The following is a 48131-nucleotide window of genomic DNA, read 5'->3' as shown; positions in this document are numbered from 1 at the left end:
CACAAATCGCCGACCACAAGATCAATCGCATCAACGAACTCATGCCTTGGTGTTACGCTGCAAAAGCAGCGTAACAGAGCGCCTGGCCGCCATGAAGACCGGCTTCACCGGGCGGACACTCTGGAGAGGGCTAAAAATTGCCCTTTCGGACGGCTTGGATCGCTCGGACGGCAGGTTTTCTATTTAGTCTTAGAGTGAATTTATAGGATGATAATGGGTATGCGAAACGCTGAATCCTGCTTCCCCGGTGCTTCCCCGAATATCAAGCTCTTGGCGAAATGTCTTCTAAGTTATTGAAATTGCTGGAGCGGGTGAAGGGAATCGAACCCTCGTCTTAAGCTTGGGAAGCTTCTGCTCTACCATTGAGCTACACCCGCCACTGTGACTGCTTTCTGGGCCGACTTGGCGTTGGTGTCAAGCGGGTGAGGAGCGTTTCTCCGGGGATGAGCGCAAAATTTCCAATCAGCGGTGATCTTGCGTCTGGCGGCAGAAATCGCCATGTTCGCGCCGGTGCGGCAGCGCACACTGGGATTTTAAAACGTCGGGTCAGGATATGCGGCAAAAGGTCAGGGCGCTGGTCACATCGCGCAATTGGGAAATCTGCATCATTGCGATCATCGTTGTGAATGCCATTACGCTGGGCCTGGAAACCAGCCAGCCGGTCATGAGCCGCATCGGCGGTCTGCTGGTGACGGTCGATCACATCATTCTCGGCATCTTCGTGGCCGAGCTGATCCTGCGGCTTTACGCCCATGGCCTGAAATTCTTCAAGGATCCCTGGAGCCTCTTTGACTTTGTCATTGTCGCCATTGCCCTGGTGCCGTCCGGCGGTCCGCTGTCCGTGCTCCGGTCCTTGAGGATCCTGCGTGTCCTGCGCCTGATTTCCGTTGTGCCGTCGCTGCGCCGGGTGATTGGCGGCCTGATTGCCGCCCTGCCGGGCATGGGGTCCATTGTGGTGCTGATGGCGCTGGTCTTTTATGTCTTCGCCGTCATGGCCACCAAGCTGTTCGGGGACACCTTTCCCGAATGGTTTGGCGATCTTGGTGCTTCGCTCTATACGCTTTTCCAGATCATGACGCTGGAAAGCTGGTCGATGGGCATCGTGCGCCCGGTCATGGATGTCTTTCCCTATTCCTGGCTGTTTTTCGTGCCCTTCATCCTGTGCACTGCCTTCACCGTGCTCAATCTCTTTATCGGGATCATCGTCTCGGCCATGCAGGAGGAGCATGAGAGTGAAGCCGACGCCAACCGGCAGGCGATCCATGATGATACCGGCCTGATCCTGCAGGAAGTGAAAGCGCTGCGGGCAGAGCTGACGGAACTGCGCGCAGCCGTAAAGGCGCAGAAAAGCTAGGGTCTCTGAGGAGGGGCGGGTTTGTGAACCGTGAGCTGCGGGAAGGGGATCGTCCAGCCGTTTTCCGTGCAGCACTCAATGGCAAACCGCGCCAGAGCATGTTCGACCGTTTCATAGACGTGCCCCATGCCAGGGCCGATATCCGCCTCGATTTCGTAGTCGAGTGAGGAGGATCCGGCCCGGAACAGGGTCACATAGGTCGCCAGAACGTTATGTGTCCCGATTGTCTCGCGCAGTTTCTGGTCGATATAGGCCTTAAGCGCCAGCTGGATGGTGGAGGCCGCCTCTGCCTGGTGGCCATAATCGATCCCGAATTCGATGGTGGCCCGGTATCTGTGGGACAGGTTTTTCGGGGTCTGGTTCAGAAAGGCAGGGGTTGTGAAATGGGTCACGGCGCCGCCTTCTTCGCGCAGGTGCACCGCTTCGGGACTTTGCAGGACCACTTCCGCCCACAGGCCGTTGTCCAGCAGCACCCAATCGCCTTCTTCACAAGGAAACCACTTTTCGTTGCCGTCCATCGGCCGGGAATGCTGTCCGCGCAATTCGCGCACTGGCACGGTGTAGTGGCCCCCGCGCAGGCTCGGATTTTCCAGTTCGGAATAAAGATCCAGCCGGCTCACACGCCAGGGCACGTTGTTGATGACCACCCGTTCGCCTTCCTGAACAGCCCCCAGATTGAGCAGCAAGGTCACTTGTTCAATCAGGCTGGGCAGGGATTTCAAGATGAACCAGCCGATCGTGAGGAAAGCCAGCAGCATGGCGCCGGTCAGGAACCAGTCATTGTAGAAATTGAAGATCGCAATGGTGGTGCCAAAAGCCAGGCACAGCGTCAGCGCATCATAGATCAAGGTGCCGAGACGGACCGGAAAGCTCCGGTTCCGGTTGCTGCCGATCAGCGCCAGCAAAAGGCGCCGGGTGAGGCGGGACACCAGGATCACTGCCACAAAGGCAAAGAGGCCGATAAAGAAGTTGCGGCCCCTGTCACTGAAAAACGAGGTGAAAGCCCGGCTGGCCACGTCACCGGGATCGACCTTCTGGTCCTGCCGGGCGCGCAATTGCTGGCCGAGCGTTGTGGACTGATCCTCCGCCAGGATCAGCCGCGTCTGCCAGTCCTTGAGGATCAGCTCCAGCCGTTTGCGAAGGGCGCTGTCTTCAGGGGTGCGGGCAATCATCGGCTTGAGACGCGCAATCGCGGTCTTGGCCTGATCCGTCGCTTCGCCGGCTGTCAGCAAGGCACGCTTCAACTGCTCGATCTCACGGGCATTTTCCGTTGCCGACTTGAGGGTCCAGACGAAGGGGCGGACCAGTTCTTCCAGTTCGTCCTGCAGCTCGAATGGTTTATCCGCCGGGTCCAGATCGCTGGTGGACATGCCGGTAGCCAGGCCGATCAGCTGGTTTTCCAGCTTTGCGATCTCCAGATTGATGACCTTGAGCCGTTCTCCCAGATCGGTCCGGTCGATATCGGTGCCGGCCTCCTCGATGGCTTTGCGCAACTCTGCGGCGGCCTCCTGCTTGATCTTCTGGGCTTCCAGAATGCTCTCGATGGCCTTCAGGGACGTTGCGATCTCGTCGCTGGCCTGTGCGGACGGGGCCGGGCGCGAAGATGGCTGGGTCTGCGCAAGCGCGGCGGGAGACAGGGTCAAGAGAAGCGTCAAATGAAGCATTGCAGCAAGACTGCGCAGCAGGGGCGGAGGCAGAAGGGACGGGAAGGTCCACCGGTCCTGTTCGGTGTTCGAAGGCCCGGCGCTGGGGAGCGTGCGCTCAAAATATCTGAAACATGTTCGTGATGTCTGCAAAGCCCTGATCTCTGATTCCGCTGCATGGAGAGCGTGAGCATAGTCACAGTTGGAGATCCGTAAAAGACACAGTCGAGGGGAAACCCAGGCCGGGTTCAGCCCACCAGCTGGCTGATGCGGTCCTCCGGTCCTTCCACGCTCAAGGTCACTCCGGTTTCGGTATAGTGCCGGGCGGTCACCGTCAGGCCGAGGGTGCCGATCTGGCGTTCCAGATCGGACGCCGAGGCGAAGCTGGCGCTGAGCGTCCGTGTCAGAATCTTTTGGAACAGCACCAGCTCTGCGCTGTTGATCGCGTCCTGGGCTGCCCCCGAATAGGCCCGGGCCAGGCCGCCGCCGCCCAGTTTCGTGCCGCCGAAATAGCGCACGATCAGCACGCCGCAATTGATCAGTCCAGCCCCTTGCAGAACCCGCAAGGTCGGCATGCCGGAGGTCCCGGCGGGTTCGCCGTCATCCTTGCCGCTTTCCTCGATCCGGCCGTCTTCCAGAAGGCGCCGGTGGGCGCTGACCACATGATTGGCCTTGCGGTGGTCCTTGCGCAGCTCCTCAAGACGCGGCTCAAACAGCTCCATCGGCACCAGATGCGCCAGAAAACGGGATTTCCGGTCCTCCAGAAAGCCTTCGAATTCGCGTGTAACGGTCTTGAAAGCCATGCAGGATCAGGTAGAGGCCTTGAAGTGTTTCGACAGTTTCAAAGCCTGGCCCTGATAGTTGGAGCCGATCCCCTCGCCATAGAGGCTGGCAGGCCGTTCAGCCATGTGCTCATAGACGAGGCGGCCGATGGTCTGGCCGTGTTCCACAAGGAAAGGCACATCATGGGAGCGGACCTCCAGCACCGCCCGTGAGCCGATGCCGCCGGCGCCCGCATGGCCGAAACCAGGGTCAAAGAACCCGGCATAGTGCACGCGGAACTCGCCCACCAGAGGATCGAACGGCACCATCTCGGCGGCAAAATCCGGCGGCACATGGACCGCCTCCTGGCTGACCAGAATATAAAACGCATCCGGGTCCAGGATAAGCTCCGCCTTCTGGCGCCGGTAGACCGGCTCCCAGAAGTCGAGCGGGTGCTGCGCGCCGACCACATCCACATCAATCAGGCCGGAATGGTGTTTGGCGCGGTAGCCGATCAGGCTGTCCGGGCCGCCGCCCTCCAGATCGATGGAGAGCTGAACCCCGCCGCCAATGCGTTCATTGCCGCCGCTCATAAGCGTGTGCGTCTTGTGCACCTCTTCCAGTTTTTCATCGGCAATCAGCGTGAGCCCGCGCCGGAAGCGGATCTGGCTGAGGCGCGAGCCGCTGCGGGCCAGGATCGGAAAGGTAAGGGGGGAAATTTCCGCATAAAGCGGTCCGTGATAGCCCGCAGGCACCGTGTCGAAGGCATGGCCATGGTCGGTGATGACCCGGGTGAAGACATCCAGCCGCCCGGTGGAGCTTTTCGGATTGGCTGTTGCCGAAATATCCGCCGCCAGCGCCAGGCTTTCCTGCAGCGGCACGATATAGACGCAGCCGGTTTCCAGAACCGCGCCCTCTTTCAGGTCAACCGTATGTAGTTTCAGGGCGTCCAGGCGGCCTGCAACCGTGCTGTCCGGGCCGGGCAGGAAACTGGCGCGCACCCGGTAGGCGACCTGGCCGAGGCGAAGATCGAGGCTGGCGGGTTGAACCTGCCCGTCGACCGGCGGTTCGGCGGCCGTGATTTCTCCGGCGGCAAACATCTCGTGAATGATGCGTTCCGGCAGAATACCGTCCGCCTCCAGAGTTGCGCTGCCCGCCAGAGCCTGCCCCGCTGTCGCGTTCATTGAAAGGTCCTATTTGATCATCAATCTGGAATCCTTAAAGGATGGCGCCGCCAACGCCAACCGTGTTTGTCGCCTGCCCGGGCGATTTCGCGCAGGATGATTGACCCGGCAGCGCTTTTCCCTTAGGACACAGAGATTGTGTGGTGATTTGGGCCGGCCGGCTTGCAGCCACGTTAAACAACTTGCTAAAAAGGCCGGAGGTGCAAACCCCGGTCCTGCGGCTGGGGTTTTTTGCGTTTGGAGCGATGGAACAAGATGACTGAGACCACCAAAACCGGAAACAAGACGTGGCGTCCGGCAACCTCGCTGGTGCATGGCGGCACCGTGCGCTCCCCCTTTGGTGAGACCTCAGAAGCCATGTATTTGACCCAGGGCTTTGTCTATGACACGGCCGAGGCAGCTGAAGCCCGCTTCAATGGCGAGGATCCGGGCTTTGTCTATTCGCGCTATGCCAACCCGACCGTTTCCATGTTTGAAGACCGGATCAAGGCGCTGGAAGGGGCGGAAGCGGCCCGGGGCACGGCCAGTGGCATGGCGGCCGTCAATCTGGCCCTGATGGCTTCCGTGAAGGCGGGAGATCATGTGGTGGCCGCCAAGGCCCTGTTCGGCTCCTGCCGCTATATCTGCGAAACCCTGCTGCCGCGCTTCGGCGTGGAGAGCACGCTCGTGGACGGCACGGATCTGGACCAGTGGAAGGCGGCAGTGAAACCCAACACAAAGGCGCTGTTCCTGGAAAGCCCGACCAATCCGACCCTGGAGGTGATCGACATTGCCGCTGTTGCCGGGATCGCAAAAACGGCCGGTGCACGGCTGATTGTCGACAATGTGTTTGCAACGCCGCTTTTTCAGTCCCCGCTGCAGCTGGGCGCCGACGTTGTGGTCTATTCCGCGACCAAACATATTGATGGTCAGGGCCGCTGTCTCGGCGGTGTGATCCTGTCCGGCGAGGAATGGATCGCCGACGAGGTGATGCCCTTTGTCAAACATACCGGCCCACATATGAGCCCGTTCAATGCCTGGGTGCTGATGAAAGGGCTGGAGACGCTCCCCCTTCGTGTCGCCCGGCAGACGGAAACCGCTGGCCAGATCGCGGACTTTTTGGCCGGCCAAGCCAAGGTGAAGCAGCTCATCTATCCGGGCCGGGACGACCATCCTCAAGCTGACATTGTCAAACGGCAGATGCGCGGCGGGTCCACCATGTTGGCTGTGGAAATCGAGGGCGGCAAGGAGGCTGCTTTCCGCTTCACCAATGCGCTGGAGGTCATCCGGCTATCCAACAATCTGGGCGATGCCAAGAGCCTGATCACCCATCCGGCGACGACAACCCATCAGTCCATCGGGGACGAGGCCCGTGCAGAACTGGGCATCAGCGACGGCATGCTACGCCTGTCTGTCGGCTTGGAAGATCCACTGGATCTTCTGGAAGATGTCGAAAAGGCTCTGGGCGCGATTTGATCCCGGATCCGCACAGGGGCTCCGGATTTCTGCGAATTAGACCAGCAGGTTGAAGTGAATTCGAGCTGCTTAATCTTGTTTTTTAAGATGAAGATCGAAACATAACCGATTAAAATTATTTCAAAAACAAGGTTAAGAGCCAGCATCCTCTTTAGGCAAGTGAACGAAAATCATGTCCAGTACGCATGGAGCTGCCTATCAGGCCTTTGTCATCTGCACCTCGCCGCGCAGCGGCAGCACGCTGTTGTGCAAGCTGCTGGCGGCGACAGGAAAGGCAGGCAATCCAAAATCCTATTTTCACGACAACAGTCTTGACGAGTGGCAGGACTATCTCGGACTTGGCGGGCAGAGCTATGCCAGCGGCCGGGACCGGCTGACAGCGCTCTTGGAGGCGGCACGCGATCAGGGCAGGGCGGGCACCAGCCTCTTCGGGCTCCGGTTGCAGGGCAAGAGCTTTGTCTATTTTACCGGGCAGCTCAAAATCCTTTTTCCCGACCGGGCGACCCACGCGGCTCGCATTGAAGCTGCTTTTGGCAAGACACTGTTCATTCATCTGACCCGGAAAGACAAGGTCGCCCAGGCAGTGTCCTTTGTGAAGGCGAGCCAGAGCGGGCTCTGGCACAAGGCGCCGGACGGGTCCGAACTGGAAAGACTGTCGCCGCCCCGCGAACTGGCCTATGACCCGGACCTGATCCGGCAGCACCTGGACGAGATGACCCGGTATGATGAGGCCTGGAACCGCTGGTTCCAGGAGGAGGGCCTTCAGCCGCTGCGGATCTCCTATGATGCGCTGTCGTCTGACCCGGAACAGGTCCTCACCACGATCTTTGACCGTCTTGGCCTTGATCCGGACGGCGCACGGGGCATCGAGCTGCCGGTCGCCAAACTGTCGGATGAGGTCAACCGGGACTGGATCGATCGGTTCCGGGCAGATCAGTGTGACCGCTGAAACTCAAGTCAGGAGACTTTCGCAACCAGGCCCATGGCTCCGGCTGCTGCGGCGAGCGTTGCACTGCCGATACGGCTCATGAGCCGCGGATGGTTCTGCAGGAAACCAAGAGCGCGTTTTGCGCCAAGCGCATAGAGCATTACGAACATAAGATCGAGCACGGCAATCGTCGGGCACATGGTCAAAAGCTGGCCGGCCAAGGGGATCTGTGTGTCGAGAAACTGTGGAAAGAAGGCCGTGAAAAACACGAGTGCTTTTGGGTTCGCTGCGGCAACCAAAAAGCCGGAGACGTAGAGCTTGAAAGCACTGGCCGCATGCGGAACGGCAGGGATTTCCCTCTTGGCTGATGAGGTCCTGTACATTCGAAAGCTCATGAACAGCAACACTGCAACACCGCTCCACTTGATTGTTTGAAAGGCCAGCTCGGATCTGGTGATAACAAAACCCAGACCTGCAGCCACAATCAGCATCTGGATCGCGTTTGCAGAAATGTCTCCAAGGGCTGTGAAGACCGTCTTGCGCGGACCGTAATTTAGGGAATGCACCATCGCCAGAAGAATGCTCGGGCCAGGGGTTATGGTAAGGACGAGAGAGGTGGCGACAAAGGCCAGCCAGGCTTGAAGCGTCATTTTCTGAGAGTCCCGGAAAAGGTTGGTATCGGTGAAGGCCCGGAGGCCAAGGGCAGGAGTCTCAGAATTGAATTGGATAAAAAAATAACTTGAAGTTATAGTTTTGTTATGTCCGTTCCCGATATTCCAATGACAGTCGCCCGTGCACTCGGTCTCGTCCAGCGATATGGCAGCGTTTCAGAGGCTGCGCGGGTTTTGGGGGTCAGTCAGCCCGCGATAAGCAAGGGTATAGCTCAGCTTGAGCTCTCTCTCGGAATGCCGCTGCTGGTACGTGGAACGCGTCCACTGAGCCTTACCGATGAAGGCATGGCTCTGTCTGACTACGCTGTTCGAGCAGATCAACTGCAGCAGCAGGTTCTCAAGCAACTGGAAGACCTCAAAAGTTTTAGAAGCGGCACCGTGCGCCTTGGGTCTTTCGGATCTTCGGCGTCATTCCAGATCCTTCCGGGTATCTTATCGGCTTTCGCAAGGGTGTTTCCGGGGATCAATGTCGAAATTATGGAATTCCCCGATGAACAGCTTGCCCAATGCCTGGAAGACGGACTGGTTGATCTGGCAATCATGTCGCTTCCAGAGGATGAAGAACTCGAAATTGCCTCCGTAACAACCGACAGGCTCGTGGCGCTTGTTGCGGAACATCATAGTCTGGCAATGCACGACACTGTAACGCCTTCGGATTTGGCAAGGTTCCCGTTTATTTTGACCAAAGGTGGCAGTGGTCCGCTGGTAGAGCGATGGTTCGCAGCCTTGGGAGTGGTGCCGCGGGTGGCGCATACAATCCTTCAGATCAATTCAATCATTGCCCTTGTTGAAGCGGATTTGGGAGTTTCAGTTATTGCAGAACAAGCTCTGCCAAAACATTTGGGGCGATGCAGGATTCTCGGCCTGCAGCCAGAGGTTCCGCGCAGTTTCGGTTTTGTGCGAAAGGCAATAGCCGCACGGTCTTTCGCAGCGGAGCAATTCTGGAAATTTTGTTCTCAGAATCCGATTTGACCTAAGCGCAAGAAACTCAAGTCAGTTTTCCTGAAAACAATTTTACACCAGTCAGCACCCGCGCAAATGCGGAAACAAAACAGATCGCGGCAAAGCCCCAGGCGAGCACGGGGAACCAGACGGGAAACAGCGCCATCAAGAGGAAAAGCGCAATGGTTTCCGTGCCCTCGGCAAGGCCGCTCAGATAGTAAAGCGATTTTGCACCCTGCTTTTCTGTCTCAAGGCCCTGCCTTTCTGCCATGATGGCAAAGGCCAGAAAGGCGGAGCCGTTGGCATAGAAGCTGCAAAGAAGGGCTGCGGCAGGCAGGGCGTTCTGTTCCGGAGCATTGATGGCAAAGGCAAGTGGAATGGCGCCGTAGAAAAAGAAATCCAGCGTGATGTCCAGATAGCCGCCAAGGTCGGTCTTCCGGGTCGCCCGGGCAACGGCTCCGTCCAGGCCATCGGCCAGACGGTTGAGAGCGATCAGAACACAGCCGAGCAAGGGGAAGCCTGCGGCAATGGCAAGGGCGGCGCCGAGGCCAAACGCAAAACCGGTCACAGTGACGCTGTTCGGACCGATCCCGGCCCGGGCCAACTGGCGGCCCAGAGCGTTCAAAGGGGGATCGATCAAGGGGCGGATACGCGCATCAAACACGGGCAGGATCCATCAGTTGGGCAGTGCCGGCACTCTTTCGGGGGACCCGGCTTTGCGGAAAGCGTGTTGTAAATGCAAAAACATTCACAAAATCACAAGCGGGTCTCTTTCACGCTTATGTCATTCGCCCTATAAGCCCTCGGGAAGTTGCGGATCACCGCGCCAGTCTTGAAGGAACAACCGTGTCAGGCAGCTATAGCGCCATTACGCAAGGGATCGAAGTCTCTGTCGAGCCGTTTTATCTGGACGATGAGTCGAAACCGGAACAGTGCGAATTTATCTGGGCCTATATGATCGAGATCCACAATGGCGGCGAAGAACCGGTTCAGCTCAAGACCCGCTACTGGCAGATCACCGATGGGCTGGGGCGGCTGGCTGAAGTCCGCGGCGAGGGGGTCGTCGGGGAACAGCCGGTGATCGAGCCTGGAGAGACGTTTGAATATTCCTCCCAATGCCCGCTGGCAACCGACAATGGCATCATGGCCGGCTCCTATGCCATGGAACGGCCGGACGGAACCCTGTTTGATGTTACAATACCGGCCTTCTCGCTCGATCTGCCCGATGCGATCCGCAGCCTGAACTGATACCCCCCTAGTGTGGTGAAGTTGAAATACGCTTCACTTTAGCAGAAACCGCCGAAGCGTATTTCAAATTCGAAAACCACACTAGAAACATGACCTTGCTAGTCACCTTCTTGACTCTGAAGTTCGTTCGGAGCGTGCCGGGAAATGTGACGAACTTCAGAGTCAGGTGACTAGTCCGATAGGCCGCTATCAGGTGAGAAGGGTCGGAGCTTTGGGTCCGCCAGCGCCAAGACAAAACCGGGGCCGCCCGCGTTCATCGAACGGGACGGCCTCTTTGGAGACAAAATGCTTCGCTCTGTCCGAGGTCAGACCGTACGGTGGCGGGCAATCGCACCGCGCTCAATGGCGGCGACGGTCAGCTTGTCCAGCTCAAACCGGTCCCGCAGCATCTGGAGGAGGCGCAGCTCCTCCTTTTCCACGTGCAGATCGGCGGCCGCCACCTCGACGGCGAGTGCATAGGCGGTGTCATAGAGCTTGGGTGGCAGCACATCGCCCACCAGCTCCAGAACCAGGCCAAGGCCGTTTTCTTCCTGAAGAATATCGCCGCAGCGCTGGGCGGCCGGAATGATCTTGTTGCTGTCATACTGGTCGAATACCGGCAACATCTTGATCATGTCTCCGATCGTGGCCAGTTCGTTGTCCGTCATCGCATTGTCTGAGGCAGACACGATCACCATCACGTAGATGAGGGCTTCCTGAACGCTGATCGGTTCATTGTTAGACACTATGCACTCTCCGCACGCCTTCATGGATTCTAGTCGAAAGACCGGTGTAAAGGGTTGGCACCAAAGCTTCAAGTCACGGGCTTGCGACATTTGATTGACTGTTGCGCCCGGCTTTTCTAGTGTCGCGCCGCATCATCCAGGCCGGGTGTTCCGGGCCAGACAGGATGGTTTGCCTTCATCCCAAGCTTAAAGAATGAAACTCGAACATGACCGACCAATCCCTGCCTTCGCTTGACCTTTCGCAAGAGTTTGTCGAGGCGGCCGCCAAATCGAAAGCGTGGCCGTTTGAAGAAGCGCGAAAACTGGTCAAACGCATCGGCAAGCGGGATCCGGAAAAACCGGTTCTGTTCGAGACCGGCTACGGCCCGTCCGGACTGCCCCATATCGGCACCTTTGGCGAAGTGTTGCGCACGACCATGGTGCGAACGGCCTTCCGCCTGTTGACGGAAGACAAGATCCCGACCCGGCTTTTGTGCTTTTCCGACGACATGGATGGCATGCGCAAGATCCCGGAAAATGTTCCGGACAGAGCGGCGCTGGAACCGTATCTGCAGATGCCCCTCAGTGCCGTGCCGAACCCGTTTGGCGGTGATTATGACAGCTTTGGCGCCCACAACAATGCCATGCTGCGCCGGTTCCTCGACACGTTTGGCTTCGACTACGAGTTTGCCAGCGCGACGGACTATTACAAATCCGGCAAGTTTGATGACGTGCTGATCAAGGCGACGGAAAAGTACCAGAAGATCATGGACGTCATGCTGCCGACCCTTGGGGAAGAGAGGCAGGCGACCTATTCGCCGTTCCTGCCGATTTCGCCGTCTTCCGGCAGGGTGCTCTATGTGCCGATGAAATCCGTCAACCCGGCGGAAGGCACCATCACCTTTGACGACGAAACCGGAGAGGAGATCACGCTGCCGGTGACCGGCGGCAATGTGAAGCTGCAATGGAAGCCGGATTTCGGCATGCGCTGGGCCGCGCTTGATGTTGATTTTGAAATGTTCGGCAAGGACCACCAGACCAATGCGCCTATCTATGACAAGATCTGCACGATTCTGGGCGGCAAGGCGCCGGAGCATTTTGTCTATGAGCTGTTCCTGGACGAAAAGGGCGAGAAGATCTCCAAGTCCAAGGGCAATGGCCTGACCATTGACGAATGGTTGACCTATGCCTCGCCGGAAAGCCTGGCGCTCTACAATTACCAGAAGCCGAAAACAGCGAAGAAGCTCTATTTCGACGTCATCCCAAAGGCGGTGGACGAGTATTTCACCTTTGCCCAGAAATACGAGCAGATGCCGGTGGAGCAGAAGCTGCAGAACCCGGCCTGGCACATTCATTCCGGCAATATTCCGAAGATCGACCTGCCAGTGCCCTTTGCCATGCTGCTGAACCTGGTGTCCGCGTCCAATGCAGACAGCAAGGACGTGCTCTGGGCGTTCATTTCGCGCTACGCACCGGGGGTCACCGCAGAAAGCCATCCGGAACTGGATGCGCTGGTCGGCTATGCGATCCGCTATTTTGAGGACTTCGTCAAACCGGCGAAGTCCTTCAAGGTGCCGGATGAGATTGAGCGTACGGCGCTGGAACAGCTGGATGCCAAATTGGCCGAATTGCCAGCAGGTGCCGATGGCGCGGCTATTCAGGACGGGGTTCTGGATGTGGCCCGGGCGATCGAGCGCTATCAGGACCCGAACAAGAAGGGCCCCGATGGTGGTCCGGGCGTGTCTGTCGCCTGGTTCTCGGCCCTTTATCAGCTGCTTCTGGGCCAGGAAAAGGGCCCGCGCTTTGGCTCCTTCGTCGCGCTTTACGGGATTGACGAAACCCGTGAGATGATCCGCAAGGCGCTTGCGGGCGACCTGGCGGCGTAACGGAAAAGCAGCCGGAAGGCCGGGTCAGGGCGCCTTGAATTGGGCTGCGCTGTTCGAAAATCGGCGGAGGAAGCCTCTCCGCCGTTTTGTCTGTTAGTCAGCCTGCCGCTCGGCCAAACGGCTCAGCCAAGACAGACGCATTCATTGTCAGTTTTCTGCAAAGCTGGCCAGTTTGAGCAGGGAGACAAACTCCGCCCTGTAGCCGAGCGTGTCGGAACCCTTGTTGGCATCTGCCAGATCCACCGCATCGCGGGTGGACCAGTTGCCCAGATAGCTTGACCCGTTCAGGATCTGGCCAAATCCGGCGACCGAGGCCGCAAAGAGGCTTTCGCCAGCCGGGATGTCCGATGAGGCCAGGGTCACCGGTGTGCTGATCAGACGGCTCTTGCTTTCCTCGGGCAGCTTGTAGCGCAGTTTGACAAAGGCAAGCTCGTCCTCAAAGCCGGACCCGGCAGCGGAGGCAGGCTCTTTCCCGCCCGTCTGGTAGCGCAGTTTGTCGAGCCGGACAGCAGGTGATCCGGCGGGGGTAATCTCATATAGGGCGGTGACGGTATGGCCGGCGCCAATATCGCCTGCATCCACCTTGTCATTGTTGAAATCCTCCCGTTTCAGGGCGCGGGTTTCATAGCCGATCAACCGGTATTCGGCGACTGTTGCAGGGTTGAATTCCACCTGGATTTTCACATCCTTGGCAATGGTCATCACCGAGCCGGTGATCCCCTCGACCAGGACCTTGCGGGCTTCGGCAAGGGAGTCGATATAGGCCGCGACCCCATTGCCGTTCTGCGCCAGTGTCTGCATGAGCGCGTCATTGTAATTGCCCCGGCCAAAGCCCAGGATGGACAGGGCAATGCCCGATTTGGCCTGGTTCGTAATGTAGTGCTTCAAGGCGCCGATGTCCGACAGACCCACATTGAAGTCCCCGTCGGTGGCCAGCAGGATCCGCGCGTGGCCACCCTCTTCCCGCATCGTGTCTGCAAGGGTATAGGCTTCCCTTAGGCCCGCATGGCCGGCGGTCCGGCCGCCCGGCCGCAGGGCGTTTACCGCCTGAATAATGGCCTTGCTGCTGGCAATGGAGGTCGGCTCCAGCGCCACCCCGGCCGTTCCGGCATAGGTCACGATGGCAACCGTGTCCTGATCCCGCAGTGTGGAGACCAGCAGCCGGAACGCCTGTTGAAGCAACGGTAATTTGTTGGGCTTGCCCATTGATCCTGACGTGTCGATGAGAAAGACGAGATGCTGCGGCGGCAGGTTCTCAAGCGGCACGCGATAGCCCTGCAGGCCAATCTGCAGCAATTTCGTGTCCGCATTCCATGGGGTGTCGATGACCGAGATATTGGTGGAGAAGGGCTCTTCCCTGGTCTCCGGCTGCGGATAGGCATAGTCGAAATAGTTGATCATTTCTTCCGGCCGCACGGTCGCAGGGACCGGAAGCAAACCGTTGACCAGTTTGTTGCGCACAAACGCATAGGAGGCTGTGTCCACATCCACCGAGAAGGTGGACACCGGGGCATCGGCAGTGCTCTTGACCGGATTGCTTTCGGCTTGCGGAAACCGCTCCCGGTCCGGGGTCTGCCCCAGTGGGCTCTGTGTGAGCGTGCCCGTGCCTACCGGTGCAGCTTGCGGTTTGAAGCGCTCAATCTCTTTTGCGGAAAAACGGGTGCCGCCGGAGAGCCGGTAAACCTCCTGTTTCCTGGGTTCGGCCGACGGGGCTGTCGCTGAAAGCCGGTCTGTCACCGGCCTTTGCTGGATCGCTGTCAGGGCCTGATCCCGCGCCAGCTCCCGGTCCTGAGGCCGGGACAGATCCGGCCCGGCAGACGCTGCCGTTCCTTCCGCTGGAAGGGGCTCCGGGGAGGCGGGAACCTTTTCGGTTCTGGACGCCTTGCCCTCTGCCAGAACCGGGGCGCTCTCCAGGAAGGTTCCCGGTTTCGGCGCGCTCCGGGGCGGGAACTGGGCCGCAAACTCCTGCTGGCCAACAAGATAGTGGGTCTCACCATCCAGAAACTTGGACAAGGGGCCTGAGGCCACAAAGGCGGTCACAAGGACCACCGCACACAGGCAAAAGATGCTGAGGAGAAGTGCACGGCCGCGGTTTAAAATCATGATGTACCCCTTTGATCACCGTCGGACAGGCCGCCTCACACGGTCTGCGGACGCGAGCGTCTTGTCAGGGAGATCATCAGGTCTTCTTTCGCATGCTGTCCGCGTGAGCCTCGAACGCGAAGGGCGAAGAGAAGGGCAAACAGGACACTCCCCGGACGCTCTCACAACAGGACAAGGGAAAAAGCTGCTGGTTTTATGAGCAAAACGCGAGGGAAACCTGACTTTATTCCGGCGCAATTATGGCGGGTGGTGTGAGGCTCTGCGCTTTATTCTTGCGGATAGGGGGCCGCATTATCCCTGCCGAGGTCGAGAGGGGATTGGTCTGCTTGCGCGGTTTCCGGCTCTGGGGCCGTTTCGCTCCACTCCACGATTTCCGGCTCCAGGCTCTCAAGCCCGGGCAGAGCGGCGTCCGGATTGGCGTCCCAATCGAGGCGTGGGGCTGCAATTTGCCACTGGTCTTTCCATTGGCCCAGCTTGCGCTGTTCCGCCAGCTGGGTGAACTCCTGAAAGCCTTCCGGTGCCTCCTGCGACGGACGGGCCCAGCCATAGCGCACCAGGCGGGTGCTGAGATCAATCTTGCCCCGTTGGCAGCTGGCCAGGATCTTGTTCGGACCTGTGTCGGCCAGCTTTTCGCACGTGATCTTAAACTGCCGGGTCAGCCCTTGCAGAAACGTGCGGGCCCGGGCGCCGCAAGGCCAGGTGCCGCCATGTGAGTCGCCGCAGACCTGATCGATCTTCAAGGCTTCGATATGGGCCAGCTGGATGATCAGCTGGTTTGACTTCAGCCGCCCGCCATCCAGCACTTCGACCCGTCTGAATTCCAGCGGCCCGTCCGGCACTGGCTCCACAGGCGGGTTCATCAGTTCCTGGAACCGTTCGGAAGGCGCAATGCGTTTCAAATGTCCTTTGACCCTCGGGGTCGACATCCCATCCGGGGAGACATTTCGGATATCCTCAGGAAGGGGGGCTGCTGAAGGGGGCATGTCTTCCGGCTGGGCGGCGGCCGTCCGGGTCTCTTGCGCCGTCTGCTCTTCAAGGGCGGGCCGCAGCGCAGAAGCAGGCTGTTGCGGCTGCGGGGCCGGCAGGGCGGGCGGTTCGGCAAACACAAGCCAGGCCACCAGTCCGCCGAAAGCCGTCAACAGGAAAACCGGAAAGAGGAATGGCGTCAGTTTCATGCCTGAACAGTCACGTTTACGGCCCTGGATGCAGCCAATATCAATCCAGATTGGTACAAAGCTACATGATAAACGCTTGAGGCTTGGTTAGGAAAGCTCCAAGAATTCACTTTACGGAAATCTCAGGTCAGGGGCAAAGTTCCAAGGGACAAGGTCATGAGCAGGCCTCACGACCTTGTCCCCTTTCTTGGGTTTTGGCGATTTGGGGCCATGCTTGGTCCCTGGGGTCTTTCGCGTCACGGCGCCGTCACTGGCGGGACGCTTTCGAAGACCACCTCTGCGCGGTTCTGGACCGTCCTGAAGAACGGCATGTCAATGGCACTGACCCAGGACCGGATCATCCGGCGGCTTTCGGGCCGGTGTTTTTCCGGGATCTTGGCCCAGGTGTCCTCGTTAATGTCCCGTTCGCCGGTGACGCGCCTGAAAAAGACCCCGTGGCGGTCCGCATCCGGGTAGTCCGTGTCAAAGTCGATCCCGGTTCCCGCAAGCATCTCCAGCATGTCGGCCTGACCTTTTCCATGCAGCTGATTTGCGGAAAAACGGCTTCTGGCAACCGAATAGATGCTGTTTTTCCTGCAGTCCAGCGCGCGCCACAACAACACATTTGCCGCACCTCTTCCCTTGTGCCGCGCACGCGACAGCTGTACCCAGAGCAGCAGAGCAAAGCACAAGCAAGATGTGAACCGCGCATGACATTGATTTTCAAGATTGTCCCAAACTCTCTGTGGCAGGAAGCTGTCGGGGCCGGTGTCTTCAAGGGCGCTCCGGTCGACCTTGCGGACGGCTATATCCACTTTTCCACGGCGGAGCAGGCCAGGGAGACGGCCGCCAAGCATTTCGCCGGCCAGAGCGGTCTGCTTCTGGCTGCCTTTGAGACGGAGGCGTTTGGCGATGCGCTGGTCTGGGAGCCCTCCCGGGGCGGGGCCTTGTTCCCGCATCTTTATGGAACCTTCCGGCCGGACGAGGCGCTCTGGGTCAAGGATCTGCCCTTGTCGGAGACTGGGGGCCATGTCTTTCCGGAGATGACGGGATGAGCCTGCCTGCCTTGGACAAGATTGCCCTCAAGGGCCTGCATCTTCTGGACGCGGAACAGGCGCATCAGCTCACCATCCGCGCCCTGAAATCCGGCCTGATGAAACGGCGTCCCCAGCCCGCCGACCCGCGTCTGAAGGTGCGTCTCTGGGACCTTGCGTTTGACAATCCGCTGGGAATGGCGGCCGGGTTCGACAAGAATGCGGAGGTGCCGGATGCGGTGCTGGCACTGGGGTTCGGCGCGGCAGAGGTCGGGTCGGTGACGCCCAGGCCGCAGCCGGGCAATCCGCGCCCGCGCGTCTTCCGGCTGCCGGAGGATCAGGGAGTGATCAACCGCTACGGGTTCAACAATGACGGCCATGCGGCCATGCGCCAGCGTCTGAGCGCACGGGGCCAGCGCCCCGGCATTGTCGGCATCAATGTCGGGGCCAACAAGGAGGCGACGGACCGGGTGGCGGATTACGTGGCCGGGATCCGGGAATTTGCGGCGCTGGCCTCCTATTTCACGGTGAATATCTCTTCTCCAAACACGCCGGGTCTCCGGGACCTTCAGGCCCGGTCCGCGCTGGCCGAACTGCTTCAGGCGGTTGTGGAGGAGCGGGATGGTTGCACGCAGGAGACCGGCCGCCGGGTGCCGGTGCTGTTGAAGATTGCGCCCGATGTCGCGGAAGAGGACCTGAAGGACATTGTCGAGGAAGTGCTGGAAAAGGGCGTTGACGGCCTGATCGTTTCCAATACGACCATCACACGGGACGGATTGAGCGGCCAGGGCCCGCACGGGGAGGCGGGGGGGCTGTCAGGCCGCCCGCTGTTCCGCAAATCGACCATTGCTCTGGCGAAGGTCCGCAAGCTGGCGGGGCCTGACCTGCCGCTGATCGGCGTTGGCGGTATCGACAGCGCGGAAACCGCCTGGACCAAGATCACGGCCGGTGCGGACCTGCTGCAGCTTTATTCGGCCCTTGTGTTCAAGGGGCCGGGGCTGGTCGGAGACATTCTGCGCGGGCTCTCCACCCGCCTGGACCGGCATGGCCTTGAGAGCCTGAGGGCCGCACGGGATGCCAATGTGGACGCCTGGGCGTCGGAGACCCTTTAGGACCGCTGCCAAGGTCTGGTCCTGCCGGGTCAGGCCGGTGCAAAAGTCCTGTCGGCTTGACGCCGGCAGGCGGCCAGCAAGGTGATCCCGCGCAGGCCCAGAAAGAGATTGAGCGCCAGCCACAAGCCATGCGTGCCCAGGAAGGGTGACAGCATATAATAGGCGCCCACATAGGCGGCGAGGGACAAGAGCATCATGTTGCGCATGGTGGCGGACCAGGTGGCGCCAATGTAGATCCCGTCCATCTGAAAGGCGAGCACACCAAGGACCGGGGCGATCACCGCCCAGGGCAGGTAGGTCCTGCCGATCTCCCGCACCTCTGGCGAGGTGGTCATGAAGTCGATAATGGCCGTGCCGAACGCGAAATAGAACAAGGTGAGGCCGCCCGCCAGCGCAAAGCTCCACAAGGCGGTCAGCTTCACGGTCCGCTCAAAGGCGGGACGGTATCTGGCCCCGACCGCCCGCCCGGCCAGTTGTTCGGCCGCTGTGGCCAGACCGTCCAGAAAATAGCCTGACACCATGATGAATTTTTCAAGCACTGCATTGGCCGCGAGCACGGCATCGCCCTGATCTGCCGATCGGGCGATGAAAAACGCGTAGGCATATAAGAGCGCGAAAGAGCGGATCATGATGTCCCGGTTCAGCGCCAGCATGCGCCCGAGCAGCCGGCGGTCGAAAATGACCGAGGCCGGAGGCCAGCCCCCCCGCTTGACGCTTGTCAGGACCAGGCCAAGACCGAAAAGGGTGGTGGCCAGCTCGCTGGCCACAGTGGCCAGAGCCACCCCTTCCACGCTCCAGCCAAGCCCCAGCACGAACCAGAGGCTGAGAAGAATGTTCAGCCCGTTGAGTAAGATCTGCAGCATCAGGCCCGTACCGGCCCGGCCTAGCCCGATGAACCAGCCCAACATGGCGTAATTGGCCAGAAGCAGGGGGGAGCTCAGAACCCGAATGTCGAAATAGCGGGCGGTAGCCGCCTGCACCTCGGTGCTGCCACCCAGAAACCACTGGCCCATTTCCCGAAGCGGCACGTGGCAGGCAATCACCAGCAGCCCGCCGGTTACGGCGATCACCAGGGCGCGGAGCAAGGTGGCCTTGATTTCTGCATCATTGCGTCCGCCCACGGCCTGTGCGGTCAGACCGGTGGTGCCGGAGCGCAGAAAGCTGAACGTGGTGAAAACCAGATCGAAGATGATCCCGCCAAGGGCAATCCCGCCCAGCAGGGCCGCATCCCCAAGGCGGCCGATCACGGCCATGTCGACGATCCCCAGGATCGGCGTCGACAGATAGCCGGCCGTCATCGGGATGGCGATGGCCAGGACAGAACGGTGCGTAACCGAAAAGCGCAGATGGTCCGGTGTCCCGGCAGGGGGGGAGTGGGTCATGGAATGCTCATGTCTGAAGACTCCCTTCATGTCTGGCCCATGGCTGTTCGTCAATCGAATTCCGTGCCGCGTCTTTGAACCGCAAGGGCGTGGGAGGCCGTACCGGCTGGCAAGACACTCTGGAAGGCCCGCACCGCCGCGCTATAGTCGGACCTATGACCGTGCCGATCGTTCACCATCCGGCCTATTGCGCCGACCTGCCAGCCAATCACCGGTTTCCGATGGACAAGTTCCGTGCCGTGGCGGAGCAGATCCGCCAGGAGGGACTGCTAGACGGCGGCGCGTTTTACCGGCCGCGGGCGGCTCCGTTCGAGTGGGTCGCGCTGGCCCATGATCCTGTCTATGTCGATCAGGTGTTCAATGGCCGGGTGCCGGACAAGATTGCGCGGGAAATCGGCTTCCCGATGCGGCCTGACATTGCCCTGCGCGCACGCTGCGCGACGGGGGGCACGGTGCTGGCCGGCTATCTCGCCCTGGAGCATGGCCTTGCCTGCAACACCGCCGGGGGAAGCCACCATGCCCGGCGCAGCCATGGCGCCGGGTTCTGCGTCTTCAATGATGTTGCCGTGGCCCTGAAGGTGCTGCAGGCTGATGGCGCCATTCGCAAAGCCCTGGTCATTGACCTGGATGTGCACCAGGGCGACGGCACGGCGGACATCTTTCAAGGGGATGCCAGCATCTTCACTTTCTCCATGCATGCCCAGAAGAACTATCCGGTGCGCAAGGTGCCCTCCCATCTGGATGTGGGGTTGCCGGACGGAACTGGAGACGAGGCCTATCTGGCCCGGCTTGAAACCCTGCTGCCAGAGCTTTTGGTGCGGAAGGCCTGGGACATCGTGTTTTTCAATGCGGGTGTTGACCCTTACGAGCATGACCGGCTTGGCCGCCTGTCGCTGAGCCGGGCCGGTCTGCGGAAACGGGATCTTTATGTGATCACGGCCGTACGGCAGGCTGGTCTCCCGCTCGCCTGTGTTCTGGGCGGGGGCTATTCGACGGATATTGATGAACTGGCCGACCGCCACACGACCCTTCACCGCAGCGCTCGCGAGGTTGCGTCTGGCCGTGTGGCGCCCGGACCTCAAGACGGGGAAGCAGGGCGCGGCGCCCGACGCTCCGCAGCTAGGCGGTCACTGTGACGGCTGGCTGAAGACGGGCGGGAGAGACGGCCGAAGCCATACCGCTGAAGGCACCGGTGCTGGCCGGGGTGGCGGACACCGTTTGAGAGGTGATACCAATCGCAATTGAAGATGCCCTATTTGACCGCGCTTGGAGGGGCCTCGGACGTTGTCGCACGTCTGGCCCGATACCCCGTTTCGACCTGCGACGCACTCCTGGCCGAAGACCCTCCAAGCGCGGTCAAATAGGGCATCTTCAAAAGCTCTGTGAATAGTAGCTTAAAAAGGCGGGGTTTCAGCGGCCACGGCCCATGGCCATCAACCGGGTAACCAGCCAGATGGGGATCACCACAATAGCCCCTATTACCAGATAATTGCCAAGCCGCCCGAGGGCCTGAAAGCCCATGTTCCAGAGCCGTTCAACAAAATCGACGGCCATATGCACCAGATCAATGGGGTCCAGATTGAGCGCGGACAGGACAATTCCGACAACAAAGGACAGAAACACGAGCCGCAGGATCACCTGGGCGGGTGATCCGCCGAGAAAGCGGCTCAGGCTGTTGTCGGACATGGGGATCTCCTTGAAACAGGGCGTCATCGAATCGTTTGAGCAATAGGTAGGCGCAAATGATGGCAAATACAACGAGGTCCCAAACGCTCGGTGATTGTCATTTGAAATCAAAGCCTTGTTATTTCTATCTATACGCGCGCAGAGGTGTCGTGAAAAGCCAATTACTTGGGCTCTCATGCCAAAGACAGGTCGGTTGCATTGGCGTATCAGAAGTTTCAGGCATGCGAAACTTATCGTCAGGCAGGACGCCCACTCCAGCTTCCGGTAAGCCGGCCTTTGCTGCAGTGAAAGACAGGAATTGGACCGGCACCACCCGGGACCTTTCAGGAAAAGATCACACTGCGGGTTTGGTCCCGGGCGAACAGCAGCCTTCTCTCGTTTTGGGGGGGCAGTCCGGAAACGTTTGAAGCCCCGATTGACTCCGTTGGCTTCAAGCGGACCAGAGATAAAATCTCAGGCGCGGAGGGAGTGCAGCCCGTAACTGCCTCCGTGCCGGAATTCCAGGCAATGGATCTCTTAAACTCACATGGCAATGCGCTATTTTGGTCCGGCAGAGACCTTGCGGCCCTGAGGTTTTTCCAGGCCTCCGGTTGAGGCTGTGTGTTTTGCCAGCCGCGCAGCAGGAGTTTTTTTCTTACGCTGCGGCGGCGAGGCTGGGCCGGCAGGCGGTGGGCCTTCGCGTACCTTGCGCGGCGACATGCCGAACCAGGACTTCACCGCTCTGGAGAACGTGCTCAATTCGGAAAAGCCGACCAGATAGGCAATCTCCTTCATCGGCAGATCCGTGCTGCGCAAATAGCGTTCTGCTGCAGCCCGGCGGATTTCCTCGCTGAGCTTGCGGAAGCTGGTGCCCTCCTTTTCAAGCAGCCTTTGAACAGCGCGCTGGGACATGCCGAGCTTGGCGGCGATCTGCGGCAGTGTGGAGGCTCCTTGGGAGAGATTGGACGCCAACTCGTTCGCGATCCGGGTGAGAGGCGCTTCAAACTGGCCGAACCGGTCCAGTTCGTCCGTCGCCGATTTCAGAATGATCTCGTAGAGATGGGAATCACTTTGGGACAGGGGCCGGGACAAGAGCGAGCGCGGAATGAAGATGCGGTTATGGGGCGCATTAAAGGTAAGGCGGCCCTGATACTTCTTCTGGAACCCGGATGTATTCACGGGCGGCGGCGCGGCCAGATCGATCAGAAGCGGGGGAGCGGACATGTTGAGGGCCCGTTCCAGCTGCTGCGTGGCCCAGCCAACCCGGGCAAATATACATTGCCGCCATTCTCCCCGTCCTTCCAGAATAGGCCAGCCGACATAACCGCCGGTCTCGTCTTCTTCAAACACCATGCGATAGGCGTTGGTCCGGATGGGACTGAACTTGGCCCAGGCCATGCAGGCATCGCGGATGGTCGGAGCACAGGAAAACAGGTAGTCGAAAATCGAAAAGCAGCCGATATCCAGATTGTTGAACAGGTCGAACATGATGGCATCGTCGCCAAGAGCGCTGGCCACATGTTCAAACACCCCGTGCCAGGCGGTAATCGGAACGACCCCTTGAGGGTCTTCGATGCTGGCAAGGTCAAAATTATAGTCTTTGGCCATTTGCGGCCAGTTCAGATCTTTGTCTGAATTTATGTCCCGTAAGACCCGGAACACATCTGCGCGTGCCCATTCGCCTTTCAGCGGCATATTTTTCTCCGGCCACCCGTGCACAATCGTTTTTCAAACTGTGCATGACATATCTTCCGGGATCAAGCCGTCCGCGCAGTCATTTTCTTTAAAATAACGTAGCGTAAATATCACCCCCCCCATGATGGGAGGTGATGCTGTTTCTGCGTCAGGCAGCGGTTTTTTCGCCCATTTCAGCTTTGGGCGGAAATTTCCCGTAAAAAGTCTCGTTTTTCTTGGCCATTTCGCGCAAAAGCCGGTTCGGCTTGAAACGCGGCCCCCATTTACGAGTGAATTTCCGGCAGATCTCAACAAAGGCGGCCGTGCCCATCGTGTCGATATAGCTGAGCGTGCCGCCCGAATAGGGGGCAAAGCCAAAGCCGAGAATGGACCCCACATCGGCCTCGCGCACATCTGTCAGGCATTTCTCCTCAAAGATCCGCGCGGTTTCCAAAGCCTGCATCACCAGAAGACGCTGCTTGAGCTCTTCGATGTTGAAGCTTTCGGCCGGTTTCGGCTGGCCGGTGACCTCGGCAATGCCCGGCCACAGGCTCTTGTCCTTGCCTTTGTAGTCGTAAAAGCCCTTGCCGTTCTTTCGGCCGAACCGTTCCCGCTTGACCACCATGTCTTCCAGAATGTTGTCGAGCGGGCCTTCCACATATTTGACACCGAGATCCTTACGGGTGGCCGAGACGATCTTCCACGCCAGGTCCAGCGCCACTTCGTCCCCGAGCGAGAGCGGGCCCACGGGCATACCGGCCATCTTGCCCGCATTTTCAATCATGGCCGCCGGAACGCCATCCGCCAGCATCATCAGGCCCTCGCGGATATAGGTCATAACCACGCGGGAGGTGTAGAAGCCGCGGCTGTCATTGACCACAATCGGCGTTTTCTTGATGGCCTTGATATAGTCGAGCGCCAGGGCCAAAGCCCGGTCCGAGGTGCGTTTGCCCAGGATCACTTCCACCAGCATCATCTTGTCGACCGGCGAGAAGAAATGGATGCCGATGAAGTTTTTCGGCCGCTTGGAGGCCTGGGCGAGGGAGGTGATCGGCAAGGTGGATGTGTTGGAGGCGAAAATGGCGCGGGACTTCATCACCGCTTCGGCTTTCTCCGTCACGGTCTTCTTGATGTCCCGGTCCTCAAAGACCGCCTCAATCACCAGATCGCACTCGGCCAGCGCTTCATAGTCGACCGTGGCAGTGATGCGCGAAAGCAGCTTGTCCTTCTGGTCTTCGGTGGCCCGGCCGCGTTTGACCGCCTTGCTGATCAGCTCCCCGGAATGGGCCTTGCCCTTGTCGGCGGCGTCCTGGTCCCGGTCGATCAGCACCACATCAATGCCCGCATTGGCCGTGACATAGGCGATGCCGGCGCCCATGAAGCCAGCGCCAAGAATACCGACTTTCTTGATCTTGTTTGGCCGCTGGTCCACCGGGCGGCGGGCCAGCTTGTTCAGTTCCTGCATGGACACGAACAGCGAGCGGATCATGCTGGCCGCTTCCGGTGTCTGCAGCACCTTGGCGAAATAGCGGCTCTCTACCTGCAGGGCCAGATCCATAGGCAGTTGCAGGCCTTCGACCACCGCATGCAGCAGATAGCGTGCACCGGGATAATTGTCGTGGGTTTCCCGCCGGTAGATCGCGTTGGCGGCGGGCCAGAACTGGAAGCCTGCCGGGGAATAGATCTTGCCGTTGGGCAGCTTGTAGCCCTTCTTGTCCCAGTCCTTGACCGGATCGATTCCGGCGGCGAGCAGCTTTTTTGCCGCTGCAACAAGCTTGCGGGGACCGGTGACCTCATCCACCAGCTTCATCTGTTTGGCCTGGGCCGCCCGCAGGGTGCGGCCCTGAAGCAGAAACTGCATGCCCTGCTGGCCATCGCTCATGCGCATGACCCGCTGAGTGCCGCCTGCACCGGGAAACAGACCGACCTTGACCTCCGGCAGGCCCATTTTCAGGCTGTCATCCACCACCCGCGCATGGCAGGCCAGGGCGAGCTCAGTGCCACCGCCCATACAGGTGCCGGAGAGGGCGGCCACAAAGGGTTTGCCGCAGGTTTCCAGCTTGCGGTAGATCAGCGTCAGCCTGCGCGAGCCTTCATAAAGCGCTTTGGCCGCGCCTTCAGGGTTGCTGGCCCGCTGGGCGTGAAAGCTTTTCAGGAGGCCTTCCATCATGGTCAGATCCGCCCCGCCGGAAAAGGCGGTCTTGCCGGAGGTGATGACAGCACCCCGGATCGCGCTCTCGCCAGCGACCTGATCAATGATCGCATCCAGCTCGTCCATGACGCTCATGTCGATCACGTTCATGGATTTTTCCGGCATGTCCCAGGTGATCAGGGCAAAGCCGTTGGCGTCGGTTTCGACGGTGAAATTTGTGTAGCTCATGGGACCGTTTCCTCCGTTCAGACCCGCTCGATGACGGTTGCCGTGCCCATGCCTGCGCCAATGCACAAGGTGACCAGAGCCGTGTTCAGGTCCCGCCGTTCCAACTCGTCCAGAACCGTGCCGAGGATCATCGCCCCGGTTGCGCCCAGGGGATGGCCCATGGCAATCGCACCGCCATTCACGTTGACCTTGTCGGGATCGAGATCAAAGGCCTGCCGGTAGCGCAGAACAACGGAGGCAAAGGCCTCATTGATCTCGATGAGATCCAGATCCTTCATCTCCATCCTGGCGTTTTTCAGCAGCTTTTCCGTCACATCCACCGGTCCGGTCAGCATCAGGGCCGGTTCGGAGCCGATATTGGCAAAGGCCTTGATGCGGGCACGGGCCTTGAGGCCGCAAGAGCGCCCGGCGGTGCTGGAGCCGATCAGCACAGCCGCCGCTCCGTCTACAATGCCGGAGGAATTGCCCGCATGGTGCACGTGCTTGACGGTTTCCAGCTCCGGATGGGCCTGGATGCCAACCGCATCAAAGCCGCCCATTGCTCCCATCATCTCAAAGGACGGATTGAGCGCGGCCAGGGACTGCATGTCCGTGTCAGGGCGCATGTGCTCGTCGCGGTCCAGGATCGTGATGCCATTGATGTCCTTGACCGGAACCACCGACCCGGAAAACCGGCCTTCTTGCCAGGATTTCGCGGCGCGTTTCTGGCTTTCTACCGCATAACCATCGCAGTCGTCGCGGCTGAAACCATATTTGGTGGCAATCAGATCTGCCGAAACGCCCTGTGGCATGAAATAGGACGGGATGGCCACCTGCGGCTCGATCGGCCAGGCCCCGCCGGACGCGCCGATTCCGACCCGGCTCATGCTTTCCACCCCTCCGGCCACCACCAGCTTGTGCTGGCCGGACATCACCTGGGCAGATGCCGTGTTGACCGCATCAAGGCCGGAAGCGCAGAACCGGTTGATCTGCATGCCTGGAACGGACGTGTCGTAGCCGGCGGCAAAGACAGCCGCTCGGGCAATGTCACCGCCCGCTTCCCCGACCGGATCCACACAGCCGAGCACCACATCATCAACCCTGGCGGTCTCGAGACCGTTGCGGTCACGGATCGCTTCCAGCGCCGTTGCCGCCAGCCGGACCGACGGCACCTCGTGCAAGGCGCCGTCCTTCTTGCCGCGGCCGCGCGGTGTTCGCACGTGATCGTAGATATAGGCTTCGGCCATCTGGTCCTCCTCCGGACGGGTTGATTGCTTTCAGAGATGCTCTAGCTTTTTTCCGGCAGCGGATGGCCGGGCATCAGGTCGTAGGGATGTTTCCAGCCGGGCAGGGCCTGAATGCGGTCCAGCCAGGCCAGCACATTTGGATAAGGCGCAAAGTCGGTGCCGATCTCGTCGCGCATAAAGAGATAGCCGCACAGGGAAAAGTCAGCCGTTGTCGGAGCTGTGCCAACCGCAAAGTCCTTGTTCGCAAAATGCTTTTCCAAGATGGAAAGCGCCCCCAGCAGCCGGCCTTCGAGAAAGCGGGTCACCTCCGTTTCGCCCGTCTTGGAAAATTGGCGCAGGAACCGCAAGGGCCCGGCCAGTCCGGAGACTTTCTGGTTGTCGAAAATCACCCAGCGCAGGATCTCGCGGCGCTCTTCCTCGGTGTTCCAGCCGAATTTGCCGAACTGGTCAACAAGATAGTCAAGGATCACGCCGGACTGGGTGAGCCGCAGCGTTCCGGTGTCAAGAACCGGCACCTCACCCATTTCGTTCACCGTCTCGCGAAACGCAGCTGAGCGGGTTTCACCGCCGAAAAAATCCACCCATTTGGGCTCCCAGTCGGCGCCGCACAGCTCGAGCATCAGCGCCACCTTGTAGGAATGGCCGGATTGCGCCATGCAGTGAAGAATATAGTCAGCCATGTGTTTGCAAAACTCCTTGGCAAAATAATCAGGGCCGGAAGCCTATATCGGATGACCGGGGATTGCTTGGGAAAATCCCGGCCAGCTGCAGTCTGGCCTGATCCGTCAGAAAGCCTCGGCGTTCAAGGACATGAGGGTTCCGGATCCGGCAGAGATCCGGGCGAGATGGGCGCCGGTTTCCGGCATGGTGCGCTCCATGAAAAAGAGGCCGAAAGCAAGCTTCTGCTCCAGCCAGTCCGTCTTGTCACCGGCGCCGTCTGCCAGTTGCCGGCGGATGGTCTGAGCCATGCGGGCCCACATGTAGCCAAGGGCGGTGAGCCCGAACAGGTGCATATAATCGGCGGACCCTGCCCCGGCATTATCCGGGTTTTTCAGGGCATTGTTCATGAACCACATGGTGGCGGCCTGAAGGTCATCGACTGCCTTCTTCAAAGGCGTGGTGAATGCCGAAAGGGTGTCATCCTCCTTGGTTTCCTTCAGGAAGGTGTTGACCTCGTTAAAGAAGCTCATCACGGCCCGGCCGCCATCGGCCGGCAGTTTGCGCCCGACAAGATCAAGCGCCTGGATGCCATTTGCGCCTTCATAGATCATCGCGATCCGCGCATCGCGCACGAACTGCTCCATGCCCCATTCGCTGATATAGCCATGACCTCCGAGCATCTGCTGGGCATTGACCGTGTTGGCAAAGCCGGTATCGGTCAGAACCCCTTTGAGAACGGGAGTCATCAGGCCCATCATGTCAGCGGAAAACTGTTTTTGTGTCTCGTCCTGCGAGCGGTGGGAGACATCGCCATGCAAAGCGGTCCAGATTACCAGAGCGCGGGCCGCCTCGTTAAAGGCGCGGATCGACATCAGTGTGCGGCGCACATCCGGATGCACAAGGATCGGGTCCGCCGGTTTGTCCGGTGCCTTTGGGCCGCTCAACGCGCGACCCTGCAGGCGGTCTTTGGCATAGGCTGCCGCGTTCTGATAAGCGACTTCCGACTGGGCCAGCCCCTGTACAGCCACGCCCAGACGGGCCTCGTTCATCATCGTGAACATGGCCCTAAGGCCCTTGTTTTCCTCGCCGACGAGCCAGCCTGTCGCGTCGTCGTAGTTCATGACGCAGGTGGCGTTGCCGTGGATGCCCATCTTGTGTTCGATCGAGCCGCAGGACACGCCGTTGCCGCGTCCGCTGGTGCCGTCTTCCAGGATCTGGTTGCGCGGTACGACGAAAAGCGAAATGCCCTTGGTGCCTTCCGGCGCGCCGTCTATGCGGGCCAGAACCAGGTGTATGATGTTGTCCGCCATGTCATGCTCGCCGGCAGAAATGAAGATCTTCGTGCCGCTAATCTTGTAGCTGCCGTCCTGCTGGGGCACGGCCTTGGTCCGGATCAGGCCGAGATCGGTGCCGCAATGGGGCTCCGTCAGGTTCATGGTGCCGGTCCAGGTGCCTGCGATCATGTTCGGCAGATAGGTCTGTTTCTGCTCTTTTGTGCCATGCAGGGTGAGGGCGGCCACCGCCCCGGCGGTCAGGCCGGGATACATGGCAAAGGCCATGTTGGCCGAAGAGGCATATTCGTTGAAAATCGTTGCCAGCGTGTGGGGCAGGCCCTGGCCGCCATATGCCGGGTCAGCGGCAAGCGTACCCCAGCCACTTTCGCAAAAGGCCTTGTAGGCGTCCTGAAAGCCTTTGGGCGGGGTGACGGTGCCGTCCTCCGAGCGGGTGCAGCCTTCCCGGTCACCGCTCTGGTTCAGCGGCTGAAGGACATCTTCTGTGAACTTGCCGCTTTCACGCAGGATTGCTTCCACCAGATCCAGCGGTGCCTCTGAGAAGCCGGGCAGATTGGAATAGCGGTCATATGCGAACACGTCCTTCAGCAGGAACAGCGTGTCTTCGACAGGCGCGGCGTAGCTTGGCATGAAAACCTCCCAGTTTTTCGGCCAGTCTTTCGTCCAGGTATTTCGTCCAGGTCTTTCGTCCCGCCCTTCCATCTGTCCCGCCGTTCCGGCGGATGCCACGAGCCGATAAGACAGAAGAGGGCTTACGTTTGCGTAAACGTCATCTTGGCTCTGATATACGCATGTATATGGCGTCCGGCAAGTAGTGTCCTTAGGGAAGGATTGGCAAAAAAAGCGTCCAAAACAAGCCGACTGGCAAGATTTTTGAGGATCGCACCACCAGATCTGTGAAAAGCACACGGATTCTGAACGGTTTTCGCGGGCGCACGCAAGTGACCGGATAGGTTGCCGGGGCAGCAAAACAAAACCGCCGGCAGCAGGGCTCTGGCGGTCCTGGCAAAGGAGAAGGTAGAAAAAGGCCTCAGCCTTCTTCTGATTCCTTGTGTTTCAACATGCCGGATACAATCTCGACCGTGCGCGAGAGTTCTTCAATGGCCTGCTCAATATCCTTGCGCTGCTCTTCGAGCACGGAAATCTGCTCATTGAACCTTGAGAGCGCGACGCGCAGCTGGGTGACCTGGCCATCGCGCAGGTCGTAGAGATCCAGCATGTCGCGGATCTCCGACAGGGAAAACCCGACCCGTTTTCCCATCAGTACGAGTTTCAGCCGGGCCCGGTCACGCCGGTTATAGACCCGGTTCATGCCGTCCCTTTTGGGATTCAACAAGCCCTTGTCTTCATAAAAGCGCAAGGTGCGCAAGGTGCAGTCAAATTCCTTGGCCAGATCGCCAATTGTGAACTGGGTCTTCTTGGTCCCGTCATCGGATGCGGAGACTACATCCGCCAGGTCGCTTTCATTGAGGATGGACAGCGCTTCGCTCATGGCTTTGCTTCTCGATCTTCCGCCGTTCTCCGGCGCCTTGTTTGTGGTGTTCAGTCTCAGGGCCGGCCCGCGCAGGTCTCAGGTCCGGTGTGTCCCGGACCTCCCGCTTCCGCTTGCGTGAGCCATATGGCCGCTTGGGCCTGTTTAGCTTACGTTTGCGTAAAGGTCTAGAGGCGCGGGCAGCAAGTGCCGGAAGGGTTAATGGGGTCGGCAGTGATTCGGCGCCATTTGGAGATATGAACAGGCCAGAGCAGTTGAAACAGACCATGTTTCGCACTTAGCAATGCTGATTAACGCCCTGTTTACCCTAAGTCGACAAAGTCATAACGAACGCTGCGCCTCAACCGTTCTTTGTCGGAATATGGATGCAGCCCGCTAAATCAGCGGTCTGAATGACCGTCAGTCCAGGGTCTAGATATGCCGGCTTGGAAGAAAAACGAGGCAGGACGCCGCGGCCGTGATGCGTATGAAGGCGATGAGTTTTATGAACCGGCAGGCAGGGAACCGGCGCAAAACCGCATCGAACGTCTGACACGCACGGCGACAGCCCTTGGTCATGGCTATGACACAGGCCCGCGCCGGGGCCCGGACGAGGACCTGGATGCGGTGGCCGATGAGCTGGACAGATTGCTGTCGGAGCGGGGCGGAGCGGGGCAAGGCCGCGCGCAGGCGCGTACCCAAAGGCGTCCGGCACAGCACCGCTCGGCTCCCCCAGTGTCCGGCATGGAAGATGTTCTGGGCGCGCTGGACCGGCTCGACCAGCAGGTCGAGGGACTGGCAACTTCTGCAGTAATTGCGGAAGAAGACAACGCTCAGGCTCACCGTGCCCACCCGCAATCCGGACGCTATGCCATGGACAGCCTGCGCGAGGGCCGACGTGGTGATCCCTATGACCAGCGCCTCATGGGCGGACACGGGATGCTGGATGCTGAAGAGGCTTATCGGCACGATCAAGAAGCAGCCCGTGACCGGTCTTCCCAGGTGTATCCGGAGGCATCCCTTCATATTTACAAGGATCTCGGCCGCCGTATCGATGCGCTGCGGGTGCCTCAGGAAAAAGCCCTCAATCAGGTGCGCGAAGAACTGGGGTCTCTGCGGGATGCGCTTGGTGGAATCTCTCGGGGCACCAGCGAGACGGTCGGCCGCCAGAATGCAGAGCTCAGGCGCCTTGCGGACATGGTGGAGCGGTTGCGGGCGGACAAGCGCAGCGACCAGTTTGCAACGGAGATCCGCAAGGAAGTTGCCGAGCTGAAGACCATGGTCGGACGCACCAATGTGGAAGGGGCTCTGCAGACCCTGGAGCATGGTTATGCGCATATCCTGCAGCGGCTGGACGAGCTGTCCCGGGCTTCCGTCGATCCCCGTGTCATGCGCGGTGTCACCGCACGTCTGAACGAAATTGAAGATGCCTTTGCCGCCTTGCCCCGCTCTGAGCACATGATGGTGCTGGAAGATCGGGTGGTGAGCATTGCTGAACGCCTGGAAGAGTTGCTGCAGCTCAAGGGCCAGGACGAGATTGAGCCGTTGCGCGCTGAACTGCGCGAAGTGCGCGGCTATGTGGAGCGGATCGACGTTCAGGGCCTTGTGGAAGGCATTGACGACCGCATGAAATTCGTCTCCAGCCGCCTGGACGATCTTGAAATTCTTGCGCGCGAGCAGCGCGGGCTGGATACCCGCCTGTCCGCAATGGAACAGCGCATGCCTGAGCCGGAGACCATTGCCCGGCTGCAGGGGCGCCTGGAAGACATTGCCGGCATGATGGCTGATGACCGTGCGTCCGCAGGCGCCACGGATCACCTGTCCCAGATGGATCAGCGTCTCGACGAGATTGTCGACCGGCTGGTGCGCATGGAACAGACCGCGCCGTTGCCCTCTGCCGAAACGGGGGCTTTCGAAGCCCTGGAAAAGCGCCTGGAGACGATTTCCGGCAAGATCGACAGCATCGAAAGGAAGGCCTCCCGGCCGGCGCCGGTGCTGGATGAGGCGGCCATCAAGGCCGCGGCCGGTCCGGAAAGCACGTTCTTGACCCAGTTGCAGGACAGGCTGAATGACCTGTCTGACCGGTTGGAGGCGCCAACGGACACGGTTACCTCGGCAGATCTTGAAAGACTGCGCACGGAAATCGGCTCGATGCGGGAAAGCGTTCATGCGCCAGTCTCGACCGCAGGGCTTGAACAGCGGATTTCAGATCTGGCCCAGCTGGTCTCGCAAGGCGGGGACGCGGGCGACGATGACCGGTTTGAGGAACTGGGCGCCAAGGTCTCCGAACTGGCAGCCCAACTGGAAAACAATGTTCCGGCCGCACCGGACCTGAACGGGGTCACGTCCTTCCTGGAACGCATCGAGCAGGGGCTTGAGCAGACCCGCAGTGATGTGAGCGAAGTGGCGCGCAAGGCAGCCTTCGACGCGGTAGCCCATGCTCCCAGGCCCAATTTCTCCCAGTATGATGATGCGATTTCTTCTCTCCAGGGAGATTTGAAACGGTTGTTGGATGCGGCAGAAGGCAGTGAGGAACGCACCCGCAACACATTTGACAGTGTTAAGTCGGTTCTCGGGTCCCTGACCGAGCGTCTAGACACGCTGGAGCGGGCCGATTTCAAACCACCCATGTCAGCCCCTGCCGAAGCGGCCCCGGTTGAAGCGGCGTCTTTCCTGGCTGCAGACCCGTTGCCGGCCTATACCCCGGCCAAGGCGCAGGTGGAAACTCGGCAGGAGCGCTCCGGTCAGCAGCTGGAGACCGGTCCTGGGCTGTCTGCCCAACGCTCCCGTGACCGCAAGGCCGACTTCATCGCTGCGGCCCGCCGGGCGGCCCAGGCGGCCTCCGCGGAAGCGGCGAAGCTTGAAGATGCCCATACACCGTCTGCAGAGGGTGCCGATGAAGAGCGCGGCAAGGCCCGGGTTGGCTGGCTGAGATCCGTGCTAAAGCGTGACAAGGCTGAGCCGGCCCCCGAAGAGGCGGCGTCCGGACCTGAATCTGACCTTACACAAGACGAGCTTTACCTTGGCCAGGAGCATATGGCCGGGAGCAGCTTTGGCGCAGAAGAGCCTGCGGTTCTGGCCGGGGACCGGCCAGCACCGGAACCGGCCCAGGCCGGTGGCAACCGGCGCCGTGCGATCCTGCTGGCAGCCGTGGCTGTCGTCCTCGCTCTGGGCACGTTGACAGCCTATAAATTTGTCTCCGGGCCGCCGGAAAACGGCGCAGACCTGGCTTCCGCGCCTCAGGAGGTTGCCCCTGTTGTTGCCCAGGCTCCCGCTGTTTCTGAGGCGCAGAGCAAAGATGTCGCAGCGGCTGCGGGCAAGAGCGCAGACCTTGAAAAGAGCACTGAAACAGCCCCGCCGGAAGCGGCGCCTGAGGCGGCTGCCAGCGGCGTCAAGGTGCCGGGTTCCGGAAAGACACTGGCTGACACAGGCAAGGCTTCGGCAGCTCCTGCCGCTGAGCCTGTGCAATCGGCTGCGGCGAATGCCTCTGCAACGCCAGAGCCGGATGTGGCTTTTGCACCGCCAAGCGGGGCAGCCGGCCATTTTGGGCACAAGCCCGCGGCACAGACGGGAAGCTTCACACCGGCAAAACAGACCGCCACAGCTCCGGCAGCGGCTGCCACGGCTCCGGCAGGGGCTGCCCCGGCTCCGGCTCCGGCTACTGCGGCTCCGGCTGCCTCCCAAGATGCTCTTGCGGGTCTGCCTCCGGCAGGCGTTGGCCCGATGGCGCTGCGCAGCGCGGCGGCCGAAGGCAATCCGGCTGCCGAATTCCTGGTCGGTGTGAAATACACCGAAGGCAAGGGCGTTCCGGCAGACCTGTCCAAAGCGGCGGTCTGGTATCAGAAAGCAGCCAACAAAGGTCTGCCGCCTGCCCAATACCGGCTTGCCAGCCTTTATGAAAAGGGCCGGGGGCTCGACAAGGACATTGCCAAAGCCAAGGCCTGGTACTCTCTGGCTGCTCAGGCAGGCAATGCCAAGGCCATGCACAATCTGGCCGTGCTTTATGCCGAAGGTGCCGGCGGCGATCCGGACTACGCCAAAGCGGCCATGTGGTTCGAGGCGGCTGCAAATTATGGCGTCAAGGACAGCCTGTTCAATCTCGGCATCTTGTACGCCGGGGGCATCGGGGTCGAAAAGGATCTTGTGGCCAGCTACAAATGGTTCGCCATTGCTGCTGACAAGGGCGATCCGGAAGCGGCCAAGCGCCGGGATGACGTCGCCAACATGATGGATCAGGAAGGCCTTGCCAATGCCCGTCTGGCGGTGGAAAGCTTTACGTTGAAGACGCCAAGCCCGGCGGCCAACAAGGTGACGCTGGAAGAAGCCTGGACCGGTCAGACCGCATTGCCTGCCAAAAGCGCCTCGCTGACACCGGCTGACAACAGCGCAATGATTCGCGAAGCCCAGGACAAGCTCAATTATCTCGGTTTTGACACAGGATCACCGGATGGCCAGATGGGGCCGCGCACCCGCAGCGCAATCCGCGCCTTCCAGCGCAGCATCGGCCTGCCGGAAACCGGTGACGTGGATGCCAAACTGCTGGACGAATTGAAGAGCCAGGCCATCTAAAGTTCCGGCAATGTGAAGAAAAATGTCCGCCAGACACAGAAGGCCCGGCCTGTCTGGTTGACACGCCGGGCAGCACGGGTTTTTAACCTGTTTGGCGTAAGTCTTGTAACAGTCCCGTCAGCAGTTTATCCGGCGTAACCCTGTGCAATTGTATCTTCCCATAGCCGAAATCCCGGTCAATATCTTTGTGATATTTGCCATGGGCGGCGCTGTGGGCTTCCTGTCCGGTCTGTTCGGCATTGGCGGCGGGTTCCTGCTGACACCGCTTCTGATCTTTTCCGGCATTCCCCCGGCGGTTTCGGTGGCGACCGTTACCACCCAGGTGGTTGCGTCTTCCGCCTCGGCGGTCATGACCTATTGGCGCCGGAAGGCCATTGATTTCAAGCTGGCCACTATTCTTCTTGTTGGCGGTGTTCTGGGCTCGCTGATCGGCGTCGTCCTGTTTCAGGTGCTGGAGTCCGTCGGCCAGCTCGATCTTGTGATTTCGCTCTCCTATGTCACGTTCCTGGGTGCCATTGGCGGCCTGATGCTGGTGGAATCGGTGCGCGCCATCCGGCGCCGCAAATCCGGCGCCCCACCTGCCGCCCGCAAACCCGGCCAGCACAACTGGATCCATGGCCTGCCGTTGAAAGTCCGTTTCCGCCAGTCGAAGCTCTATGTGAGCATCATTCCCGTTATCGGGCTGGGAGCGATCATCGGGTTTCTGGGCACGATCCTCGGCATAGGCGGTGGCTTCATGATGGTGCCTGCCCTGATTTATCTCCTCAGGGTTCCGACCAGCATTGTCATTGGAACCTCCCTGTTCCAGATCCTGTTCACCATGGCTGCTGCAACCATCTTCCACGCCATGGGCACCAAGACGGTCGACATTGTTCTGGCCATGACCTTGATGATCGGCGGCGTGATCGGGGCGCAATTCGGCGCCCGCATGGGACAGAACCTGCGCGGTGATCAGCTGCGCCTGCTGCTGGCTCTGCTGGTGCTTGCAGTCGGTCTGCGCTTCGCCGTGGATCTTCTGCTGGTGCCCGACGATCTTTATTCCATCGCCATTCGCAAGGGGGCCGGCGCATGATCCGTCTGGCTGCCCTTCTGGCATTTGCGGTGCCGCTTGCCGTGGCTTGTGCGGTTCCTGCCGGCGCCCAGGACGAGAAGCGCGCCGAGGATCTGGTGACTGCGCTCTCCTCCGATGTGGTTTCGATTCAGTCCAACTTCACCGGGACGGAAATCGTGGTCTTCGGGCAGGCCAGTGACATTGGCCGCTCGGCGAGCGAGCCGGAAGATTTCGAGCTGGCTATTATTGTGGAAGGGCCGCCGCAGGACATCACCACCCGGCGCAAGGGGCGGTTCCTGGGGGTCTGGGTCAACCGGGAATCTGAACGGTTCCAGAATGTTCCGTCTTTCTATGCTGTTGCCAGCACGGATGATGTGCACAAGATTGGCAGCAGACGGGTGCTGGAGGAATATGGCATCGGGCTCAACCACATCAATCTGGCCGTATCCGGTGCCTCCAATGTGCAACTGTCGGACCGGGACGATTTCCGCAAGGCGTTCGTCCGTCTGCGACAGGAGACGGGGCTCTATTCGGAGCGCGACGCTTCGATTGAGTTTCTGACGCGTACAATGTTCCGCACCACGATCCCGCTTCCGGCCAATATCCCGGTCGGGGACTACAAGGTCAAAAGCTTCCTGTTTCAAAAGGGCGAGATGGTCTCTCATACCGAGCAGACCCTGGCCGTGGCCAAGATCGGTTTTGAGCAGGTGACGTTTCAGCTCGCCCAGAACTTCCCGCTCATCTACGGGGTGGTTGCGGTGGTGCTGGCAATTTTCACCGGCTGGCTGGCAGGTCTGATCTTCAAAAAAGACTGACTCTACCCGTCTTCGGGCCGCATGTTTGCCCTTTGTGGCGTCTGCATCATATTCCGCTGGAGCCTGTGCGCCATCAAGCTATTCTGCCCTTACGATAGTTTTTGACATTGCGAGGGGTGGGCACATGACGGATGAGGATCTTTCCGGACAAAAGGCAGGTGGGGATGCAGACAAAGGTGGCTCGCTGGATGCCAGGGTGATCGATCTGGCCGTGCGCCTCGGGGTGCTGGGCCTGTTTGCCTATTTTTCCCTTCAGCTCGTCGCGCCTTTTTTCCTTTTTCTGCTTTGGGCCGTTGTGCTGACCGTAGCGCTTTACCCGGCTTATGACTGGCTCGGGAAAAAGCTCGGTGGACGCAAAGGGCTGGCTGCAACGGCCATCACGCTCATCTGCCTGGGCATCATCATTGGGCCTGTCGCCGTTCTGGTCGTCAGCCTGGCGGAGACCTTGCAGGGCTGGTTTCAGGTCTTGGCCGGTGACGGGCTGGCCGGGGAGGGGCTGGCGCTGCCGCAGCTGCCGGAGAAAATCGCCGCCTTGCCTCTTGTGGGCGGGCGTATTGCCGAGCTGTGGGAGCTTGCCGGCCGCAGTCTGGAGCTTTTTGCCACCAAGGTTGGGCCGATGCTGGTTCCGGCAGGCAGCCGGGCTCTGTCCCTACTGGCTTCGCTCAGCGGCAGTGTTCTGTTCTTTGTGGTGTCAATCGTGCTCGCTGGCTGTCTCTTTGTTCCGGGGCCGGGCCTTGCCAAGGGGGCCAAACGGTTTGCCGACCGGATCATCGCTCCGCGCGGGGCGGAATTCGTGGATCTGGCCGGGGCCACGATCCGCAACGTTTCGCGCGGGGTGATCGGTGTCGCGGTGATCCAGGGGCTGTTGACCGGCTTTGTGCTGATCGCATTTTCCGTGCCGCTGGCAGGGGCGCTCACCTTTGCCGCGCTGATCTTGTGCATTGTTCAGATCGGCCCGGCGCTGATCATCCTGCCGACAATTCTTTGGGCCTGGAGCGCCTGGGACATGATGCCCGCGCTGCTCTTCACCGTGCTCATGGTGCCCGTTATGCTGGTTGACAATGTTCTACGCCCGATCCTGATGTCCCGGGGACTGGATGTGCCCATGCTGATCATCCTGATCGGCGTCCTTGGCGGCACCCTTGCCCATGGACTTCTGGGCCTTTTTCTTGGCCCGGTCGTGCTCTCGGTCTTCTATGAACTGGTGATCGCCTGGGTGAAAGTGGGCGAAGAGGCGTGAGCATTCATCTGCCGGATTTCGTGCAGCCCGGTGTTTGTTCCCATACCCTAACCCTTTTCCAAAGGGGGAGGGGAAAGGGTGCATCCGGAAAGGCTAAGGGAATCCGGGTCCCCTTGGCAGTCCGGTCAAGTGCCAAAAGCTGATGTCCCGGACGCATTCACCTCTTCCTCAGGGAGAAGCCGAAGCGCAGCTTCGGGCAAGGGGCGGTTTTTTAAGGGCAGGCCAGTTCCCTCAGTCCGCGACCACCCGGCTGGCCGTGAAGGGGTAAAGCCGGTCATTGCCGAGCATGAAGACGGAAAATTGCCGCTGCCGGAAAATCATGGTGTAGGCCCGGTCGGTGACATTGAGCCCGCCGGTCAGGGCGCCGAAGGCGGGCAGCACGAGCCGGGAGCCGTCGGTCACGAAACAGGCGCGGCGGATCGACCGGCCGAAGCGGCGGATACGGGCGGCTGGGTGCAGATGGCCGCAGATCTCTCCCGCTGTTGTTTCAAGGCCGATCTTCTCGATTGGCTCATGGCGGAATTTCAGCGGGCCGATGGCAATTTCATCCACGGTCTGACCGCACAGGCGCACCGGTGCCACCGGATCATGGTTGCCCGTTACCCACACCCATTCCCGGCCGAGCTGCAGCGTGGTCAGCATGGCCCGGTAGGGGGCAGGCAGCCGGTCGGAGCCATCGGCGTCATGAAAGCTGTCGCCAAGGCAGATAACACAGGCCGGATCAAAGGCGTCGATCACACCGGCGAGCTTTTCCAGCGTTGCCCCGGTGTCATAGGGCGGCAGCATCACGCCGCGGCGGGCATAGCTGGAACCTTTTTCCAGATGAAGATCGGCCACAACCAGGAGGGATTCGTCCGGCCACCACAGCACGCCGCTGTCATGCAGACCAACCAGCTGGCCGTTGATCTGAATGTCGTGACACACAGGCGCGGCTGCAAATTTGCGCAAGTGAGATGTCAGAACACTCATTCCATGGCCTCCAGAACCAGTTCTTCCGCTGCGTCTTCCAAAAGGGTGTCCATCGCCTCGCCATAAACCGGTTCCTTCCCTATTTCCAGAAGGATAGGCACGGCAAGCGGAGATACACGCGAGAGGGCAGTATGAGTGATTCGGCCCTCAATGCGCGCAAGAAGTTCTCCCAAACGCGAGATATCCAAAAGTCCTTCAGCCGCATCATTCCAGGTGGCCTTGAGCAGGATATGGTCCGGCTCATGGGTGCGCAGGACATCATAGATCAGGTCGGAGGAGACCGTGACCTGACGGCCGGTCTTTTCCTGGCCCGGATGGCGCCGCTCAATCAGTCCTGCAATCACCGCACAGGTGCGGAACGTGCGTTTCATGAGACTGGACTCGGCCAGCCAGGCCTCCAGATCGTCGCCGAGAATGTCCTGCTCAAACAGCGTTTCGGGAGGTATCTTGCCCGAAGAAAACAGCAGCGACAGGTCCCCCAGGCCCCAGATCGACAGGGCATAGTCATTGGCGACAAAACCCATGGGCCGGGCTCCCAGGCGTTCCAGCCGTTTGGTCAGCAGCATGCCGAGGGTCTGATGGGCAAGCCGACCCTCAAAGGGATAGCAGACCATGTAGTGCTTGTTGGCGCGGGGAAAAGTTTCCACCAGAAGACCATCGCGGGCGGGCAGAACGGATTTGTCCTTTTGGAGGGACAGCCAGTCCCGGACCTGGTCCGGCAGGTGCTGCCAGCTGGAAGGTGTTGCCAGCATGGCGCGCACGCCTTCAGCCAGATAGGTCGATAAGGGAAACTTGCCACCCATATAGGACGGGATCATCGGGCTGTCGGATTTGGCGCGGGAAACATAAGCTTCGTTCTCCCGGATTGCCTCGAACCGCAGCACTTCTCCACCAAACAGGAACGTGTCGCCCGGTGCCATCTGCTCGATGAAATATTCCTCGATCTCCCCCAGAACCCGGCCACCCCGGCCAACCGGCGCCCGGCGGCCTTCCGCCTTTGACCGGATCAGCCGGACCTTGAGCATCGGCGCTTCCACGATGGTGCCCACATTCAGCCGGTACTGCTGGGCGATCCTGGGATGGGCAATGCGCCAGAGCCCGTCCTTGCCCTCGCGCAGCTTGGCATATTGGTCGTAGCTCTTCAGCGCATAGCCACCGGTCGCGACAAAGTCGACAACCTTTGCAAAGGTCTCCCGGTCCAGCGCCCGGTAGATCTCGCAGGACCGCAGCTCCTCATAGAGGGCGCCCAGATCCAGGGCGCCGGCACAGGCAAGGCCCAGAACATGCTGGGCCAAAACGTCCAGGGCCCCGGTGCGCAAGGGCGGCGTGTCCTGATCGCCCCGCTGCGAGGCCGCAAGCGCAGCCTGGCATTCCAGAACCTCAAACCGGTTGGAGGGCACTAGCACGGCCTTGGACGGTTCATCCATCCGGTGGTTGGCGCGCCCGATCCGCTGGGCCAGGCGGCTGGCCCCCTTTGGCGCTCCGATATTGATCACAAGGTCAATGTCGCCCCAGTCGATGCCCATATCGAGTGAGGACGTGGCAACCACCGCCCGCAGGCTGCCTGCGGCCATCGCCGCCTCCACCTTGCGCCGCTGGCCCACATCCAGCGAGCCATGATGCAGCGCGATGGGCAGAGTGTCCTCGTTGAGGCGCCAGAGTTCCTGAAACACCATTTCCGCCTGGCTTCGGGTGTTCACGAAAAGCAACGAGACCTTGTGCTGTCGGATTTGCCTGTAAATGTCGCCAATCGCATAGCGGGAGGAGTGGCCGGACCAGGGCAGCCGTTCGTCGGAGGCCAGAATGGAAATATCGGGCTGGGCCCCGCCGGAGACCTCCACCAGATCAGACAGGGCGCGGGCCCCAGAGCTGGGCTGGCCGACCAGATAGGCCCGCAGATCGTCCGGTCTGGCGACGGTTGCCGACAGGCCAATCGTTTGCAGGTCTGGGGAAAGGCGGCGCAGCCGCGCCAGCCCGAGCGCCAGAAGGTCCCCCCGCTTGGAGGTCACCAGCGCATGCAGTTCGTCCAGAATGACTGTCTTCAGCGAGGCAAACAGGGCTTCGCTGGCCGGATCGGACAAAAGCAGGGCGATTTGTTCCGGTGTCGTTAGCAGAATGTCCGGCGGGGTCCGTTTCTGGCGCTGGCGTTTGTGCGCCGGAGTGTCGCCCGTGCGGGTTTCCAGGCGGATGGGCAGGCCCATTTCCGCAACGGGGGCTTCCAGGTTGCGGGCAATGTCAACCGCAAGAGCCTTCAGGGGTGAGACATATAGCGTGTGCAGGCCGCCGGACCCGGCTGCGCCCGGGAGGCGTTTGCCCCGCCGCTCCAGATCCACCAGGCTGGGCAGAAAGCCGGCAAGGGTCTTGCCGGCCCCGGTGGGGGCGATCAGCAAAGTGGAGCGGCCCTGGTCCCGCTTGGCAATCAGCTCCAACTGGTGCGGCCGCGGCGACCAGCCCCGTGAGGCAAACCAGGAGTGAAACCGATTGGGGAGCAGCGGAGCGTCCATGATGCCCTATCTATTAGGTCACACAGATTTAAAAGGCGAGGGGGCGGGTTGAAAATGTTCCCTTTCTGTTCAAAGTCTCACTTGAAGGGATTAGCCAAATTGGATGTCTCAAGGCTGACAGGCACAGGGCGGATGCTGAAGATCAAACGTGATAATCCGTGCCCCGTTCAGCGGGCATGACAGGACCGGAAACCATGCGCGACCCTCTGACGGTTACGCCGGAAGGCCTTTATGTGCCTCAGGCCAGGGCCTATATCGATCCGGTCTGCCCGGTGGACCGGGCGATTATCACCCATGGCCATGCCGATCATGCGCGGGCCGGGCATGGGGCGGTGCTGGCGACGCGGCAGACCCTCGAGATCATGGCGATCCGCTATGGGGACACGTTCTGCGGGACGGCGCAGACGCTGGCCTATGGTGAGACGCTGCGTCTTGGGGAGGCCGTCGTTTCGCTCCATCCCGCCGGGCATGTCCTGGGCTCGGCACAGGTGTTGCTGCAGGTTGGCGGCCAGCGGGTGGTGGTCTCCGGCGACTACAAGCGGCAGGCCGACCCGACCTGCGCGCCGTTTGAACTTGTGCCCTGCGATACCTTCGTCACGGAGGCCACCTTTGGCCTGCCGGTGTTCCGTCATCCGCCTGCCGCTCAAGAAATCGCAAAATTGCTGGCCTCGCTCGATCTCTTTCCGGACCAGACCCATCTTGTGGGCGCCTATGCGCTGGGCAAGGCCCAGCGGGTTCTCGCGGAGCTGCGGGCCGCAGGTTATGACAAGACGGTCTACGTGCATGGCGCGCTGGAAAAACTCACCGCCTATTACCAGAGCCAGGGGATTGCTCTGGAGCCGCTGGAACCGGTGGGCCGCAGGGGCAAAGAGCTGCAGGGGCAGATTGTTCTGTGTCCACCCGGCCAGCTGGCTGACCGCTGGTCGCGCCGGTTCGCCGACCCGGTGACCGCCATGGCCTCCGGCTGGATGCGGGTCAGGGCCCGGGCCCGCCAGCGCGGCGCGGAGCTGCCGCTGATCCTGTCAGACCACGCCGATTGGGACGGCCTGTGCCGGACGGTCCTGGAAACGGGGGCAGAGCAGATCTGGGTGACGCATGGAGCAGAAGAGGCGCTGGTCTACTGGTGCGAAAACAATGGACGAAAGGCCCGCCCGCTCAATATGATAGGCTATGATGACGGCGAGGATGTCGAAACGGCACATGTGTTTTAGGTGTAACGTGTGGTGTGGCAGCTTTGCGGCGATGTGTTGTTTAAGTTTCTTTCCACCAGAGGTCCGGAAGCACTACGTCCGGCTTGGATGGGATGTTCTTCGCATCGAGGGGGTGGGGGAAAACAAGCTCTCTCAAATTGCCCGAGGCGGGCACTCTGTCTTTGCGCAGAAAGGTCACCTCCATGACCTTGGGAACGTAGATTCCGTTCCTTTCCACCAATCCTTTACAATTGTTCGGGTGGATGTGGACAACGGTGAAATCGCGCACAATCTTCTCGATCAGCGGCTTCAGGAGACGCAGCGCATAGCTTTCGAAAAGCATCTGCAAAGTGTGGAACTCGATGATCATCACCCTGAAACGCCTCAAGGTTTCACTGGATGTGTCGACCAGGACATCGTACTCGTAACCTTCGATATCCATCTGCAGCAAAAGATCGCAGTTAGAAATCTGCTTTTCCTTAGAAGAAACCCAGCTTTCTAGGCGGATGTAATCGCCTTCATCGCGGCTTCCTAAAAACTTTTTTTCAAAAGAAAAGAATTTGTTGAAGATCGGAGGATTTTCGATGCTGGCATCCGCCAGAAATGACCTGATGGAATACTTATTCGCCAGTTCTTCTTCGAAGCTCGATACTGTCGAGACCCCGGGTGAAAAGCAGTATCCGACTCCTTCCAGATCATCGGGTACGAGATATCCACCATCTCCTACTCCTCCGATTCGTACAAGATTAAGTGAAATTGGTCTTGGTTTAAGGAGTTCTATAAATTCTACAAGATCATCTCGTTCGCTAACTCTGGATCTTGGGCGCTTTTCTTCGTATAGGAACTTGGCGATAGTCTTGCGTAAGCCCATTTTTTTTCCTTGAACAAATATCGTCATCTCTTGTATCGTGAGGCGACCCGTTCATCAAATGATAAAACAATCCAGCGGCGGGATATCGAAGCGTAGCGCGTGCGTCTAGAGAAACGATGCTATCAAAGCTCCCTCACCGGCACGTAGCAGATAATATCTCTTCTGAGTATGTTTTTTCTTCCTGAACGCATTCTAGCCGCAGCTGCGAAGTATGCATCGTTGCGAATTAAATGGACGAAAGACCCGTTCGTTCAATATGATAGGCCATGACAACGGAGAGGATGGCGGCGGTGTGCTGACAGCTGAAGCTGAGGCATATTGTGCTGCGGGCTTTCATCCTGCAAGGAGGCAGTCATGGCGGGTGACGGTGATTTTGAACGGGCCGGAAATGGCCATGCCAACGGGGCGGGCGCTGGTGCAAACGGGGATGCGGAAGAGGCGATTGCGCAGCTCTTTGACGACTATCAGGCCGGTTTCAACGACTATGACATCGAGCGCATTTGCGATTGCTTCGCGCTGCCTGCGGTGATTTGGCAGCATGAAAAGGGCCATGTCTTTGCCGACGACGAGGAGCTGATCGAAAACATTGAAGCGCTGCTGAAAGCGCTGGAAAAGGAAGGGGTGGCCCATTCCGATTTCCAGGTGGTCTCAAGCCATGTCAGCGGTTCCGCCGCGCTGGTGACGCTCGAATGGTCCCAGGAAGATGCGGATGGCGAGGCGGTGTTTGAATTCACCTGCCATTATCAGCTGGTACAGGACGGCGCCGACTGGATGATTGCCTGCGTGATCAATGAGTAGCCGGTAGGTCGGATGCAACAATTGGAAAAGCCGGTTGCCTGGGGCAACCGGCTTTGTCTTATTTGGATTTCGAGGCCTTGCGTTCGGCGCGTGAGGGTTTGTTTTTCTTTGCGGCCTTCTTTTTCGGTTTCGCCGGTTTGGCGCCGTGCCGGGCCTTGGGCGCGCGGCCTGTCTCGTCGCCGTCGGCCGACGCGGCCCTGGGCTTGCGGGGCGGCTTGCCGCCATCCTCGGACCCACCGGACAGAGCTTTTATGTCCAAAGGCTCATAAGCGGGATGATGAGGCGCCTCCTCATTCTCGAACCGGCGGCGTTTGCGCGGCTTGCTGGTGTCCGCATCCCGGCGCGGGCCGCGCTTGGGCCGGTCCGGCCGCAGCGTGTCTTCCCGGCCCATGCTCTCATAATCGGGCGCATCGCCGCCGCGCGGGCGCCGTCTCTGGGATGGGCCGCGGTCTTTGCGGAAACCGTCTTCCTTGGGCGGGGCGGGTATCTTGCCGCCTCTGGCATCCAGAAGGGTGATGTCCACATTGTCCTCGCCGGTGCCGTCCCGCTTGACGACATCGGCAAAGCGCTCGCCGTGGCTGCCGGCAATTTCGAAATAGAGCTGGTTCTGGAAAATCTTGATCGCGCCGACTTCCTTTTTCGTCACATGGCCTGCACGGCAGATCATCGGCAGGATCCAGCGCGGCTCGGCGCGCTGGCGGTGGCCAAGTGAGAGCGAGAACCAGACACCGTCTTCAAACTTGCCGGTGATTTCCGCGTTACGGCCGCCTTTTGCTCCGGCATCGCGGCCTTTCAGGAAGCTGTCATTGAGTTCGGAAATCTCTTCCGGTGCGGGCATGCGTGACTGGCGCAGCTTCACAAAGGCTGCGGCCAGCTGTTCCGGGCTGTGCAGGGCCAGAAGCTCCAGGGCCAGCGCCCGGTCTTCTTCTTCCAGCTCAACGGACAGGGCCGGGTCGGCCAGCAACCGTTCCTTGTCCTTCGCGCGGATCGCCTCTGCGGTCGGGGCGCCAGTCCAAGTGGCCTTGATACCGGCAAAATGCAGCACCCGCTCTGCCTGGCGGCGGCGCGGGAAGGGCACCATGAGCACACAAGTGCCCTTGCGCCCGGCCCGGCCGGTGCGGCCAGAGCGGTGCAAAAGAGCGGCCTTGCCGGTCGGCAGATCCGCATGGATGACCAGATCCAGATTGGGCAAGTCAATCCCCCGGGCGGCGACATCGGTTGCAACACAAACCCGGGCGCGGCCGTCTTTCATGGCGGCCAGCGCGCTTGAGCGCTGTTCCTGGCTCAGTTCCCCGGACAGGGACACGATGGAAAAGCCCCGGTTGGCCAGACGCGAGGTCAGGCGGCTGACCGCCTCGCGGGTCGAGCAGAACACGATCGCCTTTTCCGCCTCATGCAGGCGCAGCACATTGATGATCGCGTTTTCCCGTTCGTTCGGGGCAACTGGATGGGCGACATAATCAATATCGCCATGTTGTTCGCGGGCATTGATGGTGGAAAGACGCACAGCATCTTTCTGAAACCGCTTGGCGAGTTCGGCAATCGGCCGGGGCACCGTCGCGGAGAACATCAAGGTGCGCCGCTGCTGGGGCGCTGCGTCCAGAATGAATTCCAGATCCTCGCGGAATCCCATGTCGAGCATTTCGTCGGCTTCATCCAGAACAACGGCTTTCAGGTCCGACAGGTCGAGGGCGCCGCGCTCGATATGGTCGCGCAACCGGCCGGGGGTGCCGACAACAATATGTGCGCCGCGCTCCAGCTGCCGGCGCTCCGTGCGCGGATCCATGCCGCCGACACAGGAGGCGGTGACGGCTCCGGCCTCTTCATAGAGCCAGGTGAGCTCTTCCTTGACCTGCAGGGCCAGTTCCCGTGTGGGCGCGATGGCAAGCGCGACCGGGGCTCCGGCGCGGCCGAGCGTGTCCTTTTCCCCAAGCAGGGTGGAGGCGAGGGCGAGGCCGAAGGCCACGGTCTTGCCGGAGCCGGTCTGGGCGGAAACAAGCAGGTCCGCATCGGCGGGGGCTTCGTTCAGTACGGATTCCTGAACAGGGGTGAGGCTGTCATAGCCCCGCTTCGCCAGCGCGGCCGACAGGGCCGGGGCGAGAGACGTCAAATCAGTCATAGAGATCTTTCAACTGCTCCGGATCATCTGCATGCCAATCAGCAGTCTACCGGATCGGCCCGGATTGGACCGGGCGAATATCAGCGCGGCTTATACAGACAAATGCCAGCGGCGTCCACACCTTCCAAAATATCCAAAAAACGAAGGATTGAAAGGAGTGGCAATGCGTTTTTTGGATACTTGGATAACAGTATTCGCAAAAACACCATAGGTATATTTATTTTGTGTACTCGCGCTATGGTTTAATGAGTTTGTTAACTTGCCTTTGCGTTATTTGAAGCGGTTGTAGCGAGGGGAGTATTCGATGTTGAAATCGATACGCATGCAGATTGCTCTTTTGGCAATCGTGCCGCTGCTGGCCTATGGGGTGGCCAGCCTGATTGCCCTGAATGAGGCTTATACGGAGAACAGCAAAGCTGCTGAAATCTATCCGATCGCGCTGGTGGCGGAAAAATCCGAAGCTGTCATTCACGAAATGCAAAAAGAGCGGGGCCGCACCGCCGTTCTGCTGGCCTCCGGTCATGCGGACAAGCCGAGGGGGCTTCTGGACAAACAGCGCTTGGCAACGGATAGGGCTCTTGCAGATCTGAACAAAACCGTTGCCGCATTTGATGTCAGCAACAAGAAACTGCTGAAGCGGGTGCAGACCACGGCTGCCGGGCTGGACGAGATCAGGGCCCACCGGGGCGGGATCGACGGGAAGACCCTGGACGGCAAGGCGAACCTGGCATTCTACTCCGGCAAGATCCGCAAGTTGATCTCTATTGTTCAGGCGGCCCAGAATGCCAGCGCGGACCCGGTCTATGCGGACAAGATCACGCCGTTCCTGCTGCTCACGGAAGCTGTGGAAGCAGGCGGCTTGGAACGGGCTATTGGCGGGCAGCTGTTCGCGATTGTCGCCAAGACCGGAGAGGTGCCCAATAACCGTTACTTGGCCTATTTTGACCGCCTGTCTGTTGAGACGGCATTCTTGAACAATTTCAAGATGGTAGCCGCGCCCGAAGAGCTGGACAACTTCAATGCGGTTGTGTCTGGCCCCGCCGTGGATCAGGTCATGGAATGGCGAAAAGTCCTGCGCACGCTGCCTGAAACCAAGGATGGCCAGGGCATTGACGGGTCGGTCTGGTTCGGAAAGGCAACGGAGCGGCTCAACCTGATCCGGCAGGCCTCGATCGGCATGTTGAAGGTGGCTGAAGCCCGGGCCCAGGAAATTGCGGCTTCGGCACAGTCTCATTTTAACTATGTGATCGCAGAAACCCTCGGTGTCGTTGTGCTGACATTGATCGTCTGCATCTGGCAGATGCGCAGCGTCAACGGGCTTTTGGCGAAGCTGACCGAAAGCCTGGTGCGTGTGTCCTGCGGCGATGTCGACTTCACCATACCCCATGCGGACCGGGGCGACGCCATCGGCGATTTGGCGCGGGCGGGCGGCATCTTTCAGGACAATGCCCGTGTGCGGCAGCAGCTTGAAGAAGAAGCGGCCAAGGAGCGGGACCGGGAGCGCATGCGGCAGAACCACGTGGAAGGCCTGATCAACCGCTTTCGCGGTCTGATGGAAAATGTAACGGCGGATGTGCACGAAAAAACCGGTGTCATGACCGAGATTGCCGCGCGCGTCCGTTCCATTTCCCAAGAGGCATCCGGCGCGGCGGCACAGGCGCGGGATGCTTCTGCGTCCTCCTCGGACAATGTCCAAACCGTGGCTGCGGCCGCAGAGGAAATGTCTGCCGCGATCCATGAAATCATGAACCAGTCCGAACGGGCCAGCGGTGTGATCGGGACTGCTACGGGCGTTGCCCAGAAAACGGACGATAGCGTCTCAAGTCTTGCGGCGGCCGTTGAAAAGATCGGCACGGTGGTGGAAATGATCCGTGCCATTGCGGAACAGACGAACCTGCTTGCGCTGAATGCGACGATCGAGGCGGCCCGTGCAGGGGAGGCCGGCAAAGGTTTTGCGGTTGTTGCGGCAGAGGTCAAGGAACTGTCGACCCAGACCGCCAAGGCCACGGAGGAAATTTCCAGTCAGATCTCGGCGGTTCAGGGTCTCACCAACGACGCTGTGGCGTCGATCCGCG

At 60.1% G+C, this 48131-nt stretch carries 38 protein-coding genes, 1 tRNA gene and 1 riboswitch (1 of these 40 running past the window's edge); of the genes, 17 read left to right on the top strand and 22 right to left on the bottom strand.

The genetic code is table 11. The annotated features are described in order from the left end of the window. A partial coding sequence (locus ACXAH0_RS11460) for a hypothetical protein (RefSeq protein WP_475191312.1) occupies positions 1–187 on the top strand: 187 nt, incomplete at its 5' end. A gap of 116 nt (positions 188–303) precedes the next feature. On the opposite strand, the gene ACXAH0_RS11455 is transcribed toward ACXAH0_RS11460, so the two are convergent. Then, positions 304–377, bottom strand: a tRNA-Gly gene (locus ACXAH0_RS11455). 176 nt (positions 378–553) lie between these two features. Here ACXAH0_RS11455 and ACXAH0_RS11450 point away from each other — a divergent pair. After that, positions 554–1354, top strand: coding sequence for an ion transporter (locus ACXAH0_RS11450; RefSeq protein ID WP_475186986.1), 801 nt, complete (start codon positions 554–556; stop codon positions 1352–1354). Here the strand turns inward: ACXAH0_RS11450 and ACXAH0_RS11445 are convergent. From ACXAH0_RS11445 to ACXAH0_RS11435, 3 genes are all read right to left on the bottom strand, one after another. Further along, a complete protein-coding gene (locus ACXAH0_RS11445) occupies positions 1351–2997 on the bottom strand; it encodes a hypothetical protein (RefSeq protein ID WP_475191310.1) in 1647 nt (548 codons plus the stop codon). The genes ACXAH0_RS11450 and ACXAH0_RS11445 overlap by 4 nt on opposite strands. A gap of 248 nt (positions 2998–3245) precedes the next feature. Further along, positions 3246–3800, bottom strand: a complete 555-nt coding sequence (locus ACXAH0_RS11440; protein WP_475191308.1) for a YigZ family protein — start codon at positions 3798–3800, stop codon at positions 3246–3248. 6 nt (positions 3801–3806) lie between these two features. Next, complete coding sequence (locus ACXAH0_RS11435) at positions 3807–4943, bottom strand: 2'-deoxycytidine 5'-triphosphate deaminase (RefSeq protein WP_475191306.1); 1137 nt, start codon at positions 4941–4943, stop codon at positions 3807–3809. 130 nt (positions 4944–5073) lie between these two features. Beyond that, positions 5074–5153: riboswitch (SAM riboswitch) on the top strand. A 45-nt stretch (positions 5154–5198) separates the two neighbouring features. On the opposite strand from ACXAH0_RS11435, the gene ACXAH0_RS11430 reads away from it, so the two are divergent. Both ACXAH0_RS11430 and ACXAH0_RS11425 read left to right on the top strand, forming a co-directional pair. Then, the gene (locus ACXAH0_RS11430; protein ID WP_475183698.1) at positions 5199–6398 is read left to right on the top strand and encodes an O-succinylhomoserine sulfhydrylase; all 1200 of its coding nucleotides are present in this window, start codon (positions 5199–5201) and stop codon (positions 6396–6398) included. A gap of 172 nt (positions 6399–6570) precedes the next feature. Continuing rightward, entirely contained in the window at positions 6571–7347 is a 777-nt protein-coding gene (locus tag ACXAH0_RS11425) for a Stf0 family sulfotransferase (RefSeq protein ID WP_475191304.1), read from the top strand. Positions 7348–7355: 8 nt separating this feature from the next. Here the strand turns inward: ACXAH0_RS11425 and ACXAH0_RS11420 are convergent, their stop codons facing one another. Continuing rightward, a complete protein-coding gene (locus ACXAH0_RS11420; RefSeq protein ID WP_475191301.1) occupies positions 7356–7976 on the bottom strand; it encodes a LysE family translocator in 621 nt (206 codons plus the stop codon). 108 nt (positions 7977–8084) lie between these two features. Here ACXAH0_RS11420 and ACXAH0_RS11415 point away from each other — a divergent pair, with 108 nt between their 5' ends. Further along, complete coding sequence (locus ACXAH0_RS11415) at positions 8085–8969, top strand: LysR substrate-binding domain-containing protein (RefSeq protein WP_475191299.1); 885 nt, start codon at positions 8085–8087, stop codon at positions 8967–8969. A gap of 16 nt (positions 8970–8985) precedes the next feature. Here the strand turns inward: ACXAH0_RS11415 and ACXAH0_RS11410 are convergent, their stop codons facing one another. Then, positions 8986–9603: a CDP-alcohol phosphatidyltransferase family protein gene (locus tag ACXAH0_RS11410; protein ID WP_475191295.1), complete on the bottom strand. Its 618-nt coding sequence runs from the start codon at positions 9601–9603 to the stop codon at positions 8986–8988. A gap of 182 nt (positions 9604–9785) precedes the next feature. On the opposite strand from ACXAH0_RS11410, the gene apaG reads away from it, so the two are divergent. Continuing rightward, on the top strand, positions 9786–10187 hold the full coding sequence (apaG, locus tag ACXAH0_RS11405) for a Co2+/Mg2+ efflux protein ApaG (protein WP_475183688.1): 402 nt from the start codon (positions 9786–9788) through the stop codon (positions 10185–10187). 305 nt (positions 10188–10492) lie between these two features. Here the strand turns inward: apaG and ACXAH0_RS11400 are convergent, their stop codons facing one another. Next, positions 10493–10864 (bottom strand): tellurite resistance TerB family protein, encoded by a 372-nt coding sequence (locus ACXAH0_RS11400; protein WP_475183719.1) that lies wholly within the window; start codon positions 10862–10864, stop codon positions 10493–10495. Between the two features lie 254 nt (positions 10865–11118). Here ACXAH0_RS11400 and ACXAH0_RS11395 point away from each other — a divergent pair, with 254 nt between their 5' ends. Further along, positions 11119–12777, top strand: a complete 1659-nt coding sequence (locus tag ACXAH0_RS11395; protein WP_475183686.1) for a lysine--tRNA ligase — start codon at positions 11119–11121, stop codon at positions 12775–12777. A 147-nt stretch (positions 12778–12924) separates the two neighbouring features. On the opposite strand, the gene ACXAH0_RS11390 is transcribed toward ACXAH0_RS11395, so the two are convergent. The 3 genes from ACXAH0_RS11390 to ACXAH0_RS11380 all read right to left on the bottom strand — a co-directional run bounded on the left by ACXAH0_RS11390 (position 12925) and on the right by ACXAH0_RS11380 (position 16555). After that, entirely contained in the window at positions 12925–14880 is a 1956-nt protein-coding gene (locus ACXAH0_RS11390) for a vWA domain-containing protein (protein WP_475191293.1), read from the bottom strand. A 266-nt stretch (positions 14881–15146) separates the two neighbouring features. Next, entirely contained in the window at positions 15147–16055 is a 909-nt protein-coding gene (locus ACXAH0_RS11385; RefSeq protein ID WP_475191291.1) for a thermonuclease family protein, read from the bottom strand. 236 nt (positions 16056–16291) lie between these two features. Beyond that, on the bottom strand, positions 16292–16555 hold the full coding sequence (locus ACXAH0_RS11380; RefSeq protein WP_475191289.1) for a hypothetical protein: 264 nt from the start codon (positions 16553–16555) through the stop codon (positions 16292–16294). Between the two features lie 189 nt (positions 16556–16744). On the opposite strand from ACXAH0_RS11380, the gene ACXAH0_RS11375 reads away from it, so the two are divergent. Both ACXAH0_RS11375 and ACXAH0_RS11370 read left to right on the top strand, forming a co-directional pair. Continuing rightward, positions 16745–17089 (top strand): DUF952 domain-containing protein, encoded by a 345-nt coding sequence (locus ACXAH0_RS11375; protein ID WP_475183676.1) that lies wholly within the window; start codon positions 16745–16747, stop codon positions 17087–17089. Then, a complete protein-coding gene (locus tag ACXAH0_RS11370; RefSeq protein WP_475183675.1) occupies positions 17086–18180 on the top strand; it encodes a quinone-dependent dihydroorotate dehydrogenase in 1095 nt (364 codons plus the stop codon). Before ACXAH0_RS11375 ends, ACXAH0_RS11370 begins: the two co-directional genes overlap by 4 nt. Positions 18181–18209: 29 nt before the next feature. On the opposite strand, the gene ACXAH0_RS11365 is transcribed toward ACXAH0_RS11370, so the two are convergent. Further along, the gene (locus ACXAH0_RS11365) at positions 18210–19562 is read right to left on the bottom strand and encodes an MATE family efflux transporter (RefSeq protein ID WP_475191287.1); all 1353 of its coding nucleotides are present in this window, start codon (positions 19560–19562) and stop codon (positions 18210–18212) included. 155 nt (positions 19563–19717) lie between these two features. On the opposite strand from ACXAH0_RS11365, the gene ACXAH0_RS11360 reads away from it, so the two are divergent. Then, positions 19718–20698 (top strand): histone deacetylase family protein, encoded by a 981-nt coding sequence (locus ACXAH0_RS11360; RefSeq protein WP_475191285.1) that lies wholly within the window; start codon positions 19718–19720, stop codon positions 20696–20698. Between the two features lie 274 nt (positions 20699–20972). Here ACXAH0_RS11360 and ACXAH0_RS11355 read toward each other — a convergent pair whose 3' ends face one another. The 7 genes from ACXAH0_RS11355 to ACXAH0_RS11325 all read right to left on the bottom strand — a co-directional run bounded on the left by ACXAH0_RS11355 (position 20973) and on the right by ACXAH0_RS11325 (position 29951). Further along, on the bottom strand, positions 20973–21248 hold the full coding sequence (locus ACXAH0_RS11355) for a DUF6460 domain-containing protein (RefSeq protein ID WP_475183668.1): 276 nt from the start codon (positions 21246–21248) through the stop codon (positions 20973–20975). A 537-nt stretch (positions 21249–21785) separates the two neighbouring features. Then, positions 21786–22922: an AraC family transcriptional regulator gene (locus tag ACXAH0_RS11350; RefSeq protein WP_475183664.1), complete on the bottom strand. Its 1137-nt coding sequence runs from the start codon at positions 22920–22922 to the stop codon at positions 21786–21788. Positions 22923–23070: 148 nt separating this feature from the next. Beyond that, positions 23071–25281 carry an FAD-dependent oxidoreductase gene (locus ACXAH0_RS11345; protein WP_475191283.1) on the bottom strand — a complete coding sequence of 737 codons (2211 nt, stop codon included), beginning with the start codon at positions 25279–25281 and terminating at the stop codon, positions 23071–23073. Positions 25282–25298: 17 nt separating this feature from the next. Further along, on the bottom strand, positions 25299–26507 hold the full coding sequence (locus tag ACXAH0_RS11340) for an acetyl-CoA C-acetyltransferase (RefSeq protein WP_475183658.1): 1209 nt from the start codon (positions 26505–26507) through the stop codon (positions 25299–25301). A gap of 41 nt (positions 26508–26548) precedes the next feature. Next, a complete protein-coding gene (locus ACXAH0_RS11335; protein ID WP_475183655.1) occupies positions 26549–27187 on the bottom strand; it encodes a glutathione S-transferase family protein in 639 nt (212 codons plus the stop codon). A gap of 105 nt (positions 27188–27292) precedes the next feature. Further along, the gene (locus tag ACXAH0_RS11330) at positions 27293–29089 is read right to left on the bottom strand and encodes an acyl-CoA dehydrogenase C-terminal domain-containing protein (RefSeq protein ID WP_475191279.1); all 1797 of its coding nucleotides are present in this window, start codon (positions 29087–29089) and stop codon (positions 27293–27295) included. A gap of 400 nt (positions 29090–29489) precedes the next feature. Beyond that, the gene (locus ACXAH0_RS11325; RefSeq protein ID WP_475183649.1) at positions 29490–29951 is read right to left on the bottom strand and encodes a MerR family transcriptional regulator; all 462 of its coding nucleotides are present in this window, start codon (positions 29949–29951) and stop codon (positions 29490–29492) included. A gap of 417 nt (positions 29952–30368) precedes the next feature. Between ACXAH0_RS11325 and ACXAH0_RS11320 the strand changes: the two genes are divergently transcribed. From ACXAH0_RS11320 to ACXAH0_RS11305, 4 genes are all read left to right on the top strand, one after another. Then, positions 30369–34499, top strand: a complete 4131-nt coding sequence (locus ACXAH0_RS11320; protein ID WP_475191277.1) for a peptidoglycan-binding protein — start codon at positions 30369–30371, stop codon at positions 34497–34499. A gap of 142 nt (positions 34500–34641) precedes the next feature. Continuing rightward, positions 34642–35571: a sulfite exporter TauE/SafE family protein gene (locus ACXAH0_RS11315; protein WP_475183643.1), complete on the top strand. Its 930-nt coding sequence runs from the start codon at positions 34642–34644 to the stop codon at positions 35569–35571. After that, entirely contained in the window at positions 35568–36365 is a 798-nt protein-coding gene (locus ACXAH0_RS11310; protein WP_475191275.1) for a TIGR02186 family protein, read from the top strand. The genes ACXAH0_RS11315 and ACXAH0_RS11310 overlap by 4 nt, the downstream gene beginning before the upstream one ends. Positions 36366–36489: 124 nt before the next feature. Next, positions 36490–37605 carry an AI-2E family transporter gene (locus ACXAH0_RS11305; RefSeq protein ID WP_475191271.1) on the top strand — a complete coding sequence of 372 codons (1116 nt, stop codon included), beginning with the start codon at positions 36490–36492 and terminating at the stop codon, positions 37603–37605. Between the two features lie 231 nt (positions 37606–37836). On the opposite strand, the gene pdeM is transcribed toward ACXAH0_RS11305, so the two are convergent. Both pdeM and ACXAH0_RS11295 read right to left on the bottom strand, forming a co-directional pair. Further along, positions 37837–38574 (bottom strand): ligase-associated DNA damage response endonuclease PdeM, encoded by a 738-nt coding sequence (pdeM, locus tag ACXAH0_RS11300; RefSeq protein ID WP_475183633.1) that lies wholly within the window; start codon positions 38572–38574, stop codon positions 37837–37839. Next, a complete protein-coding gene (locus ACXAH0_RS11295; protein ID WP_475191268.1) occupies positions 38571–41078 on the bottom strand; it encodes a ligase-associated DNA damage response DEXH box helicase in 2508 nt (835 codons plus the stop codon). The genes pdeM and ACXAH0_RS11295 overlap by 4 nt, the downstream gene beginning before the upstream one ends. Positions 41079–41272: 194 nt before the next feature. Between ACXAH0_RS11295 and ACXAH0_RS11290 the strand changes: the two genes are divergently transcribed. Beyond that, positions 41273–42289: a ligase-associated DNA damage response exonuclease gene (locus ACXAH0_RS11290; RefSeq protein ID WP_475191266.1), complete on the top strand. Its 1017-nt coding sequence runs from the start codon at positions 41273–41275 to the stop codon at positions 42287–42289. 40 nt (positions 42290–42329) lie between these two features. On the opposite strand, the gene ACXAH0_RS11285 is transcribed toward ACXAH0_RS11290, so the two are convergent. Next, entirely contained in the window at positions 42330–43166 is an 837-nt protein-coding gene (locus ACXAH0_RS11285; RefSeq protein ID WP_475191264.1) for an FkbM family methyltransferase, read from the bottom strand. A 327-nt stretch (positions 43167–43493) separates the two neighbouring features. On the opposite strand from ACXAH0_RS11285, the gene ACXAH0_RS11280 reads away from it, so the two are divergent. Further along, positions 43494–43937: a DUF4440 domain-containing protein gene (locus ACXAH0_RS11280; protein ID WP_475183617.1), complete on the top strand. Its 444-nt coding sequence runs from the start codon at positions 43494–43496 to the stop codon at positions 43935–43937. 58 nt (positions 43938–43995) lie between these two features. On the opposite strand, the gene ACXAH0_RS11275 is transcribed toward ACXAH0_RS11280, so the two are convergent. After that, on the bottom strand, positions 43996–46056 hold the full coding sequence (locus ACXAH0_RS11275) for a DEAD/DEAH box helicase (protein WP_475191260.1): 2061 nt from the start codon (positions 46054–46056) through the stop codon (positions 43996–43998). Positions 46057–46360: 304 nt separating this feature from the next. Between ACXAH0_RS11275 and ACXAH0_RS11270 the strand changes: the two genes are divergently transcribed. Beyond that, on the top strand, positions 46361–48131 hold the 5' portion of the coding sequence (locus tag ACXAH0_RS11270) for a methyl-accepting chemotaxis protein (RefSeq protein ID WP_475183612.1). Its footprint extends 551 nt past the window's final position; the window shows 1771 of its 2322 coding nt (coding positions 1–1771); it begins with the start codon at positions 46361–46363; the stop codon falls past the right edge of the window.

It is taken from the genome of Roseibium sp. AWQ4_290, from assembly GCF_056160985.1.
This window is presented reverse-complemented; position numbering and strand designations above follow the sequence as displayed.

What these genes read in the sequence shown, in the direction of transcription:
- ACXAH0_RS11450 (WP_475186986.1), top strand. Translation starts at nt 554, where the DNA reads ATGCGGCAAAAGGTCAGGGCGCTGGTCACATCGCGCAATTGGGAAATC.
- ACXAH0_RS11440 (WP_475191308.1), bottom strand. Translation starts at nt 3,800, where the DNA reads ATGGCTTTCAAGACCGTTACACGCGAATTCGAAGGCTTTCTGGAGGAC.
- ACXAH0_RS11435 (WP_475191306.1), bottom strand. Translation starts at nt 4,943, where the DNA reads ATGAACGCGACAGCGGGGCAGGCTCTGGCGGGCAGCGCAACTCTGGAG.
- ACXAH0_RS11430 (WP_475183698.1), top strand. Translation starts at nt 5,199, where the DNA reads ATGACTGAGACCACCAAAACCGGAAACAAGACGTGGCGTCCGGCAACC.
- ACXAH0_RS11425 (WP_475191304.1), top strand. Translation starts at nt 6,571, where the DNA reads ATGTCCAGTACGCATGGAGCTGCCTATCAGGCCTTTGTCATCTGCACC.
- ACXAH0_RS11420 (WP_475191301.1), bottom strand. Translation starts at nt 7,976, where the DNA reads ATGACGCTTCAAGCCTGGCTGGCCTTTGTCGCCACCTCTCTCGTCCTT.
- ACXAH0_RS11415 (WP_475191299.1), top strand. Translation starts at nt 8,085, where the DNA reads ATGTCCGTTCCCGATATTCCAATGACAGTCGCCCGTGCACTCGGTCTC.
- ACXAH0_RS11400 (WP_475183719.1), bottom strand. Translation starts at nt 10,864, where the DNA reads ATGGTGATCGTGTCTGCCTCAGACAATGCGATGACGGACAACGAACTG.
- ACXAH0_RS11395 (WP_475183686.1), top strand. Translation starts at nt 11,119, where the DNA reads ATGACCGACCAATCCCTGCCTTCGCTTGACCTTTCGCAAGAGTTTGTC.
- ACXAH0_RS11390 (WP_475191293.1), bottom strand. Translation starts at nt 14,880, where the DNA reads ATGATTTTAAACCGCGGCCGTGCACTTCTCCTCAGCATCTTTTGCCTG.
- ACXAH0_RS11385 (WP_475191291.1), bottom strand. Translation starts at nt 16,055, where the DNA reads ATGAAACTGACGCCATTCCTCTTTCCGGTTTTCCTGTTGACGGCTTTC.
- ACXAH0_RS11380 (WP_475191289.1), bottom strand. Translation starts at nt 16,555, where the DNA reads ATGCTGGAGATGCTTGCGGGAACCGGGATCGACTTTGACACGGACTAC.
- ACXAH0_RS11375 (WP_475183676.1), top strand. Translation starts at nt 16,745, where the DNA reads ATGACATTGATTTTCAAGATTGTCCCAAACTCTCTGTGGCAGGAAGCT.
- ACXAH0_RS11370 (WP_475183675.1), top strand. Translation starts at nt 17,086, where the DNA reads ATGAGCCTGCCTGCCTTGGACAAGATTGCCCTCAAGGGCCTGCATCTT.
- ACXAH0_RS11365 (WP_475191287.1), bottom strand. Translation starts at nt 19,562, where the DNA reads ATGACCCACTCCCCCCCTGCCGGGACACCGGACCATCTGCGCTTTTCG.
- ACXAH0_RS11360 (WP_475191285.1), top strand. Translation starts at nt 19,718, where the DNA reads ATGACCGTGCCGATCGTTCACCATCCGGCCTATTGCGCCGACCTGCCA.
- ACXAH0_RS11355 (WP_475183668.1), bottom strand. Translation starts at nt 21,248, where the DNA reads ATGTCCGACAACAGCCTGAGCCGCTTTCTCGGCGGATCACCCGCCCAG.
- ACXAH0_RS11350 (WP_475183664.1), bottom strand. Translation starts at nt 22,922, where the DNA reads ATGCCGCTGAAAGGCGAATGGGCACGCGCAGATGTGTTCCGGGTCTTA.
- ACXAH0_RS11345 (WP_475191283.1), bottom strand. Translation starts at nt 25,281, where the DNA reads ATGAGCTACACAAATTTCACCGTCGAAACCGACGCCAACGGCTTTGCC.
- ACXAH0_RS11340 (WP_475183658.1), bottom strand. Translation starts at nt 26,507, where the DNA reads ATGGCCGAAGCCTATATCTACGATCACGTGCGAACACCGCGCGGCCGC.
- ACXAH0_RS11335 (WP_475183655.1), bottom strand. Translation starts at nt 27,187, where the DNA reads ATGGCTGACTATATTCTTCACTGCATGGCGCAATCCGGCCATTCCTAC.
- ACXAH0_RS11330 (WP_475191279.1), bottom strand. Translation starts at nt 29,089, where the DNA reads ATGCCAAGCTACGCCGCGCCTGTCGAAGACACGCTGTTCCTGCTGAAG.
- ACXAH0_RS11325 (WP_475183649.1), bottom strand. Translation starts at nt 29,951, where the DNA reads ATGAGCGAAGCGCTGTCCATCCTCAATGAAAGCGACCTGGCGGATGTA.
- ACXAH0_RS11320 (WP_475191277.1), top strand. Translation starts at nt 30,369, where the DNA reads ATGCCGGCTTGGAAGAAAAACGAGGCAGGACGCCGCGGCCGTGATGCG.
- ACXAH0_RS11310 (WP_475191275.1), top strand. Translation starts at nt 35,568, where the DNA reads ATGATCCGTCTGGCTGCCCTTCTGGCATTTGCGGTGCCGCTTGCCGTG.
- ACXAH0_RS11305 (WP_475191271.1), top strand. Translation starts at nt 36,490, where the DNA reads ATGACGGATGAGGATCTTTCCGGACAAAAGGCAGGTGGGGATGCAGAC.
- pdeM (WP_475183633.1), bottom strand. Translation starts at nt 38,574, where the DNA reads ATGAGTGTTCTGACATCTCACTTGCGCAAATTTGCAGCCGCGCCTGTG.
- ACXAH0_RS11295 (WP_475191268.1), bottom strand. Translation starts at nt 41,078, where the DNA reads ATGGACGCTCCGCTGCTCCCCAATCGGTTTCACTCCTGGTTTGCCTCA.
- ACXAH0_RS11290 (WP_475191266.1), top strand. Translation starts at nt 41,273, where the DNA reads ATGCGCGACCCTCTGACGGTTACGCCGGAAGGCCTTTATGTGCCTCAG.
- ACXAH0_RS11285 (WP_475191264.1), bottom strand. Translation starts at nt 43,166, where the DNA reads ATGACGATATTTGTTCAAGGAAAAAAAATGGGCTTACGCAAGACTATC.
- ACXAH0_RS11280 (WP_475183617.1), top strand. Translation starts at nt 43,494, where the DNA reads ATGGCGGGTGACGGTGATTTTGAACGGGCCGGAAATGGCCATGCCAAC.
- ACXAH0_RS11275 (WP_475191260.1), bottom strand. Translation starts at nt 46,056, where the DNA reads ATGACTGATTTGACGTCTCTCGCCCCGGCCCTGTCGGCCGCGCTGGCG.